This is a genomic window from Sporocytophaga myxococcoides DSM 11118, assembly GCF_000426725.1.
In the GTDB taxonomy this organism is placed as follows: domain Bacteria; phylum Bacteroidota; class Bacteroidia; order Cytophagales; family Cytophagaceae; genus Sporocytophaga; species Sporocytophaga myxococcoides.
In genome coordinates, this window is record NZ_AUFX01000003.1 from 288,357 (window position 1) to 346,027 (window position 57,671).

Annotated in this window: 40 protein-coding genes (2 of these 40 cut by a window edge); 28 read left to right on the forward strand and 12 right to left on the reverse strand. The window is 37.0% G+C overall.

Translation table 11 applies throughout. The features are described from left to right. From K350_RS0100970 to K350_RS0101050, 17 genes are all read left to right on the forward strand, one after another. Positions 1-4,380, forward strand: partial view of a papain-like cysteine protease family protein gene (locus K350_RS0100970; RefSeq protein WP_028978323.1) — the 3' portion only. It extends 2,271 nt beyond the left edge of the window; 4,380 of the gene's 6,651 nt are visible here — the last part of the coding sequence; its start codon lies off the left edge, out of view; it ends in the stop codon at positions 4,378-4,380. A gap of 207 nt (positions 4,381-4,587) precedes the next feature. Further along, on the forward strand, positions 4,588-4,845 hold the full coding sequence (locus tag K350_RS32650) for a hypothetical protein (protein ID WP_211236698.1): 258 nt from the start codon (positions 4,588-4,590) through the stop codon (positions 4,843-4,845). Beyond that, complete coding sequence (locus tag K350_RS26855; RefSeq protein ID WP_051312741.1) at positions 4,820-5,182, forward strand: hypothetical protein; 363 nt, start codon at positions 4,820-4,822, stop codon at positions 5,180-5,182. Before K350_RS32650 ends, K350_RS26855 begins: the two co-directional genes overlap by 26 nt. 310 nt (positions 5,183-5,492) lie before the next feature. Further along, the gene (locus tag K350_RS0100980; protein WP_156026807.1) at positions 5,493-5,882 is read left to right on the forward strand and encodes a hypothetical protein; all 390 of its coding nucleotides are present in this window, start codon (positions 5,493-5,495) and stop codon (positions 5,880-5,882) included. A gap of 477 nt (positions 5,883-6,359) precedes the next feature. Further along, the gene (locus K350_RS30625; protein ID WP_081670839.1) at positions 6,360-7,766 is read left to right on the forward strand and encodes a T9SS type A sorting domain-containing protein; all 1,407 of its coding nucleotides are present in this window, start codon (positions 6,360-6,362) and stop codon (positions 7,764-7,766) included. A 345-nt stretch (positions 7,767-8,111) separates the two neighbouring features. Further along, entirely contained in the window at positions 8,112-8,369 is a 258-nt protein-coding gene (locus K350_RS0100995; protein WP_028978326.1) for a hypothetical protein, read from the forward strand. 324 nt (positions 8,370-8,693) lie between these two features. Continuing rightward, a complete protein-coding gene (locus K350_RS0101000) occupies positions 8,694-9,614 on the forward strand; it encodes a family 2A encapsulin nanocompartment shell protein (RefSeq protein ID WP_028978327.1) in 921 nt (306 codons plus the stop codon). Next, positions 9,598-11,538, forward strand: coding sequence for a family 2A encapsulin nanocompartment cargo protein cysteine desulfurase (locus tag K350_RS0101005; protein ID WP_028978328.1), 1,941 nt, complete (start codon positions 9,598-9,600; stop codon positions 11,536-11,538). The genes K350_RS0101000 and K350_RS0101005 overlap by 17 nt, the downstream gene beginning before the upstream one ends. 108 nt (positions 11,539-11,646) lie before the next feature. Further along, on the forward strand, positions 11,647-12,465 hold the full coding sequence (locus K350_RS0101010) for a serine O-acetyltransferase (protein ID WP_028978329.1): 819 nt from the start codon (positions 11,647-11,649) through the stop codon (positions 12,463-12,465). Positions 12,466-12,558: 93 nt separating this feature from the next. Next, positions 12,559-13,086 (forward strand): DUF2911 domain-containing protein, encoded by a 528-nt coding sequence (locus K350_RS0101015; RefSeq protein WP_211236699.1) that lies wholly within the window; start codon positions 12,559-12,561, stop codon positions 13,084-13,086. Between the two features lie 399 nt (positions 13,087-13,485). Beyond that, positions 13,486-13,920 (forward strand): VOC family protein, encoded by a 435-nt coding sequence (locus tag K350_RS0101020; RefSeq protein WP_028978331.1) that lies wholly within the window; start codon positions 13,486-13,488, stop codon positions 13,918-13,920. A 61-nt stretch (positions 13,921-13,981) separates the two neighbouring features. Beyond that, positions 13,982-14,359 (forward strand): DoxX family protein, encoded by a 378-nt coding sequence (locus K350_RS0101025; RefSeq protein ID WP_028978332.1) that lies wholly within the window; start codon positions 13,982-13,984, stop codon positions 14,357-14,359. A 68-nt stretch (positions 14,360-14,427) separates the two neighbouring features. Beyond that, entirely contained in the window at positions 14,428-14,643 is a 216-nt protein-coding gene (locus K350_RS0101030) for a hypothetical protein (protein ID WP_028978333.1), read from the forward strand. Between the two features lie 44 nt (positions 14,644-14,687). After that, positions 14,688-15,113, forward strand: coding sequence for an SRPBCC family protein (locus K350_RS0101035; protein ID WP_028978334.1), 426 nt, complete (start codon positions 14,688-14,690; stop codon positions 15,111-15,113). A gap of 11 nt (positions 15,114-15,124) precedes the next feature. Further along, a complete protein-coding gene (locus K350_RS0101040) occupies positions 15,125-15,679 on the forward strand; it encodes a dihydrofolate reductase family protein (protein ID WP_037573523.1) in 555 nt (184 codons plus the stop codon). 29 nt (positions 15,680-15,708) lie between these two features. Continuing rightward, on the forward strand, positions 15,709-17,097 hold the full coding sequence (locus K350_RS0101045; RefSeq protein ID WP_037573526.1) for an MATE family efflux transporter: 1,389 nt from the start codon (positions 15,709-15,711) through the stop codon (positions 17,095-17,097). A gap of 196 nt (positions 17,098-17,293) precedes the next feature. Then, positions 17,294-17,965: a hypothetical protein gene (locus tag K350_RS0101050; protein ID WP_028978337.1), complete on the forward strand. Its 672-nt coding sequence runs from the start codon at positions 17,294-17,296 to the stop codon at positions 17,963-17,965. A gap of 39 nt (positions 17,966-18,004) precedes the next feature. On the opposite strand, the gene K350_RS0101055 is transcribed toward K350_RS0101050, so the two are convergent. Beyond that, the gene (locus K350_RS0101055) at positions 18,005-18,442 is read right to left on the reverse strand and encodes a hypothetical protein (RefSeq protein ID WP_028978338.1); all 438 of its coding nucleotides are present in this window, start codon (positions 18,440-18,442) and stop codon (positions 18,005-18,007) included. A 254-nt stretch (positions 18,443-18,696) separates the two neighbouring features. Next, the gene (locus tag K350_RS0101060; protein WP_028978339.1) at positions 18,697-19,140 is read right to left on the reverse strand and encodes a methyltransferase family protein; all 444 of its coding nucleotides are present in this window, start codon (positions 19,138-19,140) and stop codon (positions 18,697-18,699) included. 205 nt (positions 19,141-19,345) lie between these two features. Here K350_RS0101060 and K350_RS0101065 point away from each other — a divergent pair, with 205 nt between their 5' ends. The 4 genes from K350_RS0101065 (at position 19,346) to K350_RS0101080 (ending at position 24,895) form a co-directional block, all read left to right on the forward strand. Further along, complete coding sequence (locus K350_RS0101065; protein WP_028978340.1) at positions 19,346-19,903, forward strand: MepB family protein; 558 nt, start codon at positions 19,346-19,348, stop codon at positions 19,901-19,903. Between the two features lie 287 nt (positions 19,904-20,190). Next, complete coding sequence (locus K350_RS0101070; protein WP_028978341.1) at positions 20,191-20,988, forward strand: hypothetical protein; 798 nt, start codon at positions 20,191-20,193, stop codon at positions 20,986-20,988. Between the two features lie 211 nt (positions 20,989-21,199). Further along, complete coding sequence (locus K350_RS30630) at positions 21,200-23,758, forward strand: T9SS type A sorting domain-containing protein (protein WP_051312744.1); 2,559 nt, start codon at positions 21,200-21,202, stop codon at positions 23,756-23,758. A 75-nt stretch (positions 23,759-23,833) separates the two neighbouring features. Next, on the forward strand, positions 23,834-24,895 hold the full coding sequence (locus K350_RS0101080; protein WP_037573529.1) for a TIGR03032 family protein: 1,062 nt from the start codon (positions 23,834-23,836) through the stop codon (positions 24,893-24,895). Positions 24,896-25,181: 286 nt separating this feature from the next. On the opposite strand, the gene K350_RS0101085 is transcribed toward K350_RS0101080, so the two are convergent. From K350_RS0101085 to K350_RS0101095, 3 genes are all read right to left on the reverse strand, one after another. After that, entirely contained in the window at positions 25,182-25,571 is a 390-nt protein-coding gene (locus tag K350_RS0101085) for a DUF1801 domain-containing protein (protein ID WP_028978343.1), read from the reverse strand. Positions 25,572-25,676: 105 nt separating this feature from the next. Next, positions 25,677-26,651 carry an NAD(P)-dependent alcohol dehydrogenase gene (locus tag K350_RS0101090; RefSeq protein ID WP_028978344.1) on the reverse strand — a complete coding sequence of 325 codons (975 nt, stop codon included), beginning with the start codon at positions 26,649-26,651 and terminating at the stop codon, positions 25,677-25,679. Between the two features lie 325 nt (positions 26,652-26,976). Next, entirely contained in the window at positions 26,977-28,845 is a 1,869-nt protein-coding gene (locus K350_RS0101095; RefSeq protein ID WP_028978345.1) for a T9SS type A sorting domain-containing protein, read from the reverse strand. A gap of 455 nt (positions 28,846-29,300) precedes the next feature. Between K350_RS0101095 and K350_RS0101100 the strand changes: the two genes are divergently transcribed. Next, positions 29,301-30,260: an ADP-ribosylglycohydrolase family protein gene (locus tag K350_RS0101100; RefSeq protein WP_028978346.1), complete on the forward strand. Its 960-nt coding sequence runs from the start codon at positions 29,301-29,303 to the stop codon at positions 30,258-30,260. A gap of 25 nt (positions 30,261-30,285) precedes the next feature. Here K350_RS0101100 and K350_RS0101105 read toward each other — a convergent pair whose 3' ends face one another. From K350_RS0101105 to K350_RS0101115, 3 genes are all read right to left on the reverse strand, one after another. Continuing rightward, positions 30,286-30,510, reverse strand: a complete 225-nt coding sequence (locus K350_RS0101105; protein WP_028978347.1) for a hypothetical protein — start codon at positions 30,508-30,510, stop codon at positions 30,286-30,288. A 66-nt stretch (positions 30,511-30,576) separates the two neighbouring features. Continuing rightward, a complete protein-coding gene (locus K350_RS26870; protein WP_051312745.1) occupies positions 30,577-32,475 on the reverse strand; it encodes a glycoside hydrolase family 97 protein in 1,899 nt (632 codons plus the stop codon). A 36-nt stretch (positions 32,476-32,511) separates the two neighbouring features. Further along, complete coding sequence (locus K350_RS0101115; RefSeq protein ID WP_028978348.1) at positions 32,512-33,837, reverse strand: hypothetical protein; 1,326 nt, start codon at positions 33,835-33,837, stop codon at positions 32,512-32,514. Positions 33,838-34,312: 475 nt separating this feature from the next. Here K350_RS0101115 and K350_RS0101125 point away from each other — a divergent pair, with 475 nt between their 5' ends. From K350_RS0101125 to K350_RS26885, 5 genes are all read left to right on the forward strand, one after another. After that, entirely contained in the window at positions 34,313-34,606 is a 294-nt protein-coding gene (locus K350_RS0101125; protein ID WP_156026808.1) for a hypothetical protein, read from the forward strand. Between the two features lie 31 nt (positions 34,607-34,637). Next, a complete protein-coding gene (locus tag K350_RS0101130; RefSeq protein WP_028978351.1) occupies positions 34,638-35,669 on the forward strand; it encodes a PorP/SprF family type IX secretion system membrane protein in 1,032 nt (343 codons plus the stop codon). Positions 35,670-35,696: 27 nt separating this feature from the next. After that, on the forward strand, positions 35,697-37,319 hold the full coding sequence (locus K350_RS26875; RefSeq protein WP_051312746.1) for a PD40 domain-containing protein: 1,623 nt from the start codon (positions 35,697-35,699) through the stop codon (positions 37,317-37,319). A gap of 52 nt (positions 37,320-37,371) precedes the next feature. Next, entirely contained in the window at positions 37,372-38,994 is a 1,623-nt protein-coding gene (locus K350_RS26880; protein ID WP_051312747.1) for a PD40 domain-containing protein, read from the forward strand. Between the two features lie 283 nt (positions 38,995-39,277). Next, the gene (locus K350_RS26885) at positions 39,278-52,138 is read left to right on the forward strand and encodes a T9SS type B sorting domain-containing protein (protein WP_156026809.1); all 12,861 of its coding nucleotides are present in this window, start codon (positions 39,278-39,280) and stop codon (positions 52,136-52,138) included. Positions 52,139-52,629: 491 nt separating this feature from the next. Here K350_RS26885 and K350_RS0101155 read toward each other — a convergent pair whose 3' ends face one another. Then, entirely contained in the window at positions 52,630-54,900 is a 2,271-nt protein-coding gene (locus tag K350_RS0101155; RefSeq protein WP_028978353.1) for a PrsW family intramembrane metalloprotease, read from the reverse strand. 108 nt (positions 54,901-55,008) lie between these two features. Here K350_RS0101155 and K350_RS30635 point away from each other — a divergent pair, with 108 nt between their 5' ends. Continuing rightward, positions 55,009-55,809 (forward strand): J domain-containing protein, encoded by an 801-nt coding sequence (locus K350_RS30635; RefSeq protein ID WP_028978354.1) that lies wholly within the window; start codon positions 55,009-55,011, stop codon positions 55,807-55,809. Here the strand turns inward: K350_RS30635 and msrA are convergent, their stop codons facing one another. The 3 genes from msrA to K350_RS0101175 form a co-directional block, all read right to left on the reverse strand. Next, positions 55,810-56,472 carry a peptide-methionine (S)-S-oxide reductase MsrA gene (gene msrA, locus K350_RS0101165; RefSeq protein WP_028978355.1) on the reverse strand — a complete coding sequence of 221 codons (663 nt, stop codon included), beginning with the start codon at positions 56,470-56,472 and terminating at the stop codon, positions 55,810-55,812. A gap of 81 nt (positions 56,473-56,553) precedes the next feature. Beyond that, positions 56,554-57,249, reverse strand: a complete 696-nt coding sequence (locus tag K350_RS0101170) for a TIGR04283 family arsenosugar biosynthesis glycosyltransferase (RefSeq protein WP_028978356.1) — start codon at positions 57,247-57,249, stop codon at positions 56,554-56,556. Between the two features lie 123 nt (positions 57,250-57,372). After that, positions 57,373-57,671, reverse strand: partial view of a LytR/AlgR family response regulator transcription factor gene (locus K350_RS0101175; RefSeq protein WP_028978357.1) — the final stretch only. The gene runs 448 nt beyond the window's last position; only the last 299 of its 747 coding nucleotides appear in the window; the start codon falls outside the window, past its right edge; it ends in the stop codon at positions 57,373-57,375.

Here is a 57,671-nt window from a genome sequence, read left to right on the forward strand (position 1 = left end):
CAGAATGCACAAAGTTACCGTGAGTTGAATGCCTCCGTGATATCGACAGTGAAGGAAGGGCAAAATTATGGAGTGACCACAGAAGTGATTGCCAACCACAATCATTGTCATTCCCTTACTATGATGTATTTTGAGGTACTGAGACACTACGCGATTTACCAAGAACTTACCTTTGTAGAAGAATGTCTTTTTATTCCTTTGTTAATGACAAATTTCACGAGGGAAAATGTCTTCAAATGGCGTGATGTGTTGGCAAGCCATTTATTACCTATGCCTTCTGAAACTTATCTTCAACCATTCACTCTTGTAGGAATTGGTCGCCAGCATCCTTTGCTGAGAGCTTTTGACGCCATTGACCGGATAAAAACCAATTATGAAAATGTGGACTTTCCCGATGGTGCGTATGATGATGAGGTCATTACTTTCATTACCGGCGAAATATATATACAAACCAATCTGCCTCGTCCAAAATCAAAATATGACAGGATAAAATCATGGCCAATTGAGAAAAAATCTGTTTGGTCTTGGTCAGCTGCATTAATCGGTGGTATTCTTGGAGGGCCTCTTGGTGCAATTGTTGGAGGTTACTTAAATTCAGATGGAAGCCTAAAACCAGACGCATACAGTGTGATCGACGATTACATTTCTGTAGATGCAAATTTTGCGACCGTTCCTCCTGCCCAATGTATCCGAATCAAAAAGATTGATCAGAATTTCTTTGAAGAAGGAGGCTTTGATAAAGCACAATGGGATGCCTATGCAAAATTGCTTAACAAGAGCACCTTCGATATGCTTGCTTATTATTTTAAAGATAGATTGATCTCCGAATGGGATAGCATCTTCTACAATGACATAGCACCTCTTATTTTTGAAAAAATAGCCGGCAACCTGAGTCTCGGTAGTTTTTCAGCGGTAGATTTCTCAACGGAGACCAAATACAAAGGGGGAAATACTCAAATGCGAATTAATCTTAGAGGCAGTGGATCCAATAAGAAGAGGAATGAGATTTCCCAATTACAAATCAGTTTTTATAATGCAGCAAGTCTTACAAATGATCTTGTTACATTAATTATTAAAAATGTAACAGTCCGGTACTCTACCCCGCATTATAACGGTATTCTATACAGCGGCTTTGTTGGGGATGACTTGGTTGATGGAAGTACATTATATACTCCGGAAAACGCTAATGAAAAACGCAATCCTAAAAAAGAAGATGAGTACATGGCACAAAAGCTAATTGTACACCTCAACAGCAATCTTGAATATTATAACAAAGTGTTGTGGCGAGCACTTGATCCGGATAGGCGATATATGCTTTTGGACGGTTTCAGTATCGAAACATATAATGATTTCGGACTTCCTGTAGGGTACAGAAGTTTAGCTTCCGTAGTAAAAAATGAACTGATTGGCATTTCAGGAAACTCATTGATTATGCCAGTAGCACCTGGATACAAAATAGACAGGACATTTGTGGTAGAGCAGCCTATAGAAGGGCCGGCAGTCGAAATAGATCTGCTTGAACATTATAAGCCCCTTACTCCTATCCCTCCTTACCGCATAAGTATTCCAAGCAAAGGAGTCTTTGCAGAAGCAGTACAAGGAGCTTGTGATGCCTGTGAAAAAGTAAAGGAAAATTCCTCTCAAGATTGGAATGTATTCAAAACGGATGAACCAACTCCTATCAATCCTGTTACTGTTCCTGTACCAACTGTGACAGATTGGAGGGCGGCATTTAAGGATTTTGCCACTCCTATCGTCAATATCCAGAATGCACCGGCAACTCCAACACCGGGTGCAGGTCTGGCGGGCATTTCTGATCTACTCGGCAAAAGTGACGTGTTTAAGGACATTACCGGTCTGGATCAGAACCAGAAGAATGCTATGCAGACTTACCTATCCAACCAACAGAATGCAAAAGACTTCGCACAAATGGCTAAAGAAATTTATACCATCGGCCATAATACAGAACATTCAGACAAGATCGCTGACTCAATCAGGAACTCACCTGAGCTGACAAAAGAGGAGAAAGCGAAACTATTAAAAGACCATTTCGGACAAATGGTAGATGGAGGTCAGACCAAAAAGGCAGAACAGGAAAATACACAGAACACAAAGCCATCCCTTACAGATGCCGCAGTAAAAGCAGCAGACCAGGGAAAGCCAGTAAAGGCGACGAGTATCGATAGTGAGGGAAAATCTGAATCCGTAGAGATTGGAGCAGGAAACACACAAAATTACAGAGTGCCAGGGCCAAAAGTTCCTCTCATACTTCAAGGTGATAAGACAGAAGCATGTTGGGCTGCCGCAGCGACTATGATGAAAAGCTGGAAAGATGGTAAAACGTATTCAATACAGGAAATCTTATCAATGGTACCTGACGAATATCTTTCCAAATACAATAACAACCAACCATTGCTGGCAAGTGAAAAGAAAGCATTTATTGAACCTCTTGGAATGATAGGCGAGCCGCCAGCAAACTATACATTCAATACCTATTTGGACTGGATGAAAACCTATGGCCCACTCTGGATTACGGTTGACAGTGATGCCACTTCGAATCTTTCCCCTCATGCTAAAATCCTTATAGGATATGATGGAGATGGTACAGAAGAAAACAGCCAGCTAGTCTTTTTAGACCCAGCCGTAAATGGAGAACAGAAAGAATCCTTCTCTGATTTTCTGAGTCAATATCAGGCTATGGTGACAGATAATCCTTCTGGCAATTTATTTATTCAGATTGTTCATTTTAAAGATGCCATTCTTGGAGAAGGCAAAAATTCAGGAACAGATGCGGCCCAAACTTTTGCTACTCTAAAAAGTCTGGCAAAGACTTCCTGTGAGAAACAAATTATCGACGCAGTCAGTGGATTAGCATGGATCAATCAGAACTACTCAGCCGATCGCGGCAAACCAATTGATCATGCTGGTTTCCTTGTGGGTATGGCCCTCATGTATGGTCGTTTTTATGCCTTGATTTCAAAAAATGAACGTTTCGCAACTGCCATGAGTAAGGCTCCTGTCGCCAATGATACCAATGATGCACTAAATCAACTCGATCTCGAATTTACAACAGGTCGAAACGGTAAGCCTGGTCTAGGAATTACAGACCATGCTGCAGGAGCGCCTACTCTTAGAAAAGTATTTACTCTTCTCTTCGGTCTCGGAATGCAGGAAAGTGAAGGTCAATTTAGCGCAGGTTTGAATCTGGATCCAGGGGAGTCAGCTGCAACCAAGACGAGCGAGGCATCGGAAGCCGGCTTTTTTCAAATGTCAAGAAGTATTGGCGTGGGAAATACAACAGCACGTTTTAAAGATATCCATGATTTGAATGAAATATTCACTGAACTTCAGTCGAGAGGAAGTATGCTTGATATTTTTAAAGTTGGGAATAATAGAATAGCTAACCCATCTCCACACAGGGCATCCAATGAAAGTGCAAATGCAGAAGGCGTGAAATTTCAAAAGTTAATCTTTACAAATCCGGCCTTTTCAGTTGTGCTAGCTGCATTAGCTATCAGAATGAACAGACAACATTGGGGTCCTATAAATAATAGAACTCTTAAAATTACAAAGGACTGTTATGACATGTTTCAATCCATTGAGGCTATAATGGATGCTAACAACTGTTCTGCAGAAATAGGATTTGTTAGAACCTCCTGGTCTAAAGTTTTAACTGGAGTACCAGAAATTTCAGCAACAGATCTTGCCATTGGAAAAGATTTTCTTTGGTTAGTCGGGTCAACTATTCTTGACAATAATGTAAAATTATATTCTGTTGATAAAAAGGCACCATTTGGTACAGCACCGATTTTCGATGGAGCCAAAAAAGTCCTGATAGATAGAACGCGTGAACCTTGGCTAATCGATTCCAATAATATAATTTTCCATGTAGAGAATGACATGTTTAAGAAGTTTCCAGGACTTTCCATAACAGCAACAGATGTGAGCATAGATGACAATGGGAATATCTGGATCATAAAAGATCAGAATGGCGATGCTAATGGTTTTGAGATAGTGCGATTCAATGTTTCTAATTCATCTACGGATCCTATAGCCGGACGAGCAATTAAAATCTTCATGGCTTCTAATAATACTCCTTGGGTCATCAATAAGCCTGGCGACTTGTTTTCCTTTGACGGAACTTCATGGAGTCAGGAAACTACACCTGAAAAGGTAAGTAGTCTAGCCATTGGGCAGAATGATGAAACATGGATAATCGGTGCAACTCCTGCGAATGCGGACAATTTTGCTATTTATAAACTTCACTCTACAGGTGATTGGATAAGTTACGATGGTGCAGGTATTGATATTGCATTAGACAATATAACGGAGCTGCCTTATGTTGTCCGAAAATCCGGAGACATTTTAAAAATGCTTTAATAGGAAATAAAAATAGTTTCAACATTTTGGCCTGTTTCTCAACAGGCCAAAATGTTCTTCCCCCAATAGTCTTCTCCGTGGCCTGTCCCCTGACAGCCACATTATTTTGTAGCAATTAAATTTTATTATCTTGTAGGAGCTATGGAAAATCCCTTTCTAAAATCAATACGCAAATTCTCCGTGGCCTGTCCCCTGAGGCCACATTGTTTGGTAGCAATTAAATTTTATCATATTGCAGGAGCTATGGAAAATCCCTTTTTAAAATCAATACGCAACTCCAGGATGAATCTTAAAGATGTTTATTTCTGGACAAATACAATAAAGGATTGGAAACATCTTTTAAAAGAGGACAAATTTAAACTAACAATTCTGGAAGAGTTAAAGTGGCTAGTAGATAATAAGAAGATTGCAGTTTATGCATATCATAATGCCCAATCATATGCATTTGGTTTGGGAACTACTTGAATTAAACGGAAAAGAAAACCCACATGCATCATTCAATAAATGGACAAGCAGTCAATTTTTAAAGAATCTTAGAAAAGATCATCCAAAGGTCTTGCCGTTTTTTATCGAACAAACTTCTGAACGATCTCACAGATTTTGGAAGCGTGATCCTCTTGCTGTATTAATGAATTCAAGAAAGAAAGTTGAACAAAAAATTGATTACATCCATTTGAATCCATTAAATGATAGATGGAATCTTGTTAAACGTCCAGAAGAATATAAATGGTCGTCAGCTATTTTTTACGAAAACGGATATGATGAATTTGGAATATTAACTCATTATATGGAAAGGTTCTAGCGGAGGAAAATTGTGGCCTGTCAGGGGACAGGCCACGGAGCAAAATCCTTCTGCACTTTGGTCCCTTTTACTTGGAAGGTGATAATTGATTTTCTTTTATCACAGATTACAGAGAATATTTTGGTTAAGCTGTGATTGAAAGATTCCGTCCGGTGCTGACACCGGACGGGGAGCAGCTCGCGAAATTTTGAAATGCTGATCAATATTTTTAAATTAGTTTATGATCTCTCATAAAAAACTTATTATTACCGCCTTTTTATTCTTTATTAATTTGAATGCTCAAGCCCAAGAGATTTGGACGGCTGGCCCTATGCTGCATGTAAACTTTGGGCGAGGAAAGCCAACCGTGTCTTTCGCCATAGAGGTAGCATACTGGAATGTCTCCAAATTCCCTCACAGTGTCGATTTTGGAATTGAATTCGATCGCAGAAAAACAACAAGATTTTACTCAGAGCTGCAAACTGGCATTGGTGTCACGGGTGTGTCTGCAGGCCCGGTATTGCAAGTTGGTGGAGGAGATGGCGCGAAACTGGGGCTTCAGGGTACAGGTTGGATTAATTACTACATAGGTTTGGATTACAGGATGCGCTTTTTCCGTGGCCAAAAACATCATAGTGCTGGCTTCTATGTAAAACTTCCAGTAGCAACGACTGGCCTTGACAATGGTCATAGTGGTGACTCTTTTGATGATTGGGATTAGCTTGGGTGATGCGAGATACAAAGTAGATATTGTAAAGGGGGAAAAATGATAATCTTGAAGGGGCGTGAACGCCCTCTCTGGCTGAAGTCTTCTGACTTCTGCCCACAAATGAGAGCAAGTTTATTAACTTGCGGATTGTAACACAGACATTCTGAATAAAGAATGCAACACTATTTTAAGTCCTCGGTCCGGTTCAGGCCTGGGCCATCCCCGAGACCATCTGTAGGACAATGTTATAGACAGAGTGGCCTGTCATGGGACAGGCCACGTATGAGAAAAAACAGCAAAAGGAAATTTGACAATTGAAAGCTCAACTCCAAGAATTAATTGATCTGCAAAAAGCTTCCTTAAAATAAACTTTAAAAAGTAATAATGATAAAAATAAAAACCTGAATATTCGACTATACTCAGGTTTTTCCAGTATATTAAAACCACAAAAAAATTTTATCATTTTTATTATAACTTTTTAAAAGAATAATGAACATTTATCACTACGTTTTAAAAGCATCATTACTGTTTTTGATGTCAATTCAGGTTTTCGGGCAAGATTGTAACCTGCCTTTAAAGGTTGGGGGCTTTGGCGATCGCCCTCATTTATATACAGGAATTCCTGATGGCTCTAATTTAAAAGCAATTTCAGCCGGAGGCGCTCATGTTGTGGCAGTAAAAGAAGATGGGACAGTAGTGGCATGGGGAAGTAATGAGTATGGAGAAATTGACATTCCAACCGGTCTTTCCGGAGTAAAAGCTGTAGTGGCAGGTGAAAAACATAGTGTAGCTTTAAAAGAAGATGGAACAGTTGTAGCCTGGGGAGACAATCGTGCTGGCCAAACCACAATTCCAAATGGATTACAAGGAGTAAAAGCCATTTGTTCCAGAGGTTCTGCTAACCTGGCTTTAAAAGAAGATGGAACAGTTGTTGGATGGGGCTATTCCCAAAAAGGATTATACTTTGGCCAATTAGATCTTCCTAATAATTTATCAGGAGTAAAAGCAATATCATTAGGCGCTGTAAATGGAGTTGCACTTAAAGATGACGGCACTGTTGTAGTATGGGGAGACAATGGTAACGGCCAGCTCATTATTCCAGCCGAAGTTAAAAATATTAAGGCTATTGCAGGTGGAGATTACCATATTCTGGCAGTAACTCAAGAGGGCAATGTAATTTGCTGGGGAAATGCGAATAGTTATCTAAGAGACGCAACCAATGTAAAGGAAATTGTAACTAGTCCACAGATTATGGTAGCTTTGACCGAAGATGGAAAGTTGATTGCAGATGGATTACCCAGAATATCACAAGTTCCTGTCGGACTTTCCGGAGTTAAGGCAGTAGCATGCAATTATGACTATACAGTATACCTGGCACCGGTCTGCAACGCATCTGTTGAATCAGCGGATCTTCCCAATGCTTCTATGGAAAAGCCCTACTCCTTTAAATTTAATGCAACCGATATCTGTAACAATGTTAACTGGACTATTGCTTCAGGAAGTTTACCTTTAGGTCTTGAGCTGTCTGCGAGTGGTACCCTTTCAGGTACACCTGAAGAATCTATTGAAGCTCAATTTACTTTAAGGGTAAAAGATGAAACCTGTGAAGCTCAAAAAGACTTTCTTTTGAAGGTAAATGGCATAGATAATATTGTAAATCCGGATTTTCCTGGTTTACAAATTTATCCTAACCCTGCAGCGAACTTCATTGATATAAAGCTTACACAAGCTTCTGACAATGTATCTCTGACCTTCTTTGATTCGAAAGGTAACCAGGTTTTAAAAACAGATAACGTATCTCAAAGAATTGATATTTCTTCACTCAGTAGTGGGCTCTACTATATACAACTTACCTCTTCTCAAAAAACAGCACATCTGAAGCTGTTAAAAAACTAATATAAAAACCGGTTATCCAAGTTCATTCAAACATCACACACTGAAATAAGCGGTCCCTGTAGCTTTCTTTGATGTCAGGCCTTACCTGACATCAAAGAAAAGCAACATCACATTATCAACAAGTGGAGGAGCTTATGGTGGTGGTTTGTATAATAGAAATTCAACAACACTCAATATCGCCTTTCAAGCCTCCCCATCTTTTCATACAGCAACCTAGATCAATCCCATAGTCCTTGTTTTGATTTACCTCACATTTGGTGAATTAAAATAAGATTAACGAGGATTCACGAGAACAGCGATTGCATCGCTATTTATATCCTCACCTCCCCGGGCTGTGTCTGCATCATGGCCGTCATCTTAACTGTTTATAATTTTAACAATCGCTTTATTCATTTATTTACAATCCTGAAGGGATTGAATATTTATAGAAAAGTGGATGTAGCATTGATGCGACCTAACGGGGTCGTATGCTATTTTCCAGGTATTATCTATAAACATATGACCTCTTCGAGGTCTGACCTTTCCTCAAAAAAATCTTTACTCCCCGGACGGAATCTTTCCAAAAGTGCTGCATTAAATAATACCAAAGACAATCCATATTAACACAACCCGTCTATTATATTAAAAATTATAACTTTTCTAAGACACAACAATTCTCCTGCTTGTATAAAACCCCAAAGCCAAAACTCTACTATACCACTATTAATCTAAATAATAGACCAAGATGGTAGACTTATCAGTACTGGTAAGATATCCAGATATTTTTTGCATATTTCTGATAAAGCAATACTTTTGAAATATCATCCGGCCAAATGATATAATTGATTTAACCCAACAAGACTTAAATGATCTAAACAATCATTATTCAGTTTTTAATGACTTGTTGTGGCTTCTTATCGTTTTTATTAGATTTAAAAATATACTTTCATGTCTGAGGAAAAAATTCCACAAACCGCATTAGGTGACGTGGCAGCAAGGCAGTTGGCCATTGCTACACGTACAGTGCCACAATTAGCTACCATTACCCCACGCTGGTTAACTCATTTGCTAAACTGGATACCGGTAGAATCGGGTATTTACAGAGTCAACAAAGTAAGAGATGCTAACAGCGTACAAGTAGATTGCTCTGCAAGAGACGAACGTGAACTTCCTTCAACTTTTGTTGATTACATTGAAGATCCAAGAGAATATCTTTTGAGTGCTGTAAATACTGTACTTGACGTACACACCCGTGTTTCTGACCTTTACAGCAGACCATACAACCAGATCAGCGAACAGCTAAGACTTGCCATTGAAACCATCAAGGAAAGACAAGAAAGCGAACTGATCAATAACAAAGAGTATGGCTTACTCAGCAGCATCGCTCCATGTCAGAGGATATTACCAAGAAAAGGACCTCCAACTCCAGATGATCTGGATGAACTTATTACGAAAGTATGGAAAGAGCCAGGGTTCTTCTTACTTCACCCATTAGCCATTGCAGCCTTTGGTCGTGAGTGTACAAGAAGAGGCGTTCCCCCGCCAACTGTTTCCCTTTTCGGCTCTCAGTTTATAACCTGGAGAGGTATTCCACTTATTCCTTCAAACAAGGTTCCGATTGAAAATGGGAAAACCAAAATACTTCTGATCAGAACCGGAGAAAGTCGTCAGGGTGTTGTAGGTCTTTATCAGCCTAACCTTCCAGGGGAACAAACCCCAGGTCTTTCAGTAAGATTTATGGGAATAAATGATAAAGCAATTGCATCTTATCTGGTTTCTCTTTATTGCTCATTAGCTGTATTGGTAGATGATGCTATTGCAGTACTTGATGATGTAGAAATCGGAAACTATTATGAGTACAACTACTAATCCAAATCTATTTCCTGACGAACGCAGTTTGGAGAAATTAGCCAATGAATTCTTTGCCGCTCTGCCGGGTGGAATTCCTAATGATTTTCTCCAATCGCTGCAAGCAAAGGATCCTTTGGTTCCTAAGGAAACTCATTTTGACCTGACTAATCCTCAGACGAGTCTTCCGGATCCTCATTTTCCTGAAAAAACAGGGATACCAAAGTCTGTAGCGGGAAGCGGAATATCTCCGACAGCAGTTGATAAAACTGCTCCGATAGATCTTCAGCAGTCATTCAATAATTCTCCTGATCCATACTTGTCGGGCAATGGATTAAGCCCTAAGTCTGTCGCAGGAAGTGGAATATCTCCTTCCCTGTCAAAACAAAATCCGGAGGCCCTGATAAGCAATCACGCTCAAACTAATAATAGTCCATTTAATTCTTCTTATCCTTTTCAAAGCGGAAAACTTCAGGATCCAAAGAGCGCTTTAAATTTTCTACCTTTTGAACAGGAACAACCATTTGAAACGGAGTTAAAAGAAGCGTTAAAAGGTATAAACCTATCGCTTCCTAAGCAACAATTGCCAAGCGACTTTTCTTCGATCAGCAATAGTTCTTATTACTTTATTTCAGTCAATGAGCCTTTACCTTTTTCTAAAGGTTCAGAGAATGTCATATCTCCGAACAAAGGTATAACAAACCTGACTAGTCCTCCTTTTGATGTAAACATTGTAAGACAGGACTTCCCTATTTTAAAAGAAAGGGTCAACGGAAAGCCCTTGATATGGCTGGATAATGCTGCAACAACGCAAAAGCCACAATCGGTAATAGACAGAATTGCTCATTTCTATCAGCACGAGAATTCCAACATTCACAGAGCTGCTCACGAACTTGCAGCACGTGCTACAGATGCCTATGAAGCAGCCCGTCAAAAGGTACAATTCTTTCTAAATGCCTCCTCTCCTGATGAAATCATCTTTGTGAGAGGAGCTACGGAAGCAATTAACCTTGTGGCAAAAAGTTGGGGTGAACAAAACTTAAATGCCGGTGATGAGATAGTTGTAAGTCATCTTGAACACCATGCCAACATAGTTCCGTGGCAGCAGCTTGCAGAGCGAAAAGGACTTAAGCTTAAAGTAATTCCAGTAGACGAAGACGGACAGGTAATCTTAAGTGAATATGCCAAATTGCTTGGACCTAAAACAAAGCTAGTCTCCTTTACTCAGGTATCCAATGCACTTGGTACTGTCACTCCTGCCAAGCAAATTGTAGAAATGGCACATCTTGCAGGTGCTAAAGTACTGGTAGACGGAGCGCAGTCTGTTTCTCACATGAAAGTTGATGTGCAGTCACTTAACTGTGACTGGTTTGTCTTCTCCGGCCATAAAGTATTCGGTCCTACCGGTATAGGTGTTGTTTATGGCAAACAGGCCCTGCTCAATGAAACGCAACCATGGCAAGGTGGAGGAAATATGATCATGGATGTTACCTTTGAACATACTACCTATCACAATGCACCGGCAAGATTTGAAGCAGGTACTGGGAACATAGCAGATGCAGTAGGTTTAGGGGCAGCTATTGACTACGTCACCAGGATTGGCATGGATCTAATATATCAGTATGAGCATTACCTTTTGGTCTATGCTACGAGATTACTTAAGGAAGTTCCAGGATTAAGACTTATAGGAACCGCACCAGACAAAGCCAGTGTGCTCTCTTTTGTTCTGGAAGGATACCGTACTGAAGAAGTCGGTAAAGCTTTAAATCAGGAAGGAATCGCTGTTAGATCAGGACACCACTGCGCACAACCTATACTCAGAAGATTTGGAGTAGAGGCTACAGTAAGACCTTCACTGGCATTTTATAACACTTGTGGAGAAATCGATACTCTGGTAGCAACGCTACATAAATTACGTAGTGCTAAGCCAATATCCCTGAGATAAAGACGAAATAATTAAAAAAAACTGTACACTTTTCTATGGAAAAGCTGTGCAGTTTTTTTTTCATACACCTTCAAGGTTATTCTTATTTTTTAACAGAAATTAGAAAGGATGAAAAACACAAAAGTACATTCATTTCTTGAACTACTAAATAAAACCCATAAAGCAGAATGGGAAGCCTCCCCTTCTATACAGGGAGCTTCAGCATGGCTATCGGATTTAATAGAATTTCTATTCCCTAACAATAGACTCAACAGGTATTCCACCTATGAAGGTATTCTTAAAAAGAATCAGATAGACCTGGAGAATATACTGCTCAGCTACCTGGACCCTAAGGATTATGATATAGAACTAGCTGTTAATGCATTCTATGAAGATCTGGACACGATCTATAATAATCTCCGTTGTGATGCACTTAAAATATTTGAAAGTGATCCAGCTGCTACCAGTGTAAACGAAGTTGTTGTGACTTATCCAGGATTTTATGCCATTGCTGTTTATAGAATCGCGAATAAGCTCTCTCTGTTGGGGATTCCGATTTTGCCCCGAGTACTTACAGAGCTTGCTCATGGAAAGACTGGTATAGATATCCATCCAAATGCAATCATTGGTGTTCCATTCTTTATTGATCATGGAACAGGTATCGTTATTGGTTCTACTGCTGTCATTGGGAATAATGTGAGTATTTATCAGGGTGTTACTCTGGGAGCGCTTCAGGTAAGCAAACAATTGTCAAATGTAAAACGACATCCAACTGTTGAGGACAATGTGATCATCTATGCCCGTACTACCATTCTCGGTGGCAATACAATTATCGGTCGTGGCAGTATTATTGGCGGAAGCGTATTTTTAACGAGAAGTGTAAAAGCGTATTCCAATGTATTTAATACTCATCAGCTTCGGATCGATTCAAAAGAACAGGTAGTTTAATGAACAATTTTGAAAAATCCTTAAAACATTTCCTGAATTATTTAGTTTTCAATTGCTTATTTAAAATAACATCCAATTAAACAAATTGCAAAAATGAAAATGAATCAGTTACTAAAAGTTTTTTCCTTTATTCTTTTCGGAATATTATTTTCGACCAGTGCATTTGCACAAAAGCCAACTGAAAATCGTGCAAGTCCTCTTGACAGTGTTAGTGGAAAAGTCGGAAAAGCTAACATTTCCATTAAATATAGCAGTCCTTCAGTAAAAGGCAGAAAGGTCTGGGGAAGTCTTGTTCCTTATGATCAGGTATGGAGGGCAGGAGCAAATGAAGCTACCGTATTTAAAACCGATCAACCTATAACCATTGACGGTAAAACACTTCCTGCAGGAAGTTACTCCTTCTTTGTTATTCCATCAGAAAAAGGTGACTGGACGGCAATCTTCAATAAAACCAGTAACCAATGGGGAGCTTATAAATATGATGAAAAACAGGATGCCCTTAGAACTCATGTAAAGGTTCGTAAAACAACATCCCCCAATGAACGTTTGGTTTATAAAATAACTCCAACAGGCTTTTCATTGATTTGGGAAAATACTGAAATCCCTGTTGCCATAAAATAATACGTCAAGTTAAAATATTGTATTATTAACAAAGGCTGCTTTAGATGAGGCAGCCTTCGCTTTTTATATATTAGTATTTATCCCTCAAAAAAACATTCCTAAAAATAATGCTTTTGAACACTGAAAACCAGCAACCATAATGCACTATTTTCCAAATTATTACCAGCCAAAGACCTATATTAGAAGGTCAAATTCCATGTCGCAAACAACCCTTATATTGGCAAATTCACACCCTGATTTATTGAGTAAATCAATATAATTTTGTATAAAGAATTTTATCTGCAATTTCAATTAATAAAATTAATGGAGTGAACGATATAAGTTTTCTTTAAAAAATAATTTAAGTTGCAAGTTCAACTTGAACTTATCTTTCAACAGTAAAATAAAACCATAAAAAAAATGGCTGTAATACATTCTTATCTGACCTTTAATGGAACATGTGAAGAAGCATTCAATTTTTACAAGTCTGTTTTTGGAGGAGAATTCCCTTCTGTGATGAGATTCAAGGACGTACCATCTGAACATCCGTTGCCGGAAGACGCTAAAGAACAAATTATGCATATGACTTTACCAATTGGGAAAAATAGTATTCTTATGGGAAGTGATAGTCCTGAAGTATTCGGAGGAGATCCAGTGGTTCCCGGTAATAACTTCTCTGTGGCTGTAATTGCTGAAAGCGAAGAAGAAGCAAGAAGATTATTTGAAGGATTATCTGCGGGAGGAAAAGTTACCATGCCTCTTGAAAAGGCCTTTTGGGGAGCTTATTTTGGTATGCTAACAGACAAGTTCGGAATACACTGGATGGTCAACTGTGACCTGGAAAATAAGAACTAAAGGTCTAACTTAAATAATAAAAATTAATTACTAACCATTTATAACATAACAAAAACAACTTATGAAAATAGCAACAATTGTAGTACGTGTTCTGCTTGGATTTATGATGGCTTTTGCGGGTGCAGCATTTCTTTTCAAACTTGGACCTCAGCCAGTACTAGCCGGACCGATGAAAACCTTTTTTGAGGGAATTAATGCATCAGTCTACCTGCTTCCGCTGGTAAAGGTCATTGAACTTGTTTGCGGACTTGCACTTATTACCGGTTTTTTCGCGCCATTGGCAACTGTGATCATTTTTCCGGTAACAGTAAATATTGTATTAGTCAATGTATTTCTTGCTCCTGAGCAGATTCCTATGGCAATTGCCATACTTGCGGCAAACCTGTTCTTAGCATTTGTATACAGAAAAAATTACGAATCCATACTTGCTTTAAGATAATCCTAAAGATTATTTGATTACTAATCTATTAGTCTCTGGGATCGTAAAGCATTTTAATCAGTAAAGAGATGATAGAAGTATTTAAAACGAATATATGTGATCAGGCTATGGCAGACATTTTGGTCAGCCTGATCCACAAAAATTTTGAAGGATATCAGGCTAATTTTGACCTTGATGATGAAGAAAATATCCTTCGGATAAAAAGTGAAAGTGAGTTCAATACAGATTTTCTTATAACCTTTCTCAGTAAACTTGGATGCAATGCGGAAGTTTTACCTGATTAGATAGCAAACACAGCTATTGAATAAAAAGAAATCAAAAATATATTATGGCTCACCCATTTGAAATAGAAGCAGTCTTTAAAGCTCCCTCACAGAAAGTCTGGAAAGCAATTACAGACAAGGATGAAATGAAAAACTGGTATTTCAACCTTGCCGACTTTAAACCTGAACCAGGATTTGAATTCAGGTTTAAAGGAGGAAAGGATCCTGATCATCAATACACTCATGTTTGTAAGATCATAGAAGTATCTGCAGGCAAAAAGCTGGCTTATAGCTGGACCTACGAAGGCTATCAAGGATATACAATTGTTACATTAGACATTTCTGAAGAAGGAGTAAATACAAGGCTAAAGCTTACACATGAAGGCCTGGAGACCTTCCCTGATAATGTTCCGGATTTCGCAAGGGAAAACTTTGCACAAGGCTGGAATTACATTATAGGAACATCATTAAAAGAATATTTGGAAAAATAAATATCACAGCTATGAGAAAACTAATATTTCAGATGATGATTTCTGTGGATGGTCTATATGAAGGTCCAAATAAGGAAATAGACTGGCATAATGTAGATGAAGAATTCAACGAATATGCAATTGACCTTCTTAACAATCTCGATATTTTACTTTTCGGGAGAATTACTTATGAACTGATGGCAAGCTACTGGCCTACCTCAAATGCAATTAACGATGATCCTATTGTGGCCGAAAGAATGAATAGCCTATCTAAAATAGTATTTTCAAAAAAGCTGAAATCCGCAAACTGGCAGAATACCAAAGTTGTAAATGAAAACATCAATGAGGTGGTCATGAACCTGAAAAAAGAACAAGGAAAAGATATGGCTATATTTGGCAGCTCAGACCTTGCCCTTACTTTTATTAAGCATAATCTGATAGATGAATATAGAATAATGGTAAATCCTCTCGTTTTAGGAAAAGGGAAAAGGCTCTTTGAAGGGATCACGAATAAGCTGAATTTAAATCTGAAATCAGCTAAAACATTTAAATCCGGGAATGTCATGCTTTGCTATGAAGCATTCTAATGGATAAAACATATTATTGAATTTTAAAAATGATTACATTAAATAACTCACGCAAAGTATTTGCTATCATAAAGCAATCTTTGAACGGAGAACATCAGGATTTCACATCCGGAAATATTTCTAAAGCTGTTGTACTATTAGCTATTCCAATGATACTAGAGCTTAGTCTGGAAAGCGTATTTGCTGTAGTAGACATGTTTTTTGTAAGTAAACTAGGTAAAAACGCAATAGCAACAGTTGGTTTAACTGAATCTTTTATCACGCTTATTTACTCATTAGCGATAGGTCTAAGCACTGCGGCTACTGCTATTGTTGCAAGAAGGATCGGCGAAAAAAATCTTGAAGCAGCTGCACATTCCGGGGCTCAATCGATATTAATTTCCACAATCATTACCATTCCTATAACCATTGCAGGTATTTTTTATGCAAAAGAAATACTTGCACTTATGGGAGCTGATAAAGACGTAATAGCTGAAGGGGCCATATTCACTCAGATTATGCTGGGAGGAAGTCTCGCCATCATGTTATTATTTCTCATCAACGGAATTTTCCGGGGAGCTGGTGATGCATCAATGGCAATGAAAAGCCTTTGGATTGCCAGTTTCACTAATATCGTCCTCTGCCCTATTTTGATATACTTCTGGGGATTAAAAGGTGCAGCTATTGCAACTGTAATAGGAAGAAGCAGTGGAGTATTGTATCAGGTATATCACCTGATGAAGGGAAACGGAATAATAAAGTTTTGCAAAGAACACTTTGATTTTGACAAGGAAATTATAAAATCATTGACCAATGTTGCTTGGCCTGCCACATTTCAGTTCCTTATAGCAAGCGGAAGCTGGATCGTTATCACAAGACTGGTGGCAGAGCTGGATGGCACTGCTGCATCTGCCGGCTACCAGATTGCTTTCCGTAACTTTGTTTTCTTTATTTTGCCTGCATGGGGACTTAGCAATGCTGCTGCAACCCTTGTGGGACAAAATCTTGGAGCAAAGGAATTTGAAAGAGCTGAACAAAGTGTACTTATTGCTACAAAGTACAACAGTATTTTCACAGGATTGGTTATGATCTTATTTTTGTTCTTCTCTGAACCTATTGTAAGATTTTTCAGTACCGATGAACAAGTAATAAAATACGGAGTCGAGTCGTTGCAAATTATTGGAGGAGGTTATATATTCTACGGAATCGGAATGGTTATGACATCAGCCTTAAATGGAGCTGGTGATACGAAGATACCAACTATCATCAACATCATTTGCTTTTGGGTATTTCAGATTCCCTTCGCCTATTTTCTTGCGAAAGGATTAGATATGAAATCTGCAGGAGCAATCATCGCGGTTCCGGTAGCACAAGCTCTTATAGCCCTTCTTTCCTGGTATTACTTTAACAAGGGAAGATGGAAAGAGATAAAAGTTTAAAGTATTTACTACATATGGCATTACAAAAGCTTCGGAAATATTAACATCCGGAGCTTTTGTATTTTAAGCCTCTCTACTTTCAATCAAACTGCAACCTTCAAATACACTTTAACATCAGTAAAAAATATATATTTTTATAATACTTTTGAAACTGTTGATTTAATAGATTTTTAAAAACACTAATAATTTGAGCTTAATGACAATTAAATCTAAAATTTATTTTATAGTATTAATCCTGGGCATTATAAGCAGTATTCCTGCTCAATGCCAGAGCTCTATAGAAGTTGTTAAATCAAATCTCACAGAAAATCTTAAAAATAAATTACCAGACAAATCATGGAGTATTGAAAATAAATCTGATGAAATAGTAATCCGGTTCTCAGAGACCTTTTTTATTAACGCGTCTATCAGTCCTGTATATAACAGGAATGGCATTTATAACAAACCCGACACGATTAAGATAAGAATAACACTCGAAGATAACTGGTCACAAAGAAAGATTGATTCTATCAGACAAAAGAATAATATGGTTATTGAGCCACTTAAACAAAGATTCATAGCCCATTATGATAGTTTAGAGTGGAAGTATGTAAAATTAAATCCTAATATGTTTTTAGAACGACCCTATGCTTATTTACAAAATTGGCAAGTATTGAATGAAAGAGAAAGACAAGCCATTAAAAAAGTTATCATCTTACCTGATAACTTAATTGGAAAAATTGGAATTTTCGTTCATTCAGATTATGAACCAGGAGCAGGTATGGAAATGGAACCGTCAGAAATTAATCAAAGGGTTTTGACAGCCTATAAATCATTTGAAGAGATATTAGGACAAAGTGCATTATTTAAAGCTGATGAAAGATATTAAAGAACTTTAAGCTTCAGCTCTCAACAATACCTGTCTATTTTATATAGCCAGCTGAGAAGGTTTAAGAAATTTCTTTGGCATTAAAGAAAAAATAATAGTGATAAGTGAAGCGACGACCTGAGTAATTAGAATTGAATAATAGGAAAAATTGTAAGAAACAATTTTTACATCAAGATGAAGATTCATAATCAACCATAGTAAAGCAGTAGTAAGTATCCCTAACCCTCCCCAAAAGAACAAAAGAAACTTACCATAAACCGAACCTGATATATTACTGAATATAAAAAATAGAAATATTGAGACTAAAGGGTAAAGAGCTGTTAATGCAATAAGCGTCTCCTCTCTGTATCCCTCATTTATAATTAAGTAAATCAATGAATTCTTTTGATTAATGCCATGATCAAAACTTACATATGGCAAAATTAAATTCACACAAACCAATAAAAATATCAGAATAAATAATAAAATTTTTTTCATTGTACTTTCGTTTCTCTTAGTTAAATGCCCCACTCTGACATTTTCATAAATACAAATTTAATAAAAATTATTAAGATATGTAAAGGAAAACGGTACTGCACAGAAAATGAAGGGCGATATAAATTATATCACCCTTTCAAGATTTGAATCTTATCAGCTTCCTCTAATAGACAAAACCTGATTTAACTGTCAACCTCATTATATATCCCCACAGCATGATCAGAAGTATTAAGGAGTCAGCACTATCTTAACTTTCATATCCATCTCCTGACTTTTCCCTTATACACTCTGTAGGCTTCACCAAATTGCATTTCCATAAACCTTTCCTCAAATGGAATATACCATATATTTGATATTATAACGTAAGATAGTACGACTACATGTACTGACAATGAACCCATAACTATTCCCAAACCAAGAAGCATAAGCGTAAACGATAAATAAATAGGATTTCTGCTATATTGAAATATACCACTTGTAATTAAAAGATTGGGCTTTTTAAAAGTATGTATCTCCGTACCTATCTTCTTGAATGTATTAGCTACCTTACAGGAAATGGTTAATCCGATAAGAATAAACAATACACCCAGGTAGTTAAATGGAGGAAAAAATAAGGTCATAACTGGAATTATGAAATGTAATACTATTATCATAAAAGATAACACAACTAGTAAAAAAGGTGGAATTAATTTTTGCATGGCGTTTATATTTTTTACAAAATTATTTCAGCCTTATTTCAAAAGCATTAACATATGTTTATGAATCTCTTTTTTATACTGGAATCCAGCATTACACGGTATTCATAACAACAGTATAGTTATAATATTGCAGCCATTACCTACAGTTAAACGAATCAAATCAAAAGCTTATAGTTTACTTTTAATCAAATAGGTTTACTTTTGCATGAGCAAAAATCAAAATAATATATACAACATGCACACATCGAAGAACCTGCCTGAAGACCTTTTTATTGCTCAGGAACATATCTACAATCTTTGTGGCTTCAAATGCTCCTCTCTACAGGTTGAACCTGAAAGTGCTGAATACGGGGCCTGTCAATTAACCATTAATAAAAATCAAATCATCTTCCGAATAGCCAAAACAACACCAACCAAAAGCGGGCAATTTGTTACTATATGGAAAAGGATTGGCAATGGGCCTATACAGCCATATGATTTTTCTGATGACTTTGATTTAATTGTTATAAGCACCAGAAAAGACAATCTCCTGGGGCAATTTGTATTTCCCAAATCAATCTTATTGACAAAAGGAATAATTTCAGGAAATAATAAAGACGGAAAAAGAGGGATCAGAGTATACCCACCATGGGAACCTGTTACAAGTAAGCAAGCTGAAAAAACACAAGCATGGCAGTTGCAATATTTCCTCTGGATTCAAGGTGGCCCAAATGTTGATGTAGAAAGAGCCGTCAAGTTATACCAAAAAGGGGCAAATCTTTAATCGTAAAAAGTTTAATAAATATTTAATATTCAGAAGGATGACATCAACAGTGGTTACAGAACTGTTCCTCGGTGCACTCCTAAAATATCTCACTGAATTATGTCTGTTCGACGGGTAACATCCTTCCTACCATGATCCAATTCTAGTCATAGCCAGTAAAATTATTCTTCCGTTTTCATTTTTTCGAATAGAAGCTGATTTAACAAATGAAATTAGAGGATATAAACTCAGTATCTGGATGATCAAATGACTAACAATATGATACTTTAATATAACTATTAACTTTTATGAGACTAATAATAACCTTCATACTTTTAGGCTTTGCCATTGGAAGTAACTCTCAAATAATTCAAAAACCAGACTCCTCTACTCAAATTGACTCAACAATTAAAACCATTCACATCTTCGTAGCTCTTTGTGATAATAAATATCAGGGAATTGTACCTGTACCTGCTAAAATTGGTAATGGTCAGGATTCTAATAACAATTTATATTGGAGTTGTGGATTTGGAATAAAAACCTACTTTAAGAAGAGTAAAGAATGGAAACTTATAAAGGTTCAAAAAATAGATTCAACTAGACTGGAAAGGTTAGTATTTAAGCATACTACTAAAAATTACTATCTGATTGCAGATGCATATAATGGTCGATACATCAAGGAATGTACCATTGACTTTCTCAGAAGTAGTTCAGGTCAATTGAAAGATACAATAAGGATTAATAATAAAGTAATTGGAATATCAGGAAACGCAGAACTAGCGGCATATATAGGGCACAATGGACTCATGGATTTTCAATTATCCGAAGCTTTCAAAAATACAGATAATAAAACAAGAGATGTAATCATCTTAGCATGCATCAGTAAAAATTATTACTCAGCTCATCTAAAATCTGCAAAGGTTAATCCAATAGTATGGACAACAGGATTTATGTGTCCGGAAGCATATACTATTCACGATGCTATAACTGGATATCTAAATAATGAATCGAATGAAAAAATAAGGACAAGAGCTGCATTGGCTTATTCTAAGTATCAGAAATGCAGTGAAAAAGCCGCCAGAAATCTATTGGTGACGGGATGGTGATATGAACCTAAGAACATAATTTAAACGATTAGACTGCATTTTTAAAACTACTAAAATTCATTTTTCAGACACCATATTCAACACCCGAATCAATTAAGTATCAACCAAAAAAACAATTGATTATTTACTTTCTTTAAAAATTCAAACCACTCTTCAAAAAAATAACTCTTCTTTAGTATCTTGCAAAGTTCAATTACCTTTTTAGAATTACATGAAAAAACCTCTACTTAACTATCACTACAATCGCGTACTGGCTTTATTCAATAAGCTGCAACTACGATTTAACAAAAATTTTTCTACAGGAAGATTCAAAGAACTTAGCAAGCAAAAGCAATTCAAACTTCTAAGAAGATTGGAAAAATTAAAATTGCAATTATCAAGAATCGAAAACAAATTAAAATATGGAAGCCTGGCATTGGCAGCTACTGCCGGTATCAGTCTGACAACAACAGAATCTTCATCTCAGACTCTGCCTGCAGGTACTGAATTCAGAGTAAATACATACACCACTGGTACCCAAATGTATGCCAAAACAGCCATGGATAGCGATGGTGACTTTGTTGTTACCTGGGCAAGCAGAGGGCAAGATACCCCTACAGAATATGGTATTTATGCTCAAAGATATAACGCTCAAGGAGTGGCCCAGGGAGCAGAGTTTATAGTAAACACTTACACTCCTGGCAGACAGAGCAATCCGGCAATAGCCATGGACGATAATGGTAATTTTGTAATTGTCTGGACAAGTAGTGGTCAGGATGGAAATTCAGGAGGGGTATTTGGACAAAGATTCAATGCAGCTGGACAAGCTATCGGATCTGAGTTTCAGGTAAATACTACTACAACTGGGAACCAATATTCGTCATCTGTAGCTATGGATAGTGATGGGGACTTTGCTGTTACGTGGAGTAGTCCTAATGATGCAGATCCTTCGTATGGAGTTTATGCAAGGTGTTTTGATGCCACAGGAGCTGCTAAAACTGGTGAGATACATGTTAACACTTACACAACAGGAGTTCAACGATTCTCAACTATCGCAATGGACAATGATGGGGATTTCGTCGTTGCTTGGCAAAGCGATCAAGATGGTAGTTCCTATGGTATATATGGTCAAAGATTTAACGCCAATGGAGTTCCTCAGGGAGCTGAATTCAGAGCAAATACAATTACCGATAATAGCCAAAAGTCAGTTTCAGTAGCAATGGATCAGGATGGAGATTTTGTAATGGCATGGCAAGGTAGTGGACAGGATGGAAGCGGTGATGGAATTTTTGCTCAAAGATTTAATGCTAATGGAGTTGCACAGGGAACTGAATTCAGAGCTAACACTTACATTACAGCCTCACAAACATTTCCATCAGTTGCAATGAACGATAATGAATTTGTAATTTCCTGGACTAGCTTTGGTCAGGATGGAAGTGATAATGGAATTTATGCTCAACGCTTTAATTCTGCAGGCATCACCCAGGGAGAAGAATTCAAAGTTAATACTTACACGACAGGTTCACAAAACACTCCTTCTGTCGCAATTGATAATGATAATGACTTTATCATTGCCTGGACCAGTGCCGATCAGGATGGTAGCGCAAATGGAGTATATGCTCAAAGATTTGAGGCAAATAAAGCTCCTTCAGGTATTGCTCTTAGCGAAAACACTGTAAATGAAAACGTAGCAACCAATACAACTGTTGGCACATTTACAACTGAAGATGTTAATATTAACAACACTTTCACTTATACACTGGCAGTTGGTACAGGTGATACAGACAATGCATCATTTACAATTGCAGATGATAAACTTCAAATTAAAGTAAGTTCTAATTTTGAAACAAAGAATAGCTATAGCATCCGTGTGCGTTCTACTGATCAGGGAGGATTGAGTTTTGAAAAAGCATTCACAGTAAGCATTACTAATGTAAACGAAGCTCCAACGGATCTCTCTTTTAGTTCAACTACAGTTGACGAAAATGTTCCTTTAGATACAGAAGTTGGAACATTCACAACTACTGATGCGGATGCTGAAGACACATTTATATATTCGTTAGTTGAAGGAACCGGAAGCGATAACAATACTTCATTTGCTATCGTTGGAAATAAGCTACTGGTAAAAGAAAGTCCTGATTTTGAAACAATGGATGGCTTCAGTATACGCGTGCGTTCAACAGATCAAAAAGGGTTAAGCTTTGAAGAAGTATTTACCATTAATATTAATAATGTAAACGAAGCTCCAATTGATTTTTACATAAGCTCAACAACTCTTGATGAAAATGTGCCTGCCAATTCAGTAGTTGGTACTTTGGCAACAACTGATGTTGATGAGACGGACAATTTCAAATATACACTTGCTGTGGGTGCTGGTGATGATGATAATTCATCTTTTAGTATAGTGGGAGACAAATTACAAATTGTTGAAAGTCCTGATTTTGAAACGAAGGATATTTATACTATTCGGGTAAGATCAACGGATCAGGGAGGATTAAGCTTGGAAAGGATTTTTGACATTACTATAGAAAATGTTGAGGAAACCGGAATTGCTGACAAAAACGAATTCTCTTCTGCTATTCAGTTGTACCCTAACCCTGCGAAAGAAACGGTGATGATGAATCTGGAAGGATCTGTAACGGTTCGCATACTGGATCTTTCAGGACATGTTGTAAGACGAAATCAAGTGAATAATCAGATCATCAGTCTTGAAGGACTTACTGCCGGAATTTACATGCTTGAATTCTCTCAGGATGGAAAGATCGGAATGAAAAAGCTTGTAATTGAATAGATTTATTTAATATTTAAATATTTCAGAAAAGGATGTAGGATAACCTATGTCCTTTTTCTGTTAAAACATCTTATAATGAACACACAGTCTTTGCCACCATTCTCCTGCTCGATTTCTTCAAACGTTCCGGAACTTTTATGGAACCTAAAAGGCACCTTAGCTATTACCACCTACCAGGCTGGCAAACTTATATTTATCAGTTCAATAAATAATAAAGAAATAATCCAGCTCCCACGCCAGTTCAATAAGGCAATGGGTTTAGCAGTGCACCAGAATAAGCTAGCTGTAGCTACTCAATATGAAGTGCAAGTATTAGCTAACTCCAATGACCTTGCAAGGAATTACGGAACAAAACCTGGATCTTATGATGGGCTTTATCTTCCTCGTGCTACATACTATAGTGGAGAGATTGATCTGCATGATATGGCTTGGGGAAATGAAGGATTATGGGCAGTGAATACAAGATTCTCCTGTCTGAGTTTAATCAATGAAGATTATAGCTTTAAAAGCAAGTGGATTCCATCATTCATCACGGATCTCACTCCTGACGATAGATGTCACTTGAATGGTATGGCAATGGATAAAGGGAAACCAAAGTATGTAACAGCTTTAGGAACGACCAATAGCCCTAAAGCCTGGAGATCTAATGTCCTAAATGGCGGTGTATTGATAGATGTGGAGTCTAAAGAAATTATAGTAAAGGGCTTGCCAATGCCACATTCACCAAGACTTTATGATGGAAAGTTGTATGCCTTATGCTCTGCTACGGGTGAATTAATATGTATAGATACTTCTACAGGCAAGTATGATGTTGTTACTAAATTAAATGGTTTTTTAAGAGGCATGTGTAAAAAAGATGACATACTTTTTATCGGTTTATCAAAGATACGTCAGACCTCTAGTACATTTCGGGATTTGCCGATAACCCGGGAGCCTCTCTCCTGTGGCATTGCAGCAATTCACCTTCCAACCGGGAACAAGATTGGATATATTAATTATGAAAACAGTGTAGAAGAAATTTATGATGTACAATTCTTAGAAGATCTCCGAAGACCGGCTATTCTCAATACACTCAGAGAAGAACACCGCAGAGCTCTTGTAACAGAAACCAATTCTTTCTGGTCAATAAATGATTAGTGATACATCTTTAATGATTTACAATGGGAATTTTAGAAAATCCACAAGCCAAAACTGATTCATTTATCCATAGCAGAAATTTATACAAAGAAACTCTATAATTGCCACAAAGAAACCTATGCTTCTAAGATTGTAGGACATCCTATATTACTCTTTAATTTTCAATAAAATGAAAATCATCACAATGCTGCTATTTTTAAACAGAAAAAAGTAATTGACATTATAACCAATGCTATTGACAAATATAGACAGCGATAAAATTAGCCGCCATTATTGCCTTTCTTATTTAGATTAACCGCTCCAGGACACCTTTGCGCTTTACAATATTCTTATAATCCCACTGAATTACTTTTGATTTCTCAAGCCAGCGTTTCAGGTCTTTTTTATTAACTTGCTCTACGGATGTATATCGAACTTCTGCAGCTTTAAAACTTCCTTCCACCTGCAAGCCATCTTCTTCAAATGATTGTCCACTCCAGAACAATAACCGGACACAATTTTTCAACTTACTATAACCAACAATAGGATTTCCGTTTAAAAACCATACAGGATGTCTATGCCATATTTTATTTTCAGCTTCAGGCAAATTGCGATTAATTTCCTTTGCCAGCAAATCGCTGATCGCTTTATCTTCAGCAGATAATAAATCATTGTATTCTTGAGTATCTTTATTCATATTTTAAATTTTAATTCATACTTTTCTTTAAGATAAAATGTTCAAGCAGAATTCCTATATAAGGAGAGCTCTCTAAATAATGGAATCAATAATTATCAACACCAATTAGCCTTCCTCACTCACTTTAATTACAATTTTCCCCAACGCTTTACCATCGCCTAAACGCTGCAATGCCAGGGGAACATCCTTTAAATTATATTCAGAATCTATAACAGGCTTTACAACACCCTTTTTAATTAGGTCCAACAGAAGGTCCAAGCCTTTATTCGGCTCATGTATCAGAATACCCAGCTTCCTGTCATCAATTACAGAAATCAACGCTCCCAGAATACCCACCTGTAATAAACATGGTATAGTTCCTCCTATTACTACCAGTCTTCCGCCAGGCAATAAAACTCTTTTATATGAAAAGACAGACCGATCAGCAATAACATCAATTATACAATTATAACGAAAACCCTTTTCCACAAAATCCTCATATTTATAATCTATCACGTGATCAGCTCCCAGGTTGCACAACATTTCCAGTTTTTGATAACTATCAACGCAAGTCACCTCTGCCCCAAATGATTTTGCTATCTGTAGCGCAAAAGTCCCCACACCTCCACCGGCACCATTGATCAGTACTTTATCACCTGGCTTAATTGACACATCATTATACAGAGATTGTAAGGCAAGCACACCTGCCTGAGGTATTGCAGCAGCATGTTCAAAGGACAGATCAGAAGGTTTTAGTGTTAGCAATTTTTCAGGAACACAAGCATATTCCGCAAAACCGCCCCAACATGCAGATATATCTCCCATCACTTCATCTCCAGCCTTAAGATGTTTAACATTTTTTCCTATTAATTCAATTCTCCCGGCTATATCACATCCTATAATCTTATACTTAGGCTTGAATACACCGAATAATAACCTATATAAATACGGCTTACCTCTTAACAAATCCCAGTCCCATGAATTTACAGAAGCCGCATAAATCTTTACCTGCACTTCATTGTCACCTGGTACAGGTTTTTCTACGTCTTTCATTTGAAGAACTTCCGGATTACCATATCTGGTGTAGGTTATTGCTTTCATAAAATTCATGATGGCTTCAGTTAATCATTAATTAAATTTATTGATTCACGGCTTTTAATTGGGAAATAGATGAAAAATTATGATGTTCTGCTAAGTCTGTAAGATAAGGAATTTAGTTGACTGAACAACACATAAAAATCTAGGACACTGAACAATATATACTAAAAATCTATTGTCTATTGAAATATAACAGCCCAATCAATCATTTAAAAAATGTGGAAGCAGAATGAATTTAAAATGAACTAATCCTATTTCTCGGAATATGAAAAAGCCCCACCATAAGCAAATGTTATGGTGGGGCTTTTTCATATCTTTTTTTAATCTATTATTCTATTATAAGTTTCTGTGCCCAGGTATTTTTGCCATTAGAAAACTTCAGATAGTATATACCTGAATTAAGATCTGATATATCTAATGTCTTTTGCAATTGGTGTCCCATATCAATCTTACGAACTAATGATCCGTTTGCTTTTAATAAATCTGCGGATAAATATCCTACCTCATTGTTACTTTCAATTGTTAAAGAATCATCTGCTGGATTAGGATAAAATTTAACAGAAGCCTTTAATGCAGTGACATTTAAGCCCGATGTAACTGAAGTAAAATCTGCCTTTATTACTATTGGAGATCCTGTTAAGGTAATTATATTGGCAGTAAGCGCTTGCCCTTTGTTAGTAGTAGAATAATCCCAGCTATATACCATAGCTCCCGCTTCAGGAGTACCAGGAAGTGTATATTGAACAGAAGCAGATTCATTCCTATCTAGTTTTGTTTTCGCCCACAATACATAATAAGTTTCATTGCCCTTTGTAAATGCAGCTCCATCTGCTCCAGATGCAGACAAGTTAAGTGCTAGTGTTTTATCCGGATCATAAACACTTCCATGTATAAGCCAGGTAAGCGACTTTGTTGCAACTCCGGCAGGAGTAATTTTAGCTGTTGCAGGTGTTGCTGTATTAAGGTTATAAAACATTCCCATTAAATCCATTCCCTGCTTCGGAGAAGTACTAGCGGATTCATCAGTATCATCTCCAAGCTTGTATGTATATAATTGCACGATGTTATTCATCTGAGCCTTTACAAATGCTTTTACAACAAAATTTCGTTGTGCTTCAGGAGACCCTATCCATGTTGCATCCGAATATGTCTTTCTTGGAATATTGGTTTCAGTGATAATCCATATTTTCTCAGGATATGTAGTTCCATTATAACCATACTTATCAAGTACATTATTAAGTTTGTCTTTTTGATCCAACATGGCCTGAACTGCTTTATCTGAATGTCTGAAATAATCAAAATCACCTTTCGAATTGTTCCATGTTCTTTGGTTGTATTGTGGATATGAATGATAACTTAATACATCAAAGTAAGCACCGCCTTTTAAAGGATATTCTGTTGAAACTTTTCCTCCATCAGGATTATCAGTTACTCTGAGCATAGCATCTAAAAAGCCTGCATATCCTATACCACCTGTAGTCACATATAGATTAGGCTTTAAAGCCTTTACAACTTCATAGGTAATTCTTAACAAACGAACATACTGAGGTAGTGTAGCATTCAGATTGGGCAAATCACAAGGATTAGGATCATTGTCAAACCAGTTACCAGTCTCCCCTTTGTTTTTATCACCAAGACCGCTATAGGTAAAATCCGGTTCATTCCATACCTCTACAAATCTGATATAATCCCCATAGGTTTGAATAACTTTATATACAAAATTTGCATAATAGTTATTCTCATTTATCGGAGTTTTATTAGGATCACTAGCATCCCAGATTGGAAGATACATATTCTTAAACACCTGACTGTTTAAAGTCTTCGTGCCACATGTAATAGTTTCAGTAGATTGATGAGATGCTAAAATATCGCCGTCAAGAAACAAAGTAATATCATGCATTTTTTTATTCTCAACATAATATTTAAACTCGCTAAGCCTCACATTTATTCCATAATCTTCAACAAACTTATCATTAAGCTTTGGACGCATGGAATATAATCCTGCCTTTTCCATTAAGTCTGATAACAATTTGTCTGTAGGTGCATTATTATTAAATCCGCTGTAATAACCCGGGTTTGTACCATATGCAAAAATTCCTGAATATGGTTCAACAACATCATTGGCGGTAAATGTCGGTTTCTGGGCATAAGATGTGATTGAAAAAATCACAAATATCCATCGTAGTGTTTTAATCATGCAATAAAAGATTTAGAAAGAAAAACTAATTCAACTTAATAATCAGAGGAATAAATACAAAAGTGGTAAGGACCAATATTATAAACCCTTTGTAGAGAGCTTGATACGCCGCTTACATAATCTTAGTTGCCTTCTACATATTTAAGAATGCAATCGAATCTAACATTTGTCTGATTTTCTGGAACTTATAATTTAATAATTTTAACAGTGATTTTGCGGATAGTATTATCACCATTATTCTATCTGATTACAAGTTGTTTATTTTTCTCATGATCTCAAAATATTTAACGTAAAGATTTTCAATACAATACATTAGTTTTCAATTACACATTGTGTATTGCCAGATTCAACCTCTTCATTGGTTTTAACCAAATGCCCAAAACACGGTTTAATATAAGACACATAGGATCAATGAATTAATAATACTTAGGATCAAAAGTCTAGCTTATTTATTTATGTATATAAAAGGATTTGCTAAAGACATTCTCTTTGGAATAGCTGTAGGAGAAGCACTTGGGATACCATTTGAATCTATGGAAAGGATTGATATGTTTAAAAATCCTGTTTTTGATATGGTTGGTTTTAAAGCATATAATCAGCCTTCGGGCACATGGTCACATAGTAGTGCTCTCACTTTTTGTGTGGCTGAATCCATTGCGAATGGTTATGATCTGGAAACAACAGCTACAAATTTTATAAGGTGGAAAAATGAATCTTGTAAGAGTGCGAAAGGATATATTTTTAACAATAACAATTCAACTGTTAGAGCAATATCCAGACTAGAAAAGATAATAAATCAAAGTCAGGAAGGAAATCAATCTTTATTCTCTTACACTTCTGGTATTGACAATAGCAATGGTTCTTTGATGAGAATTCTTCCTTTATTATATGAAATTAGAGTGAAAAATATTAAAATTCAATTTGATATCATTTGGAACAATTCATCACTTACGCATAACCATATCAGGGCTGCCATGTGTTGTATGATTTATTTAAAAGTGGCAGAATACATTTTAAACGGTCATGAAAAATCAGATGCTTATCATCGGACAAGGCTTGACATAAAGGAACTTTGGGATGTTATAGGCTTTGATAAAAATGAGACAAAATACTTTGAAAGGTTAATTCAATCTGATATCAGTATTTGTTCCATAGAAAATTTAAGATCAGGAGATTATGTTATAGAATCACTGGAAACCTCACTGTGGTGTTTATTAAAATCTGATTCATACAAAGAGGCTGTGCTAAAATCAATAAATCTTGGTAACAATACCAGCTCTATCGGAGCCATCACAGGAGGGCTGGCTGGTCTATATTATGGTTATAAATCTATTCCTGACAACTGGATTGAAAAACTCACAAAAAGAAAATATATTCACGATCTTGCTAATCGACTAGACTTAATGTACTCATAAAGCACTAATTCATCTTAAGAAAAAGCTATTTCTGTTGTTTGAGACTTTTCAATTCATTTTGAAGTGAATCATTTGCAGCTCGCAATAAATGATTTTCTTCTGTTAAATTTTTAATCACACTAAATGAAGTGTTACGGCTACTTTCTTTTTCTTTCTTACATTCTTCCAATTTTAAATGCTCTGTTACTGCATAAGCAAAGACACCAAGCACTGCAAAAATGATGATTACCAAAAGTGAATTCTTTTTCATAACTTTCTAATTTACTTCAAATGTATTTTAATTTTATCTAACCAAAAATTAAAAGTTAAGTTACTTTCATTTTTCCAGAATTGAATCATTATCCATTATACTCAGAATGCCTGCCATCCCTCCACCTGGCGCCATCCATATCATAAGAGTTTTTCCATTTAAGTACGCTCCTTCTTCAACTTCAAGCTTTTCCTGACTAACTTTTGACTCTGGTATATCTTTATATAAAATGTAATTGAATAATTTTTCTCCCAATACAGACAAATCAATTTCTAAAAATCGCTCCTCTTCATTTGTCATGGCCCCTATGAACCATTGATTTCTCTTCCTTCTTGCTAATACAATGTATTGTCCTACCTCACCTTTCAGAAACTTTGTTTCATCCCATGAAGCAGGTACAATCTTTAAAAACTCTGACCCTGGCTGTCCATAATAAGCATCCGGATGATCGCATAGACTTTGTAACCCACTTTCATATACAACATACATTGCAAGCTGACTACATCTTGTCCCTATAGCCATTGGCTCCTGCCATTCCGACCTATGTTTGTCAGCAGATACATTTCGAAATGCACCAGGAGTAAAATCCATCGCACCTGCAAGCATTCTTGTATATGGTATTGTTACATGATGAGAAGGCATTGTATTAGCCCACTTGTTATACTCCATTCCCCTAACACCTTCATGAGTAATTAAATTTGGATAAGTTCTGGACAAGCCGGTTGGTTTATGGGCTCCATGCATATCGACAAGCAAAAAATTCTCAGCAGCAAGCTCCGTTACTTCAATATAAAAACAGACCATCTCCTGATCATCTCTATCCATATAGTCCATTTTTATTCCTTTAATTCCCCATTGTCTGTATAGTGGAAATGCTTCCTGCATTTGTCGTTTTACACAATTCCAATTGAGCCATAAAAGAATACCTACATTTCTTTTCTTTCCATATTCTATTATTTCGTGAAGATTGAGTTCCGGAATAAATTTTGTAATATCTGCATCTGTATCATCATGACTGCCGTACCATCCGGCATCTATAAGCATATATTCAAGGTTAAATAAACTTGCAAAATCTATATAATACTTGAAGGTATCTGTATTCATACCTCCGAAAATTCCTTCCTTTTTAACCACTGCATTAGACCACCAGTCCCAGGCATATTTACCAGGTTTTATCCACTCTTCAGCATTAGTAATCTTTGAAGGATAATTCAAATGGTTCAGTAGGTTTGACTCAATTAATTTACCGCCATGATCTCCCGTCATCACAGCCCTCCAGGGAGATTGAAATGAACCACTTTTTCTCACAGCTATCAGATCATCTGAACGACGAGATAATAGGCTATACATAGATTTTGTCTCAATATCCCATTTCAGATAACTTCCGGAATAATCAATGAGAGCAGCTTCTGTAATTGCAATAGCCAGGTGTTCATTTTGAGCTAAAAATGGTAAAGCTATTAATCGCTCAGATTCCAATTCAGAAATTCTCTGCTTATGATACAACTCCTCATAATTAGTAGCAAACGAATTAAGGTACATTGGCCATAAAGTCAGGTCTGAAGCTATTAACGAATAGTTATTGTTCTCATTGATTATATGAAATTCGTGCGTTTCACTTTCAGAAAATTTATAGCAGAAGGCCAATCCTTCATTATATGCCCTTACAATTATATCGATATGATATCTGCTTCCTAAACGATCCTGACAATGCAAGATGATTTGATTGTATGTCCCAACTGCCTTACTGGATTTCCCAGAATATAGATTATAATTCTCCCTTGAAGAAATACGTTCAGTATTTCTTATTTTCAAATGCTCACCTATTTTTCCTTCAGTAGTATCAAAGCCTCCAAGACTGCATCTAAGGAAATTCTTTCTTTGATATTCACATAAAAGAATCACTCCGTTTTGCGACTCCTCAATATATATACTTAATCGCGTATCAGGAGATTCAAGCTTCATATTAGTTTATTTTAGATTTTAGTATGCATATAAAATTTACTCAAGCTTTAAAACTCCAAACTTAAAAGTTTCTTCTCTTGTATTGCATTTATATACTATGAATTCTGATTCGCTTTTTTTAATTAATTCAGAAATCTTTATGAGTCCTATATCATCGGTACTATCAACAACCTCCCTTTTCTCATTGCTCTGTTCATCAATAGTACAAACTACCGTCATGCCATAGTTGGAGTTTTTAAAATGTAAAATCTTTTTTTGTCCTGGAATATTTCTGTTGTCATCTGAAAATATTAATCTGATCTTTCCATTCTTCACCGATTTGAAGTATGAACAAAATGGTATAAGGCTTTCTTTCCCATCCTGCTTTTTTCTTACTACCATATGACGTTTTATATTTCCATCTTTATCCAACTCTATAATTAAAATATTTCTAAAATAAATTTTTGTCTCTGAAGAACCACCAGCCATAAAAATACCACTTGACGAATAGTATACAGGAAGCATAGGAGTATTGCTAGGAGAATCAACTGATATATCTTCTGAAAAAATGTAGGAATTGCCATTTTCCATTACTGTTATATCCTGCAATAAGAAATCATTTGAGATTGTATAACTGTCCTTCTTTCCTTCAACATCCGTAAACTCAGGACCGAAATCACTTGTTATAATTTTTAATTTAAAAGGTTCAGATGTATTTACTCTTCCATAAAAAATTCCAGACTGTTTCTTTTCTATAGTTATTGTTTGCCAATCTTTTGGTCCTGTAACTATTCTGTTATTATAAAAACCACTAATTATCAAATCATCTCCCTGAGATGTCAGTTGAATTTGCCTGATTTCTTTTGACTCTGGCTCAATTTTAACCTGCTGTAAAGATCCTTTCAAAAGAGAATACAAACGATATTCAAACCCTTTCCCAAAATCGCCATTAGTATTTTCTTTCTCCTTTTTGTTCTTAATCAGAAGATGCCAGTTTTCAAGTCTATCAATTTCACATTTCAGAATCCAGTAAGATTCAGAAGGAAGGTCTAATTTTATTTTATTAGTTACCTCAACCTGAAGATTTTTATTCAATACAAAGGTATAGAAGTGGGTAAGGTTCTTTCTGGCCTTAGAATTCTGATTATGAATAAAGAGTTTATCATTCTTTTTAATTATGACCACTTCCACAGGATCTTTTCCTTCAAGAAAAATTCTTCCTAATTCTTTATAAGGCTTGACTTCACCTGTCTTAGAAAGCTGAGCAAACAGAAAAATCTGTTCTTCTTTATCAACACAAGAGGCAAATAGCAATTCTTTACCATCAAAATTGATAAGCTCTTCTCGCCTTACTTTTTTGCCCTCAAAATATGGAGGAGGCAATTGGCATTCAAACTTAACTTTAAATGTAGTATCAAATTTTCCAGGAACTTTTCATGTTTTATATAAGAAAATTCTGGGTAAGGACCAGAACCAGATCCTTTAATAGAATATATTCCGTTATCAGTCAGAGTAATTAACTTTCTCAGCATTCCATTTACGGGTTCATGCTGCATATCGCCCCATAAAATTTTTTGACCGAATAAATGAGACTGTGAAAAAGTAAATAATACAAGAAGTAAAATAATTATACGATTCATAAACTTTTAAAATGTTTCAAAACTAAGAAGTAATCAATAAATAACCTCTTAAAACTCCCATCCTGCGTACAAAAATATTTCTATTTTTTCATCCTTTTACAATAAACCCACGTATAAATTCGATGAAGACAAATTCCGGAATTATGAGGAAAATTTATACTCTTTTAATTTTAATTGCCTTGACTCTTTCATCCTGTATTACAGGAGGTAAAAACAAAATGAGTCATAAAAAAGCATCTTCATCGGGTGCCGTAGCATCCGAGAGTAAAAATTCATCGAACAAAAAAGTGAGGGCCAATTATCGCTCTAACAAATATCATCCTAGTGCATCAACTTATGAAAAAGTTGAAGACCCTACACTTCGCGCGCACAAAGATTTAAAGGAATCCAGGAAATACAAGAAATATGAAGCTAAGAGAAAAAACTCTCAAGCTCAATACCTGAATACTTTAAATAAATCCAATAAATACAAGGATTCCAAAGTAAACAGTGGGAAGTTCAGTTTTTATTAACAGATTAAATTGGATGAATAAATTTTACAATATGAAAAATAAGTTAACAGTCAGCGGGATTATGCTGTGCCTCTTATTTTTTGCATATACGGGGGTGTTGGCTCAGGACATTCAATTTAGTCAGTTTTATAATGTACCCCTGTTTATAAGCCCGGCATTTGCAGGAAGTGTGCATCAACCAAGAGCAACGATCCACCAGAGATTACAGTGGCCAAAGCTCGACGGAAAATATATTACATCATTTGCTTCATTCGACACTTACTCACCAAAATACAATAGTGGATTTGGTGTTTATGCATTAAAAGACTGGCAAGGATCCAATACCATCAGCTCTACGGAAATAGGATTTCAATATAGCTATGAGTTACACATCAACAGTCAGCTTGTTTTCAGGCCAGGCTTGCAACTTGCAATGATTTCCAGGTATATAGACTATGCAGACCTAAGATTTCCCATTCAGTTTAATGATGAGCAGGGATTCTTTGACCCAAATAACAACTATGCAGGTGTTCCAAGAAAATCATTTGCTGACATATCTGCTGGTGGTGTATTTTATTCTAAAAATTTGTGGTTAGGATTTTCAACACACCACATAAACACACCTAACCAAAGCTTTTACGGAGATATAAGCAGATTACCAGCCAAATTTGCTGTGCTAGGAGGTTACAAATTTCTCTTCAGCAATGATAAGAAAAAATATTACACTGATGAGGACAATGAAATAAGTCTTACTCCTACTTTCAATTATAAATCTCAAGGTAAATCAGATCAGTTTGATCTTGGTCTTTATGGGGTTTATAACCAGTTTCTCGCAGGTGGATGGTACAGGGGTATACCATTTAAAAGGTATGAACACAGGTTCCAGAATAATGAGTCAGTTGTAATATTTCTTGGATTTAAAACAGCTGTCGGATTAAAGTTCGGTTATAGCTATGACTTTACAGTTTCTAAACTCGCCATAGCCAGAACCGGAGGATCGCATGAGTTTAATCTTACTTATGTATTCACTAAAAAATTAAAGAAGAAAAAACCGATGCGTCGTATGCCATGCCCAAGTTTCTAATACTTGGGCATATTTATTTATTCTCAAATGAAATTCAATTTCGATTTTAAAGAGCTATTACTTGTTGGTTGTTTTGTTAGCTATCTGTCAACTGGTTTAGCTCAAAAAATTCAGCCTATTGTTTCAGGAAAAGACATACAACTACTCGAACACCAGGCTGGCAGTTATTTTTCACTGGAGAAATACAGTCTGGCAGAGCCTTTATACTATAAATTAGATTCCCTTAAGCCAAACACTCCGGACTATGGCTATAAACTTGGGGTCTGTTATATCTATAACAACAAGGAAGATAAAGCACTTCCTATATTCGAAGCCGGATTAAAAAAAGCTTCATTATACCCCAAAGCTTTACTCTATTACGTTGCAAGAGCCTATCATCTCAATCACAAATTTGATGAAGCCATCAAATATTATGAGCGTTATAAAGGGTTTGTAAATAAAGAAGGGGACAAAAATAAAGTTACTATTATTGCTAACCTCAACAGACAGATTGAGATGTGCAGAAACGGAAAAGAGCTGATAAAAGCTCCCCTACCGTTAGAAGTTTTTAATCTTGGACCAGATATTAATTCACCATATCCTGATTATGGCCCTGTTGTAACGGCTGACGAAGAACAGGTAATCTTCACCTCCAACAGACCCAATACAACTGGCGGATTGAAAACTGAAGATGGCATTTATTACGAGGACATTTATATATCCCAAAAAACGACCAACGGATGGACTTCAGCAGTACAGATGCCAGAACTGAACACGACGGGACATGATGCAAGTAAAGGTATTAATCCTAATGGTGAAAAGATGATTATATACCGATATGGAAAAGATAAGCTTTTATCTTCTGCCTCCGGAGATTTGTATTTATCAGAACAAAAAAATGGCCAATGGCAGAAAGCAGAACGAATGGCAGATAATATCAATTCCCCAGGTTGGGAACCTTCTGCAAGTTTGCCAGACGATGACAGGATAATTTATTTTGTGAGCAATCGACAGGGCGGTTTGGGAGGTACAGATATTTACAGCATTAAGAGACTTCCAAACGGTGATTGGGCTGAGCCATGGAATCTTGGCCCTGTAATTAATACACCATATGATGAAGATTCTCCATTTATTTCTCCTGATGGTAAAACATTATACTTCAGTTCTACAGGTCACCATTCTATGGGCGGTTATGATATTTTTATAACCAGATTTGATGATATAAAAAAACAATGGACATCCCCGGAAAATGTGGGCTATCCAATAAGCACCGCACAGGACGACCTTTATTTTAGCTGGTCTGCTGATGGCACCAGAATATATTTCTCAAGTGTAAGGCCGGGAGGATATGGTGACAAGGATATTTATTATGCTTCTATTAAGAAAAACAACAATAATGTTCTGATATTAAAGGGTAAAATCTTAGATGCCAAGGATCAGAAACCGTTAGAAGCAATAATCAGAATAAGTGATCCAGAAACCAACGAAACAATTACAAACGTAACCACCAATAGCACTACAGGCAAATATATTGCAGTATTGCAGACTGGGAAAAAATATAGAATTACATTTGAATCTAGTAATTTTCAAATAATTACCGAAAATATTGATTTATCAGGGTCAAATAATTCAACAGAACTCGAAAAAAATATAATACTTGAAAAGTATTAAGTTAAATATGTTAAATTTAAGGTATTAAAAAAAAACTATCGGAATTTAAGCAATGAAGTGCCGAAAATACATTCTGGGATTAAGCATTTATTTATTTTTATTGGTCCCCTATACTACCAATGGTCAATACAATCATATTGGAGAAGAGTATAAAGAAGTTGAAGCGCAAGCTAAAGAACTGATGATGAATGAACAGTTTTATCTTGCCCTTCCCATCTATCATTATCTTGACAGTCTGCTTCCCAATAATCCAAAATACATTTATCCATTGGGAGTTTGTTATCTGAACAAAGTTGAAGAGACAAAAGCACTTAGCTATTTTGAGAAATGTCTTAAAGAACCTTCTAAATATCCGGACAGACTTTATTATTATACAGGAAAGGCATATCACTTACAGTTGGAATTTGATAAAGCGCTTACCAATTATGAAACCTACAAGTCACTTCTTGTAGCTGCAAAGAAAAAAAGTAATAAGACTCTTTTGAAAGAGGTTTACAGAGATATTGAGATGTGCCACAACGGTAAAGAACTCATAGCCAAGCCTCTTGATATTAAAATTACTAATCTTGGCAGTGCAATCAACTCTCCTTTTCCTGAGCATGGACCAATTTTATCTGCAGATGAAAGTGTTTTGATTTTTACCTCTGGAAGGTCAACCACGACAGGCGGAAATATTGACAAGGTAGACGGTCAGTATTTTGAAGATATCTATATATCTCATAAAACGGATACAGGCTGGAGTGCTCCAGTAAGCATTGGAGACAGCATCAATACAACTGATCATGATGCCAGTATTTCACTATCAGCAGATGGACAAAAACTTTTACTGTACAAATCTGAAAAAGAATATTTTGGTTTAAGCTCACAGGGAAATCTTTACGTAAGTGAATTAAAGGGAATGCACTGGACTAAACCAGTAGTATTGCCATCACAAATATGTACCAAAAACTGGGAACCAAGCGCAAGTGTTTCCTCGGATGAAAAGTTTATGATTTTCTCTAGCAATCGTCCTGGTGGTTTTGGAGGTCTTGATTTATACATCGTTAAAAAACTTCCAAACGGACAATGGGCCCTTCCTATGAACCTTGGGGGAGTAATCAATTCACCATATGATGAAGATGCACCCTTTATCCACCATGATGGTAAAACATTATATTTCAGCTCCAATGGACATAAAAGTATGGGAGGATTTGACATCTTTATGTCCAAATTTGACTTATCAACCTTTAGCTGGAGTGAGCCAGAGAATATTGGTTATCCTATAAGCACAGCCCATGATGATATGCATTTTTCCTGGACCGCAGATGGTAAAAAAATCTATTTCTCAACTACTCGTCCTGAAGGTTTTGGAGATCGTGATATTTACTATTCCGAAGTATATAAAGAAGCAGCAAAATTGGTGGTACTAAAAGGAATCATATCAGACTCTTTAACATCAATGCCTTTAGATGCAACAATAAAGGTATTGGATAGCAAAAACAATGAAGTAATCGGAATTTTTAATTCTAACAGCTCCACCGGCAAATATATCGTCATCCTTCCCGAAGGAAGAAATTATAATTTCTCAATTACAAGTCAAAACTACAATGTATGTGCTGACGTTTTGAATTTTTCTAATCTTGAAAAATTTGAAGAGATAGAAAAAAATATAAAATTGTGTCCTAAATATAAGTAACTAGGGCACAATTTTCTTTTACATTTTTTTACCTTTTTTTTTACTTTTCTCTCCTTTAAGCTCTTAGATTAATTAAATATTTTATTAGACAAAACAACTATAGATTCTGATTTCCGTAAAAGGCTGTAGTAATTGTGTCGAATTTATCCATACACATTATTAATTTATTTAAGAGGATATTTGAGGATATATTATTGTCAAACAAAATACTACTAACATGTTTCCGGGAGATTTTAAATCGAACAAATTGATCAAAAAGAGGATTAAATTCTCACTATTGATCTTGTTTTCGTTTATTTTCTTTTCTCAGGGGTTTTCGGAGGGTACAAAAGAGATAAGGCCAGCATCTGCGGATAATGGATATGTTGTACTTGATCCCGGATGGTCCCCTTTTGCAACTTATGGTTGCCCGACTACCAGCAGGTTAAATATAAGAATCTGTAACATTGGTGAAATAGTATATTTTGGTTTTAACCAGCCAAATAATGACGTTAGATTCAGAATCAAGGACTCAAGTGGAGTTATTGTAGTTCCTCAGACCACTGTCCCAAGCGCGGGGGCTGGTTACATTTCCTCATACAATAGGGCAGTTGCTGGTCCTTCAGCCATTGTAGGAACTAGCGGATATAACGCAATGTCATTTACAGCTACACAAACCGGAGATTATTATATTGAATTTTTACTTCCAAATGGAAACCCAAGGAGAGAATTTGATTTGTTTGATATTACTGTAGCCTCTGCTGCCAATGTTCCAATAAAAGGAAGAATCTGGTCTCAGTCCTGGATGATGTCTACCAAAAGCTTTACAAATGCGTTCAAAGGTTTGATGTATATATACGCAGATGATGGTATCGTTACCTCTTTGAATTTTAATGGTATGCAGCCTTATGTGTTCGTTTTGAACGCTAACATGACCGGTACAGGAAATACCGGTAATCCTGATTTAGACAGACAGTCAAAAGTAGGTTCATCTACTTATCCTAAATATAAAGTGTTTCTTAACGATCCGGACCAGTCTTGTTTCCCTACTGGTCAATTTGGTAAAATTACAGCCCCAACAACAGTTTCGGGTTGTCCTCCAACAAACTTTTGTCTAAACGTATTTGTGGACAAACCAGGTTTCGCCCAGATCTTCCTTGACCTGAATGGCATTCCAGGCCATCAGGCAGGAACAAGAGACCGGGCAATTTCAGCAGTAGTTAACCCACCACGTACTTGTATTCCATGGGATGGAAAAGATGGTTTAGGTAATAGAGTAACAACAGCTGTAACCATCAGAACTCGTACCGATTTTTATAATGGACTTACGCATATCCCTTTATATGATGTGGAAGGAACCCCTAATGGTTATATTGTTAATCTTGTTCGACCAGTTACTGGTATACCTATAAAATTATATTGGGATGACAGAAATATTCCCGCAGCTAACGGAAGTCAGAACCTGGCAGGATGTAACAACCCTTGCCATCAATGGACGTGGTATGGTTCAGATAATACAGCAAGAGATTATGGTAACAGAAATACAGTCAACACCTGGTGGTACGCAGATTCAACTTCAGATGTAACTGACAATACTGTGCCTCCAGGCATTGTTGTTGATGCTGACACTAGAATTCCGGATTCAAAGGACAATGATTCGACAATTTGCGGATCTGTGGGTGCTTATACACTTAGTGGTCTTGTGCAAAATGCTGGTGGAGGTATGTGGACAACAACAGGTACAGGAACATTTTCAGATGTAACAAATATGAACGGAACCTACACTCCTTCTGCTGCAGATAAAGCGGCAGGATTAGTAAGGATTATTCTTGTTTCTACAGGTAACGGTGCCTGTCCATCTATAAGAGATACCTTGACACTGAGGTTTCAGGCAATTCCTTCTGTTATAGCAGGTCCCGCAGTTACAGTATGTTCCAATAACCCTCAGGTTGCCCTGAACGGCTCCGTCCAAAATGCTACTGGTGTAATTTGGAGCAGCTCAGGAACAGGTACATTTACACCTGCTGCAACCAATCTGGTCGCCACTTACATTCCTTCAACTGCAGATATTGCTTCAGGAAATGTTTCTTTGACACTTACTTCTACAGGTAATGGTGTTTGTCCTGCGACACAAAGTGTTACAAAAATTGTAACAATAGAACAAGCTCCTACAGTAAATGCTGGGCCAGATCAAACTATATGTGCAGGAGGAAATGCAACTTTAGCAGCAAGCGCTACTAATTATACAACTATAGCCTGGTCCGGTGGAAATGGTACATTTTCTCCTAACAATTCAAGTTTAAATGCTACATACATTCCACACAATTCAGAAAAATCAGGGTCGGTAACACTTACGTTGACAGCTACTAAAGTTGGTTGCGCTACAGTTACTGATCAGATAAATGTGATCATTCAACCTGCGCTTACTGTAAATGCAGGTGCAGATATTTCTGTGTGTAAAAACAACCCGACTGCAAATCTTTCAGGTACTTCCACCAATGCTACGACCTATACCTGGTCAGGAGGCGCTGGTACATTTTCAAATGCAAATGCATTAACAACTACATATACTTCAACTACAGCTGAAACCAATGCTGGCCCTGTAACATTAACACTTACAGCTTCTAGACCAGGTTGTCCATCTGCTACAGACCAAGTGCAGATATCATTCACTCCATCACCAATTTCAACTCCTGGTCCAGGAAGTACAGTTTGCGCAAACAATCCAAACGTCACACTTAACGGATCTGTAACAGGAGCTACTGGTGGTAGATGGACTGGAGGTTGTGGAACATTTATACCAAACGATGTTACGTTAAATGCTACTTATATTCCATGTGCCAATGAAGTGTCTAGTGGTTTAATTTCTCTTACACTTACCACAACTGGCAATGGAACCTGTAATGCCGTTTCAAATTCAACTCTTATACTTGTAGAGCCGTCTCCTGTAGCTAATGCAGGATCTGACAAATCGGTTTGTGAAAACAAGCCGGATATTGCTTTGGCAGGCACTATTACAGATGCTACATCTTCAACTTGGTCAGGAGGAGCAGGTTTATACCAACCAAGTGCTACTGATTTAAATATTACGTACATTCCAACTTCGAATGAAATTGCTTCAGGATCTGTAGTATTGACTCTAATTGCTAACAGAGCTTCATGTAATTCACATTCAGATCAGGTAACGATCAATTTTACACCTGCACCTGTGGTAAATGCGGGGCCGGATCAATCTGTTTGTGCTAACAATGCTGTTATCAACTTAAACGGTACTGCAACAAATGCAGGTGGGACAATCTGGTCTGGAGGAGCGGGAACTTTCACTCCAAATGCTTCTACTTTAAATGCCAAATATACTCCATCTGCAGGCGAAATTGCTTCTGGAACTGTAACACTTACCTTAAAATCAACACTTAATGGTAACTGTAATGAAGTTGAGGATCAGGTAGTAATAACAATAACAAAAACTCCAACTATTGATGCTGGCACAAATCAGACTGTTTGTGCTAATAATCCTGCAGTTAACCTAAGCGGAAAAGTAACTATAGCAGCAGGAGGTACATGGTCTGGAGGAAGTGGAACCATAACACCAAATATAGATTCATTAAATATAAGATATGTTCCGTCTGCTGCTGAAATAGCAGCAGGAACAGCTACACTTACATTTACTACAAGAGGGAACGGTAATTGCCTTCCGGTTTCTGATCAGGTTTCTGTAAGCATCACCCCTGCTCCTACTGCAAATGCAGGAGCTGACAAATCTGTTTGTGCCGATAGTCCAGCTATTTCTTTAGCAGGTTCTGTAACAGTTGCAACGGGTGGTACTTGGTCTGGTGGAATGGGAACATTTACACCTAACAATACTACTTTAACTGCAACCTACCAACCAACTGTTTCTGAAATTAATTCCGGTTCGGTAACTCTTACTTTGACAACTTCCGGAAATGGAATTTGTAATCCGGTTTCAGATCAGATTGTGATATCAATAACTCCCGCTCCAACAGTAAATGCGGGAGCGGATCAAGTCTTATGCGGAGCTGTTTCTTCAGTTACACTTTCTGGCAATGTAACAGGATCAACAGGTGGGGCATGGACAACATCCGGAACTGGAACATTTGCTCCGAATGCCAACACACTTAATGCAAGTTATGCTCCCTCTGCAGCTGATAAAACTGCTGGAAATGTAACTTTAACATTGACTACAACTGGTAATGGGCTATGCCAGGCGATTAAGGATCAAGTTGTACTTTCCTTTACAACAGTTCCTACTGTAAATGCGGGGCCGGATCAAGTAGTATGTGCGAATGACCTACCTATAAAATTAGCAGGTTCAGGATCAGCAGCAAATTGGACAGGAGGAAGTGGAACATTTACTCCGAATACAAATACTTTAAATGGCACCTATATGCCATCTGCATCAGAAATTACCTCTGGTACAGTTACTCTTACTCTTACGACAATCGCTAGCGGTGCCTGTCCTGTAGTTTCTGATCAGGTTAAAATTACAATTCCGGCTGCACCTACTGCCAATGCAGGCGCTGATTTTATAATGTGCGGAAATTTAACCAATTACACACTGAGTGGAACCATAAACAGCGCGGCGACAGGTGGTTTCTGGACAACTACGGGAACAGGCTCCTTTACTCCAAACGCTTCAACATTAAATGCAACATATACACCTTCCACTGCAGATAGAACTGCAGGATCTGTATATTTGATATTATCCACTACAGGAACTGGCATATGTTCAACTACCAGAGATACAATGCAGTTGACAATATCACCAGTCGTAACAGTAAATGCAGGTCCTGACCAAACCCTTTGTGCAAGCCTTACAGGAATTCAGTTAAATGGTACTGCAAATAATGCAACAGGAATAACGTGGACAACTTCCGGAACAGGTTCATTTACTCCAAACGCTACAACATTACTGGCAACATATACTCCGTCATCAGCGGATACAGCAGCCAAATCAGTTACATTAACCATTACTTCTTCCAGCACACCTACTTGTGCTTCAGTTACAGATAATGTAACAATCCAGTTTACACCTGCTCCAGTAATAAAAGCTGGACCAGATCAGACTCTATGCGCGAATGTTGCGACTGTACAATTAGCTGGTTATAAAGCTAACACCACCGGTGCTAGATGGAGTACTTCAGGTAGCGGAACGTTCTCTCCTTCCTTTACAACTCTTAATGCTTCATATATTCCATCTGAAGCTGATAAAGGTACTTCAGTTACATTGACACTTAGCAGCACCGGAAGCGGAATTTGCAACGGAACATCTGATCAAGTAGTTATTAACCTGAATCCAACACCTACTGTAAATGCAGGTTTGGATCAGACAGTTTGTGCTGATACTTCAGCAATCAACCTAAATGGTGCAATCACAGTTGCAACGGGAAGCGTCTGGACCTCAGATGGAACAGGTTCATTTGCGAATTCGAATTCTCCAATTACAACTTATACTCCATCGGCAGCAGATATAAGTAAGGGAATAGTAGCATTTACGCTTACTACCAATGCCGCAGGTGCTTGTTCACCAGTATCAGATATCGTTGCGGTAATTATCACTCCTGCTCCGACAGTTAATGCAGGTACGAACAGGAATGTATGTGCCAATAATGCAACACTTACCCTTAACGGATCTGTAACTATAGCATCAGGCGGCACATGGTCTGGAGGAACAGGAATATTCATCCCGAACAATTCCGCTCTGAATGCTACGTATAATTTATCTGCTTCTGAAATAAGCAGCGGCAATGTAACATTGACTTTAACGACAACCGGGAACGGTTTATGTAAAGCTAAAACCAGCCAAATGACCATCAATGTAGGGGCATCTCCGACTGTAAATGCAGGCCCTGATCAATCTATTTGTGAAGACCTTATGGGAGTTACACTTGCAGGCTCATTTACTGGAACTGGCCTGGCAGGCGTTGAATGGACAAGCTCAGGAAGCGGTGCTTTCTTTCCTAACCAGGTCACTCCAACTGCGACATATGTTCCTTCGGTGTCAGACAGAGCTTCAGGAAAAGTAAGGTTATTATTAACTACAACAGGAAACGGAAATTGTAATGCTGTTGTGGATACAATGAATATTACAATCGCACCAGCACCTAAAGTAAATGCAGGAGCTGATAAGATTGTGTGCGGAAACAACGCTGAAATTAGCCTTCAGGGAACTGTATCTATTGCAACAGGAGGATACTGGAGATCAAGCGGAACAGGAGCCTTTACTCCTGATACAGTTTCTTTAAATGCATCATACATTCCTTCCCCATTAGATATTTCAGGAGGAACCGTTACCCTTACACTAATTTCTTCAGGAAATGGTTTGTGTAAGCCTGTTACAGATCAATTAGCGGTTACCATTACACCTGCACCTACAGTTAATGCAGGAGCAGACAGAACAGTATGCGCTAATAATTCTAAAATTTCACTTAGTGGTGTAGTTAATGTAGCTACAGGGGCAACATGGACTACCAATGGAAGTGGCTCGTTCTCACCTGACCCAAACAGTCTGAATGCCACATATACTCCTTCTGTAGCTGATAATACTGCAGGTTCTGTGAAACTTATCCTTACTTCAACCGGAAATGGTGATTGTAATGCTGTTTCGGATACAGTAAACATAACTATTACACCTGCTCCTACTATTGAAGCAGGAACAAATCAGACAATTTGCGCTAGTGGTACAGGCGCGCCATTGAATGGAACAATATCAGTTGCAAGTGGTGGATCATGGAAAACTTCAGGATCAGGAACATTCAGTCCGAATGCTTTCAGCACCGTTGCGACCTATGTTCCTTCTGCAAATGACACCATCAAAGGAAAAGTAACATTGACGCTTACTACAACAGGTAATGGAAATTGTACTCCTGTTTCAGACAGTTTATCCGTAACAATTCAAAAAACTCCAATAATAAATGCAGGACCAGATGAAACAATATGTGCAGACAAAGAATTCCTGCAACAATCAGGTGGAGTAACAAATGCAACAGGTGCAACATGGACTACAAGTGGAAATGGCACATTTACTCCTGACAATAATACACTTAATGCAATTTACAACCCTTCTGTTGCTGATCTTTCAGGAACTTCACTGGTACTTACATTAACATCAACTGGTAACGGTGCGTGTCCGCCTGCATCAGATCAAAAAGTTTATACTATCAATCCGGTACCGACAGTAAATGCAGGTGCGGATCAATCTCTTTGTGCTAATAACTCCAATGTTGTTTTAAATGGAGTTAAAACTATTGCTACAGGTATATTATGGACAAGTTCAGGAGATGGAACATTTTCACCTGACAACACATCTCTCAATGCAACTTATATTCCATCTGCAGATGATATTGCCGGAGGTTCAGTTGCATTAACACTCACAACAACTGGTAATGGAGCTTGTAATGCAACATCGGATCAGTTGAATGTAACTTTAACTCCTGCTCCGACCATAACAGCAGGTCCTGATCAAACAGTTTGTGCTAACAATTCAAATGTACAGCTTAGCGGAGATTATACAGTAGCTACAGGGGGCACATGGACTACATCAGGCACTGGTACTTTCACTCCATCCGCAGACGATAAGAATGCAGTTTATAAACCATCTGCACAAGATAGAACCAATGGAAATGTAACACTTACGTTTACCTCAACGGGAAATGGGAATTGCTCAGTAGTATCTGATAATATGACAGTTACTATAACTCCTGCGCCTACGGTAAATGTTGGTCCAACTATCAACATCTGTGCAACTACGACAGGAGTTCCTTTAAACGGAATCATAACAACTGGTGCAACTGGCGGAATTTGGGCTACTGGTTCAGGAGAAGGTACATTTAGTCCTTCAAACACAGACTTGAATGCAACATTTATGCCTTCTGCAAACCAGATTGCAAATGGTAAGGCTAACCTTACACTAACAACAACAGGATTTGGAAATTGTAAAGCGGTTTCAGCTAACCTTGTAATTAATATATCTCCACTTGCAATAGTAAATGCAGGACCTGATGTACAGGTATGTGCGGGAGCTCCAGGTATAGCACTTTCCGGAACAGTTAAAAAAGCTACTGGAGGTACATGGACAACCTCTGGAACAGGAACATTTGTTCCGGATCCTACAGCATTGAATGCAACTTATGTTCCTTCAGCTGCTGAAAATGTAAACGGAAGTATTATTCAATTAACACTTACCTCAACAGGTAATGGTTTCTGTACACCAGTTACAGATGACATGACTATAAGCTTTAAAATTACTCCAGTAGATGCAGGACCGGATCAGCAATTCTGTTCAAATATGCTACCAGTGCAGTTAAATGGTTCAGGTAACGGAACCTGGTCAGGGGGCTTGGGTACATTCTCAGATTCTACTTCATTGAGTGCAACTTATACTCCAACTGCAGCTGAAATAGGCACAAAAGTAGAGTTGATATTAACCGGAGCAGCCTTAGGATCTTGTATCGCAGGTAAAGATACCATGGTAATTGATTTGCTACGCGGACCGTCAATAGATGTAGGAACTGATCTGTCTATATGCGAAAACAATCCTGTCGCAAATATTACTGCAACATATGCAGATGCAGACGGCGTTATCTGGAAAACAGAAGGTAATGGAACATTCTCTAATGCATCTTCTGCATCGACAGTTTATACTGCCTCACCTCAAGACATTATAACAGGTGTTATAAGATTGTTTGCAACAACAGTCAATACCAATATTTGTAGACCTGAAGCTGATACTCTGACACTTACCTTTACCCCTGCTCCTGAAGTAGATGCGGGTAGTGATATTACTTCTTGTGCAAATGCAGGTGCTATTAATATTAAGGGTATAATTACAGGAGCTACCGGAGGTTCTTGGAGTATAATTTCAGGAAGCGGTTCTTTCGCAAATGCAGCAATGGTTTCAACAAGTTATACACCTTCTCCTGCAGATATAAATAATGGAAGTGTTACATTACGTTTAACATCAAATCCAACAGACAATTGCAGCACTGTTTTTGACGATCTTGTTATTAATATAGGTACTGCTCCTACTGTAGATGCTGGAAATGATGAAACCATCTGTGCTGATGCAAATAGTGTTGTATTGAATGGTTCTGTTCAAATCGCATCTGGAGGACACTGGACAACTTCCGGAAACGGTATATTCAGTCCTAATGATAATACTCTGAATGCTACCTACATTCCTTCAGCTGATGATATTAACAACCTAGGTGTAACCTTGACTCTGACATCAACCGGAAATGGTACATGTACCCCAGTATCGGATAGTAAAGTAGTTACAATTAATCCTGCACCTACAGTAAATGCAGGTCCAAGTCAGATTGTTTGTGCTGACAATACCACAATTACATTGTCAGGAAGCAGAACTGTGGCACTGGGCTCTATCTGGACCAGCACAAGTGGAGGTTCTTTCGCTGATCCTAACAGCTTGAATACAACCTATACTCCTACAGCAGCAGAGAAAGCGGCAGGATCAATAAACCTAACATTAACAACAACCAATAATGGATTGTGCCATGAAGTTTCAAGCACAGTTTCCATATTAATTACTCCTATACCAGTTGTTAATGCAGGACTGGATCAATCTGCCTGTGTTGATGTTAATACTTACCAGTTAGCCGGAAAAGTTAAAAATGCTCCGGCTGGAATCTGGACAACATCCGGATCCGGATCATTTGATGATGCAAATGCTCTTAATGCAATATATACACCGTCTTCAACTGACAAAACTAACGGTAGTGTGACATTAACATTTGCTTCGGCAGGTAATCCCCTTTGTAATGTAGTAAGTGACCAATTGGTACTAAGCTTTACTAAAGCACCTACTATTACTGCCGGATTGGATCATTCAATCTGCGCTGACAAAGATACAATTCACATTGCTGGAGCTGTAACAGTAGCCGCAGGTGGAAAATGGAGCAGTAATGGAGATGGCTATTTTGCACCAAGTGCAAATTCCTTAGGAACAGTTTATTACCTTGGAGATTCCGATAAAGGACAAACTTCTGTAACACTTTCTATTATCTCAACAGACAATGGAACTTGTAATGCAGTTACTGATAATCTCCTAATAGATATTGCACCTAAACCTGTGGTAAATGCAGGACCTGATCAGACTATATGCGCAGGTCAGGCCAATGCAATCCTTTCAGCATCTGTACTAAATGCAACTGGTGGTATTTGGTCTACTACAGGAACAGGTACATTTGCTAATGGAACGTCTTTAAGCACTACTTATATACCTTCACCTGCAGACAACGAAGCCGGAGGTGTAATTCTTACTTTGAATTCAACAGGTAACGGATTATGTAATGCTGTTTCAGACTTTATTGTAATCAATGTAATTCCATCTCCATCTGCTATAGTAAATGCAGGAGCAGATATAATTACATGTAAAGATCTCAGATCAGTAAAATTATCAGGTTATGTATCAAATGCTGGAGGTGGAATATGGTCAACTTCAGGTACTGGAACATTTACTCCTGATATCAATACACTAAATGCTTCCTATACTCCATCATTGGCAGATAAAGCAGCTGGAAATTTTGTATTAACCTTAACAACTGCGAATAACGGCCAATGTAGCGCAGTATCAGATGATATGAGTGTAACATTGACACCTATTCCTGTTGTTACTGCAGGATCATACCCTGACATATGCGGATTACCTCAGGCCTCCATTTCATTAAATGGTAATGTTACAATTGCAACTGGTGGTATATGGAAATCAAGCGGTTCTGGTGTATTTGCAGTAGATGCTGCAACACTGACTGCTACCTATTTCCCATCAAAACTGGATATCCAAAATGGTGTTGTAGGTTTAACATTAACCTCAACAGGGAATGGAACTTGTGCTCCGGTAATGCAGACTACTCAGGTGAAAATTATACAGCCACCAGTCGTAGATGCAGGAACAGACAAATCCTACTGCTCTGACATTGTGACTCTTGTATTAAGAGGAACATCTCAGTTTGATAATGGAGTTACCTGGACAGGAACTGGATCAGGAACATTTAATCCTAATAACAAAGTAACTTCAATCTATTCTCCTTCGGATGTAGATAAAACTGTAGGAAAGGTAGTAGTAACGTTAACTGCTGCAGGAAAAGGAAGCTGTCCTGCAACTTCAAATACTTCGGTAATCACTATACTTCCTGCTCCACAGGCAGATGCAGGACCTGATCAGACAACTTGTAATATATTGAATTCTTATAGCCTGAATGGAATACATAAAAACTCTACCAGTGGAGCTTGGTTTACATCTGGTACGGGTTCATTCGACGACTTTAACAAACCTGATGCAATCTATTTCCCTTCTGATGCCGATAAGACATCTGGTGCTGTAGACCTTGTATTTATCACAACTGGTAATGGAATATGTAAATTCAGTCAGGATACCATGACACTTTATGTAGACAAATCTCCAATTGTGAATGCTGGAACAGCAATGATTTGTGCTATTGAAGATGGTTCACAGCTTGCCGGGGATATTAAAAATGCCTCTGGAGGTAAATGGTCTACTTCAGGAACAGGAGTATTTGCAATAAATGCCGCTGACCTGAATGCTAAATACTACCCTACTCTGGATGATTTTAATAAAGGACAGGTAGTTCTTAAACTTACCTCATTCATCAATGGCGCTTGTCCTGCTGTATCTGACAGTACTGTGTTGAAAATTGATCCTCTGCCAATTGCAGATGCGGGAAGAGATCAGTTTGTATGTAGAGGAACAACTATAATCCTTGAAGCTAAAACCAGTCCAGGTATTACTTATGAGTGGAAAAACAAAGCAGGCACCATTATTAGCACTGATCCTGTCTTTAGTATAACTGCTGCCAGTGATTCATCAATTACTCTGACAGTTAAAGATTATAAAGGATGTCCTGCACTAGATAGCATCAATGTCGGAGTATTTGATTTCAACAACTCGAAATTTGATATGCTTGATCATTATTGCTACAGTGATACTTTGATCATTCACTCTCTGGCAAGCGGACTACCTGCTGTTCCTGGTCAATATCAGTGGTATAGAGACGGTATCATTTTAAATAGTGAAAACAAATCTGCCATAGCTCCTCAAAGCGATGGTTTGTTCAGAGTAGTTTACGAATATGGTAATTGTTCTACTGAAAAGACAACCAGTGTAACTAACCCTCCTGCTCTGACAAGACAGCCGGTTCTTGGATGTATAGGTACTACATTGCCAATTACAATTGTATCTGATGTTAACAATGTTGACTATTCATGGATAACTGGAGAACAAGGTAGAGATCTTAACTCCATTAATGTTCCGGTGGCTGCTGATACTAATTATTTCAGAGCAACTGTCACAGATATTCTTGGTTGCAATAGTACTGACAGTGTTATGGTCATAGGTATAGAAAGACCTGTAATCAATCTTTCTGATATGGTTTCATGTGCAGGTCAGACAGTGACATTAGTTGGTACACCTTCTAACATGGATAAATTTGCACCATTCGTTCCAGACTATGCATGGTTTAAAGATAATAATGACATCCATGTTAATAATGATACACTTAATGTAAAAGAGTCTGCACTATATGTGGTTTCATTAACCATAGGTCAGTGTACCACCAATGACTCCGCTAAGGTATTCTTCAATGCAGTACCGGAGTCTAAATTACCTGAATTCACTAAACTTTGTCCTGAATATGGAGCGAAAGTGACACTTGATGCAGGTTATAATGTAAACTACATATACAAATGGACATCAGTAAACCCTGTATCAGACAAAGACACTAGTAAAATTGAAGTACCTACACCTGGAACATATTTTGTACTTATAACAAATAAAGAAAACTGTTCTATAACTGATACCATATTAGTAAGAGATCTTTGCAATCCTCGTCTGGATGTGCCAAATGTGTTCACACCTGGAAAACATGAGACACCCGAAAATGAAAAATTCAGAGCATACGGAAAATATGTAGTCAATTACAAGATGATGATTTTCAACAGATGGGGTGAGATAATATTTGAAACAGGAGACAAAGATGAAGCCTGGGATGGGTATTATAAAGGTCAGTTAATGCCTATCGGAACATACCCATACATTATCACATATGAAGGGGAAGATCCGGAAAGCAGAGGGCCGTATAAAAAAGAAGGTAAAGTAACTTTATTAAAATAAAATTCTTTAATTGTAATAAAAAAGAGAGGCTGTCTTCAAAAGAACAGCCTCTCTTTTTTATTTGTAGTGTTACTACTCAACGAAACTCTTATAATGAGGATTGATAATGAGAAATGGAAATTTGATTCAGATCCACTCAATAGTTACTCTTTTTGCTCAAAAATTCATTCTTTTCATTTAAATGTCGATTCTATCTGCCTGACTATTGATTCTATTGATAAGAATCTTGAATCTTCTTCATTAAAATTTCGCTCATTTTATCCGAAAATTGAATTTTTCATACTGAATATTTATTCTTTCTACCCGAAAATTCGAGGTATAACTCGAATTTTGACTCTTTTAGAATCAATTGGTAGGTTAAAAGAGTCAAAATTGGGGGATATAGATTGAGAATTATAATTAAAAGCGAAATTCTAGCGGAAATCATATTAGTGTTAATAAAACTCTTCCCTTCTAGAATGCTTTCGGATTAAAACAAGAAGAAAGGCAGATTATTCAACAGACCTTAACCTCAACATTGCCTTCCCCAATGACCTAAGATCTTCTTTTTGCAATAAGTCATCTTTGACATGGTGATTTCTAAAGCAGTACAAATGAATTAACAATGGTTTATTTTCTGTAAACGTTGGTTGATCATCAGAAAATCTGAATAAAAATATAGTTTCAGGATCAGCACCCGGGCTTATTGACTCTTCTGTTATCAATTTAAACCAGTAAGGATCTTTAAACAAGTTACCGGTACCTGGAACCTTGCAAGTGACAACAAGCCTGTCTATTATCTCCCCATTAATCGGGTGTGGAAAATGAGTAAGCAACTTAAGATTATTTTTTTCACATGAAAGACTTACTTTGTCTCCGACAAAATGATGAGGAATTATATCTCCTGAAATAAGTCTTACAAAAAACAAGCGAAGGTTAAATGCATTGTTCCTCCTTTTGTCTGTAACAGAATGAACTGATATCGTATTCCAATAGCCTTTTACAAGGTCCATATTGGTTAATTTATCAGTATAGTAAACAGTAAAAATTCCCCCTATGATAAAAGCTGTAGTAAGAGAATGTCCGGCAATGGAAGGTCCTTTTTCCCAAGCCACTAAAGCATACTGGAGCACAAAAATTGTGGTTAAAGAAACTGCCATATAAGTTTGCATGTTTTCTGACCTGTACTTCATTTTGTAATTGAAATAAGGAGAATTATTCATGCAGTTATTAATTATAATGATCCATACTGAAACAGAAATTACAAAGTGTAAAAGAAATACCGGAAAAACCTGTTTAAAAATCCAGAAGTCATACAATCCATGTGTAATGCTGCCCAACAGGAAAAACACTGGAAAGGAAATCCAGAGTGGGAAATTTTTGAATCTGTATTTACTTAACACAAAGCCATATGCAACTATGGACGATGCAATCATATGAGATGGCACGGAGGTCATTCCCCTACCTTGTACAATTCCTGCAAGGTCTCCATCGAAATACAAGATATTTTCAACAAACGCAAATCCTAATGCGCTGAGACATGCATACAGGATATAATCATACGCTTCATTCAAGTGCTCGGAGAAAAACGCAACTAGCAGGAATAGAGGTATAATCTTAACCAGTTCCTCAATAGCACCTATTCCGAAAATGCAATACAGTAAATCATTCCAGAAACTTCCTGTTCTGTCAAAAGATAAATAGTATCTGAAAAAGTCATAAAAGAAGAATGCGAGGAATGTAAACGTCATTCCATATAAGAGCGTCAACAATAAAGGAAACCAATCTTCCTTTTCATAAATATCAATCCTTATAATATAAAACAACCAGACAAGCATGATTCCCAAAGCAGCTAAAAAGCCTGTCCATTTAAAATCTTTGAATGAATGGGATAGGACTTTTAAATAGTATTTGAAATAATCCCCATTAAGGAAATAGAACTTTGTTGCCATCTGAAAAGGCACAAACTTTTCAGTTTTGGCTGTGTATAGTAATTTTTTTACCCCTTCTTCGTCATTATACTTTTCGAGAAGTTGGGTATATTCTTCAAATGCTGCATTATAAAAAACATCATTGATCTGAATAGCCTTACTAAAGACCTTCTTAGCCTCAAGGGTGTCACCTATCTTCAGATAAGTAACAGCTAAATAATAATTCAGATAAGGTAGATTTCTGTTGCTTACGCTATTAAAATAAGATATGGCCGAAGGTAGACTATCTGAAAAGTATTTGTATAACCCTATAGATAACCTGGCCTGATCTACATAAGCAGAATCACTAAAATTTAGTCTGTCAGAAAAAAAATTCAATAATGTATAATCATCTCTTTCATAATACCTGTTATTCTCTTCCCAAGACTGAGGTATTCTGAAATGGTTCTGAATACATTCAAAATTAAGATCCGGATCAGAAAAAGATATTTCAAGTTTTCTGATATATAAATCCTCCTTTTGATTCAGATCCTTTACCGGCAAATATTCCTCATCAAAAGCTTCTGTCGGACTTTTTATTAAATCAGGTTCTTTTATAAAAAAATTGATTGCAAAAAAAGAAAACAACAGCAATATCAGTGACAAGGAAAGTGACCTGACAAAAGGAATTTTGAAAAATTCCTTCTTTTCATTTTTATTAATGTGATACAGGTAAAATATATAAACTCCCCCACCTAGCAAAACCCAGAAATACAGTGAACGTCCTACAAAAAAAGTTTTTTTTCCCTCAGCGAAAAGCAAAAAAGGCCAAAAACACAATGTGATAAACGTAATTATTTTTTTGAAATTCATTAATTAAATCTTCGCTAATTTTCCTAAATTAATACTTTCTTTGGCTAAATTTTTTCTGAACTCAGAAGAATATTTACATCAAAGGGAAAATATTAAAAACAGGCAAATTTGTTGAAATTGAAGGACTATTACAAAGTTTTACATCTTTCATCCACAGCTTCTTCGGAGGAAATTAAAAAAGCATACCGAAAACTTGCTTTGCAATTTCATCCTGACAAAAATTCGTTCCCTCAGGCTAAGGCTGTATTTCAGGAAATTAACGAAGCATATGATGTACTTAGTGATCCGGTTAAAAAAAATAATTATGATTTCCGGTTAAATCAATCATTTCAGCCAAAGACTACCTATTCAGGAGAAAAATCAAATACAGACAACCACAGACCTTTTCATAAATCGCCTGGCAAACAGAAATTTAAAAACAAAGACCCTTATAAAAATTATGCACTCAAAGGAAAGTTTTTTTCCTCTTTTGTATTCTTTTTCTGTCTCATCCTTTGTATCGATTATGTGATTTCTCAAAGATATGACAACACAATCGTAGAAGACATTTCACGCTTCGAAGCCAAAACTTCAAACTACACGGATCATTACAATCATGAAGTCCAGAGTTCTAAAATCGATTTCAATTTTAACTCTGAAACAGCTAATTCCATAACTCCTTATGATACAATCAGTGTAGACATCACTCCTATCTTTGGTATTGTAAAATCCTGCCATCCAATTTCAGACGAAAAATTAAATTATGCTGATGGCTTTTCAATCTACTACCCTTTTACATTCTTAATTCTTCTAGCCATGGCAGCAAGTTGTGCCTCTTTGTTTGTAAAATCCAATGAAACAGGATTTTCCCTGTCAATATTATCTATGATCTTATTTATAATAGTTCAATTCTTACTGGCCAAGAGCTGATTATTTTTTTACTTTATCACCAAACACTTTTTTGAATTTTTCAACCTTGGGTTTGATTACATAAGTGCAATAAGGTTGTCCTTTATTCAGATTGAAGTAATTCTGATGGTAATCTTCTGCAGCAAAGAATTTGCTTATAGGTACAATTTCAGTTACAATAGGACTGCTGAATGCTCCTGATTGATCAAGTTCTTTTTTATATTTCTCAGACAATTCTTTTTGTTCTGCATTATGATAAAATACCGCTGAACGGTATTGCGTACCTTCATCATTGCCTTGTCTGTTAAGAGTAGTAGGATCATGTGTTTGCCAGAATACCTCCAGCAGGTCTTTAAAAGAAACTACTGCAGGGTCATAATAAATCTGAATCACTTCAGCATGACCGGTGTTGCCAGTGCAAACTTCTTTATAAGTTGGATTATCAACTTGTCCTCCTGTATACCCGGATACAACTTTCTGCACACCTTTCATGTCTTGAAAAATTGCCTCAACACACCAGAAGCATCCTGCTCCGAATGTGGCAGTATCTAAATTCGCCATTGGGTTTATGATTTCTTCTTTAATATTAGAATTATTTGCCGGCACCTTTGATTTTGCACATGATGCCAGACAAAAAGCAAATAGCAGAGATGCAAATGAAAGAAATTTTAGTTTGTCCAACATAGTAATTTTTGATTATACTTTGATAAAGTACAGCTAAAAGATAACAATTATCGGACATTTTTTTGTTTCTTTCAATTGGTTTTATTTGGAATGAGTCATTCGTTTGTAGGCCTCACGCATTTTATCCTGAGAGTACTTTAATTTGTACATAATAAACATCAGGAAAAAAGCTATCTGAAGCTTGTATATGCCTTTTTCAAGATACTTCTTTGCAGAAATCAGAACATGCTTGCTTACAATCTTGAACTTACCGTTACTTTTGATTCTTTTAATCAACTCCAGATCTTCGAGAAAATATAGCCTTTCGTCAAAGCCATTGCAGTTTTTAAACTGTTCTTTAGTTACAAATAAACTTTGATCACCAAATTTTACATAATCAGAGTCAAATCGGGTAAACCAGCAGTTCAGCTGCAAAAACCAGTGATTATGATCAACCTGTAGCCTGAAGCAGCCTGCAGAATAACCATCCTTCACTGCAAAAATAATATCGTCGCAGAAACCTTTCGGAGGAAAAGTATTAGCATGTATGAAATAAAGAATACCTCCGGATGCGCGGGCTGCAGCATAATTCATTTGTGCCGCCCTTCCTCTTACAGGACATTGCAAAACCCTGACGCCTTGCTGACTGGCAATTGTTACAGTCTCATCATCACTATTGCCATCAGCTATTATGATCTCCTGCAAAAGAGAGGTGTTTGCTTGTCTTTTAAGGTACTTGATTAATCGTCCAATATTCTCCTCTTCCTGAAAAGTGGGAATTATTACACTGATTTTCATAGAGTTTAAAATATCAAAAATAACATTGATCCAATCTCAATGTTTCCAAAAGGTTAACCATTTAGGGAAAAGTGGTTAATGAAAAATAAAAAACAAAAACAGACTCCAATAGTATAAAAACTCTTATCCGAAACGATCAAGTAAATCCTGTTTCTTTGCTGGAGAGACGTCAATTTCAGAACCATCAGACATTATAACCTGTCCACCTTTACCCTTCCTGTATCTTTTAATAAATTGAATATTGATCAGATGAGATTTGTGTACACGCATAAAATCATAGTCTTCCAATAATCCTTCAAAGTGCTTCAGCGTGCGGCAAATAAGCATCTTTTTTCCTTCTGCTAGAATGATATCTGTAAAATTATCATTTGCCTGGCATCTGATGATGTCTTTCACCTGAACTACTTCAAACCCCTCCATTG

What these genes read in the sequence shown, in the direction of transcription:
- K350_RS26855 (WP_051312741.1), top strand. Translation starts at nt 4,820, where the DNA reads ATGCATTTGGTTTGGGAACTACTTGAATTAAACGGAAAAGAAAACCCA.
- K350_RS0100980 (WP_156026807.1), top strand. Translation starts at nt 5,493, where the DNA reads ATGCTGCATGTAAACTTTGGGCGAGGAAAGCCAACCGTGTCTTTCGCC.
- K350_RS30625 (WP_081670839.1), top strand. Translation starts at nt 6,360, where the DNA reads ATGAACATTTATCACTACGTTTTAAAAGCATCATTACTGTTTTTGATG.
- K350_RS0100995 (WP_028978326.1), top strand. Translation starts at nt 8,112, where the DNA reads ATGGCCGTCATCTTAACTGTTTATAATTTTAACAATCGCTTTATTCAT.
- K350_RS0101000 (WP_028978327.1), top strand. Translation starts at nt 8,694, where the DNA reads ATGTCTGAGGAAAAAATTCCACAAACCGCATTAGGTGACGTGGCAGCA.
- K350_RS0101005 (WP_028978328.1), top strand. Translation starts at nt 9,598, where the DNA reads ATGAGTACAACTACTAATCCAAATCTATTTCCTGACGAACGCAGTTTG.
- K350_RS0101010 (WP_028978329.1), top strand. Translation starts at nt 11,647, where the DNA reads ATGAAAAACACAAAAGTACATTCATTTCTTGAACTACTAAATAAAACC.
- K350_RS0101015 (WP_211236699.1), top strand. Translation starts at nt 12,559, where the DNA reads ATGAAAATGAATCAGTTACTAAAAGTTTTTTCCTTTATTCTTTTCGGA.
- K350_RS0101020 (WP_028978331.1), top strand. Translation starts at nt 13,486, where the DNA reads ATGGCTGTAATACATTCTTATCTGACCTTTAATGGAACATGTGAAGAA.
- K350_RS0101025 (WP_028978332.1), top strand. Translation starts at nt 13,982, where the DNA reads ATGAAAATAGCAACAATTGTAGTACGTGTTCTGCTTGGATTTATGATG.
- K350_RS0101030 (WP_028978333.1), top strand. Translation starts at nt 14,428, where the DNA reads ATGATAGAAGTATTTAAAACGAATATATGTGATCAGGCTATGGCAGAC.
- K350_RS0101035 (WP_028978334.1), top strand. Translation starts at nt 14,688, where the DNA reads ATGGCTCACCCATTTGAAATAGAAGCAGTCTTTAAAGCTCCCTCACAG.
- K350_RS0101040 (WP_037573523.1), top strand. Translation starts at nt 15,125, where the DNA reads ATGAGAAAACTAATATTTCAGATGATGATTTCTGTGGATGGTCTATAT.
- K350_RS0101045 (WP_037573526.1), top strand. Translation starts at nt 15,709, where the DNA reads ATGATTACATTAAATAACTCACGCAAAGTATTTGCTATCATAAAGCAA.
- K350_RS0101050 (WP_028978337.1), top strand. Translation starts at nt 17,294, where the DNA reads ATGACAATTAAATCTAAAATTTATTTTATAGTATTAATCCTGGGCATT.
- K350_RS0101055 (WP_028978338.1), bottom strand. Translation starts at nt 18,442, where the DNA reads ATGAAAAAAATTTTATTATTTATTCTGATATTTTTATTGGTTTGTGTG.
- K350_RS0101060 (WP_028978339.1), bottom strand. Translation starts at nt 19,140, where the DNA reads ATGCAAAAATTAATTCCACCTTTTTTACTAGTTGTGTTATCTTTTATG.
- K350_RS0101065 (WP_028978340.1), top strand. Translation starts at nt 19,346, where the DNA reads ATGAGCAAAAATCAAAATAATATATACAACATGCACACATCGAAGAAC.
- K350_RS0101070 (WP_028978341.1), top strand. Translation starts at nt 20,191, where the DNA reads ATGAGACTAATAATAACCTTCATACTTTTAGGCTTTGCCATTGGAAGT.
- K350_RS30630 (WP_051312744.1), top strand. Translation starts at nt 21,200, where the DNA reads ATGAAAAAACCTCTACTTAACTATCACTACAATCGCGTACTGGCTTTA.
- K350_RS0101080 (WP_037573529.1), top strand. Translation starts at nt 23,834, where the DNA reads ATGAACACACAGTCTTTGCCACCATTCTCCTGCTCGATTTCTTCAAAC.
- K350_RS0101085 (WP_028978343.1), bottom strand. Translation starts at nt 25,571, where the DNA reads ATGAATAAAGATACTCAAGAATACAATGATTTATTATCTGCTGAAGAT.
- K350_RS0101090 (WP_028978344.1), bottom strand. Translation starts at nt 26,651, where the DNA reads ATGAAAGCAATAACCTACACCAGATATGGTAATCCGGAAGTTCTTCAA.
- K350_RS0101095 (WP_028978345.1), bottom strand. Translation starts at nt 28,845, where the DNA reads ATGATTAAAACACTACGATGGATATTTGTGATTTTTTCAATCACATCT.
- K350_RS0101100 (WP_028978346.1), top strand. Translation starts at nt 29,301, where the DNA reads ATGTATATAAAAGGATTTGCTAAAGACATTCTCTTTGGAATAGCTGTA.
- K350_RS0101105 (WP_028978347.1), bottom strand. Translation starts at nt 30,510, where the DNA reads ATGAAAAAGAATTCACTTTTGGTAATCATCATTTTTGCAGTGCTTGGT.
- K350_RS26870 (WP_051312745.1), bottom strand. Translation starts at nt 32,475, where the DNA reads ATGAAGCTTGAATCTCCTGATACGCGATTAAGTATATATATTGAGGAG.
- K350_RS0101125 (WP_156026808.1), top strand. Translation starts at nt 34,313, where the DNA reads ATGAGTCATAAAAAAGCATCTTCATCGGGTGCCGTAGCATCCGAGAGT.
- K350_RS0101130 (WP_028978351.1), top strand. Translation starts at nt 34,638, where the DNA reads ATGAAAAATAAGTTAACAGTCAGCGGGATTATGCTGTGCCTCTTATTT.
- K350_RS26875 (WP_051312746.1), top strand. Translation starts at nt 35,697, where the DNA reads ATGAAATTCAATTTCGATTTTAAAGAGCTATTACTTGTTGGTTGTTTT.
- K350_RS26880 (WP_051312747.1), top strand. Translation starts at nt 37,372, where the DNA reads ATGAAGTGCCGAAAATACATTCTGGGATTAAGCATTTATTTATTTTTA.
- K350_RS0101155 (WP_028978353.1), bottom strand. Translation starts at nt 54,900, where the DNA reads ATGAATTTCAAAAAAATAATTACGTTTATCACATTGTGTTTTTGGCCT.
- msrA (WP_028978355.1), bottom strand. Translation starts at nt 56,472, where the DNA reads ATGTTGGACAAACTAAAATTTCTTTCATTTGCATCTCTGCTATTTGCT.
- K350_RS0101170 (WP_028978356.1), bottom strand. Translation starts at nt 57,249, where the DNA reads ATGAAAATCAGTGTAATAATTCCCACTTTTCAGGAAGAGGAGAATATT.